At 38.0% G+C, this 57,671-nt stretch carries 53 protein-coding genes; 30 read left to right on the forward strand and 23 right to left on the reverse strand.

Annotated features, from left to right (window positions below; genetic code table 11):
- The first annotated feature begins 9 nt into the window (after positions 1-9).
- The gene (locus AC0N32_RS04520) at positions 10-213 is read left to right on the forward strand and encodes a DNA-processing protein DprA (RefSeq protein WP_476392668.1); all 204 of its coding nucleotides are present in this window, start codon (positions 10-12) and stop codon (positions 211-213) included.
- A 676-nt stretch (positions 214-889) separates the two neighbouring features.
- Here the strand turns inward: AC0N32_RS04520 and AC0N32_RS04525 are convergent.
- The gene (locus AC0N32_RS04525; RefSeq protein WP_476392669.1) at positions 890-1,681 is read right to left on the reverse strand and encodes a hypothetical protein; all 792 of its coding nucleotides are present in this window, start codon (positions 1,679-1,681) and stop codon (positions 890-892) included.
- A gap of 537 nt (positions 1,682-2,218) precedes the next feature.
- Between AC0N32_RS04525 and AC0N32_RS04530 the strand changes: the two genes are divergently transcribed.
- The 3 genes from AC0N32_RS04530 to AC0N32_RS04540 all read left to right on the forward strand — a co-directional run bounded on the left by AC0N32_RS04530 (position 2,219) and on the right by AC0N32_RS04540 (position 5,567).
- The gene (locus AC0N32_RS04530) at positions 2,219-2,479 is read left to right on the forward strand and encodes a helix-turn-helix domain-containing protein (RefSeq protein ID WP_476392670.1); all 261 of its coding nucleotides are present in this window, start codon (positions 2,219-2,221) and stop codon (positions 2,477-2,479) included.
- Between the two features lie 927 nt (positions 2,480-3,406).
- Entirely contained in the window at positions 3,407-4,312 is a 906-nt protein-coding gene (locus tag AC0N32_RS04535) for a LytR/AlgR family response regulator transcription factor (protein WP_476392671.1), read from the forward strand.
- Positions 4,313-4,409: 97 nt separating this feature from the next.
- The gene (locus AC0N32_RS04540) at positions 4,410-5,567 is read left to right on the forward strand and encodes an acyltransferase family protein (RefSeq protein ID WP_476392672.1); all 1,158 of its coding nucleotides are present in this window, start codon (positions 4,410-4,412) and stop codon (positions 5,565-5,567) included.
- A gap of 433 nt (positions 5,568-6,000) precedes the next feature.
- Here the strand turns inward: AC0N32_RS04540 and AC0N32_RS04545 are convergent, their stop codons facing one another.
- The 3 genes from AC0N32_RS04545 to AC0N32_RS04555 form a co-directional block, all read right to left on the reverse strand.
- Positions 6,001-7,674, reverse strand: coding sequence for an LVIVD repeat-containing protein (locus AC0N32_RS04545; protein ID WP_476392673.1), 1,674 nt, complete (start codon positions 7,672-7,674; stop codon positions 6,001-6,003).
- Positions 7,675-8,013: 339 nt separating this feature from the next.
- Positions 8,014-8,661 (reverse strand): response regulator, encoded by a 648-nt coding sequence (locus AC0N32_RS04550; protein ID WP_476392674.1) that lies wholly within the window; start codon positions 8,659-8,661, stop codon positions 8,014-8,016.
- Entirely contained in the window at positions 8,658-9,392 is a 735-nt protein-coding gene (locus AC0N32_RS04555; protein WP_476392675.1) for a sensor histidine kinase, read from the reverse strand. Before AC0N32_RS04555 ends, AC0N32_RS04550 begins: the two co-directional genes overlap by 4 nt.
- A gap of 293 nt (positions 9,393-9,685) precedes the next feature.
- Here AC0N32_RS04555 and AC0N32_RS04560 point away from each other — a divergent pair, with 293 nt between their 5' ends.
- From AC0N32_RS04560 to AC0N32_RS04575, 4 genes are all read left to right on the forward strand, one after another.
- Positions 9,686-10,501 carry a GLPGLI family protein gene (locus AC0N32_RS04560; RefSeq protein ID WP_476392676.1) on the forward strand — a complete coding sequence of 272 codons (816 nt, stop codon included), beginning with the start codon at positions 9,686-9,688 and terminating at the stop codon, positions 10,499-10,501.
- 566 nt (positions 10,502-11,067) lie between these two features.
- Complete coding sequence (locus AC0N32_RS04565; protein ID WP_476392677.1) at positions 11,068-11,865, forward strand: glycosyl hydrolase family 18 protein; 798 nt, start codon at positions 11,068-11,070, stop codon at positions 11,863-11,865.
- Between the two features lie 278 nt (positions 11,866-12,143).
- Positions 12,144-13,772: a hypothetical protein gene (locus AC0N32_RS04570; protein ID WP_476392678.1), complete on the forward strand. Its 1,629-nt coding sequence runs from the start codon at positions 12,144-12,146 to the stop codon at positions 13,770-13,772.
- Positions 13,773-13,776: 4 nt separating this feature from the next.
- Positions 13,777-17,310 carry a hypothetical protein gene (locus AC0N32_RS04575; protein WP_476392679.1) on the forward strand — a complete coding sequence of 1,178 codons (3,534 nt, stop codon included), beginning with the start codon at positions 13,777-13,779 and terminating at the stop codon, positions 17,308-17,310.
- A 213-nt stretch (positions 17,311-17,523) separates the two neighbouring features.
- On the opposite strand, the gene AC0N32_RS04580 is transcribed toward AC0N32_RS04575, so the two are convergent.
- The gene (locus AC0N32_RS04580) at positions 17,524-18,315 is read right to left on the reverse strand and encodes a hypothetical protein (protein ID WP_476392680.1); all 792 of its coding nucleotides are present in this window, start codon (positions 18,313-18,315) and stop codon (positions 17,524-17,526) included.
- A gap of 157 nt (positions 18,316-18,472) precedes the next feature.
- On the opposite strand from AC0N32_RS04580, the gene AC0N32_RS04585 reads away from it, so the two are divergent.
- Positions 18,473-19,885, forward strand: coding sequence for an MBL fold metallo-hydrolase (locus AC0N32_RS04585; RefSeq protein WP_476392681.1), 1,413 nt, complete (start codon positions 18,473-18,475; stop codon positions 19,883-19,885).
- A gap of 198 nt (positions 19,886-20,083) precedes the next feature.
- Here AC0N32_RS04585 and AC0N32_RS04590 read toward each other — a convergent pair whose 3' ends face one another.
- The 7 genes from AC0N32_RS04590 to AC0N32_RS04620 all read right to left on the reverse strand — a co-directional run bounded on the left by AC0N32_RS04590 (position 20,084) and on the right by AC0N32_RS04620 (position 25,987).
- A complete protein-coding gene (locus AC0N32_RS04590; protein ID WP_476392682.1) occupies positions 20,084-20,995 on the reverse strand; it encodes a helix-turn-helix domain-containing protein in 912 nt (303 codons plus the stop codon).
- Positions 20,996-21,065: 70 nt separating this feature from the next.
- Positions 21,066-21,872, reverse strand: coding sequence for an SDR family oxidoreductase (locus tag AC0N32_RS04595; RefSeq protein WP_476392683.1), 807 nt, complete (start codon positions 21,870-21,872; stop codon positions 21,066-21,068).
- Positions 21,873-22,172: 300 nt separating this feature from the next.
- Positions 22,173-22,673, reverse strand: a complete 501-nt coding sequence (locus AC0N32_RS04600; RefSeq protein ID WP_476392684.1) for a 2'-5' RNA ligase family protein — start codon at positions 22,671-22,673, stop codon at positions 22,173-22,175.
- A 58-nt stretch (positions 22,674-22,731) separates the two neighbouring features.
- Complete coding sequence (locus AC0N32_RS04605) at positions 22,732-23,085, reverse strand: bleomycin resistance protein (RefSeq protein WP_476392685.1); 354 nt, start codon at positions 23,083-23,085, stop codon at positions 22,732-22,734.
- Between the two features lie 50 nt (positions 23,086-23,135).
- Positions 23,136-23,681, reverse strand: a complete 546-nt coding sequence (locus tag AC0N32_RS04610; RefSeq protein WP_476392686.1) for a Crp/Fnr family transcriptional regulator — start codon at positions 23,679-23,681, stop codon at positions 23,136-23,138.
- 223 nt (positions 23,682-23,904) lie between these two features.
- Positions 23,905-25,296 carry a sensor histidine kinase gene (locus AC0N32_RS04615; RefSeq protein WP_476392687.1) on the reverse strand — a complete coding sequence of 464 codons (1,392 nt, stop codon included), beginning with the start codon at positions 25,294-25,296 and terminating at the stop codon, positions 23,905-23,907.
- A 1-nt stretch (position 25,297) separates the two neighbouring features.
- The gene (locus AC0N32_RS04620; protein ID WP_476392688.1) at positions 25,298-25,987 is read right to left on the reverse strand and encodes a response regulator transcription factor; all 690 of its coding nucleotides are present in this window, start codon (positions 25,985-25,987) and stop codon (positions 25,298-25,300) included.
- A gap of 213 nt (positions 25,988-26,200) precedes the next feature.
- Here AC0N32_RS04620 and AC0N32_RS04625 point away from each other — a divergent pair, with 213 nt between their 5' ends.
- The 13 genes from AC0N32_RS04625 to AC0N32_RS04685 all read left to right on the forward strand — a co-directional run bounded on the left by AC0N32_RS04625 (position 26,201) and on the right by AC0N32_RS04685 (position 36,117).
- Positions 26,201-26,650, forward strand: a complete 450-nt coding sequence (locus AC0N32_RS04625; protein WP_476392689.1) for a porin — start codon at positions 26,201-26,203, stop codon at positions 26,648-26,650.
- Positions 26,620-27,522: a hypothetical protein gene (locus AC0N32_RS04630; protein WP_476392690.1), complete on the forward strand. Its 903-nt coding sequence runs from the start codon at positions 26,620-26,622 to the stop codon at positions 27,520-27,522. The genes AC0N32_RS04625 and AC0N32_RS04630 overlap by 31 nt, the downstream gene beginning before the upstream one ends.
- 10 nt (positions 27,523-27,532) lie before the next feature.
- Positions 27,533-27,952, forward strand: coding sequence for a Dabb family protein (locus AC0N32_RS04635; RefSeq protein WP_476392691.1), 420 nt, complete (start codon positions 27,533-27,535; stop codon positions 27,950-27,952).
- Between the two features lie 24 nt (positions 27,953-27,976).
- The gene (locus AC0N32_RS04640) at positions 27,977-28,459 is read left to right on the forward strand and encodes a cupin domain-containing protein (RefSeq protein ID WP_476392692.1); all 483 of its coding nucleotides are present in this window, start codon (positions 27,977-27,979) and stop codon (positions 28,457-28,459) included.
- A 703-nt stretch (positions 28,460-29,162) separates the two neighbouring features.
- Positions 29,163-29,519 (forward strand): response regulator, encoded by a 357-nt coding sequence (locus AC0N32_RS04645; protein WP_476392693.1) that lies wholly within the window; start codon positions 29,163-29,165, stop codon positions 29,517-29,519.
- Positions 29,520-30,040: 521 nt separating this feature from the next.
- Positions 30,041-30,595 (forward strand): LemA family protein, encoded by a 555-nt coding sequence (locus AC0N32_RS04650; protein ID WP_476392694.1) that lies wholly within the window; start codon positions 30,041-30,043, stop codon positions 30,593-30,595.
- Positions 30,596-30,604: 9 nt separating this feature from the next.
- Positions 30,605-31,747: a glycosyltransferase family 4 protein gene (locus tag AC0N32_RS04655; protein ID WP_476392695.1), complete on the forward strand. Its 1,143-nt coding sequence runs from the start codon at positions 30,605-30,607 to the stop codon at positions 31,745-31,747.
- A gap of 4 nt (positions 31,748-31,751) precedes the next feature.
- Positions 31,752-32,666 (forward strand): hypothetical protein, encoded by a 915-nt coding sequence (locus AC0N32_RS04660; RefSeq protein ID WP_476392696.1) that lies wholly within the window; start codon positions 31,752-31,754, stop codon positions 32,664-32,666.
- A gap of 10 nt (positions 32,667-32,676) precedes the next feature.
- Positions 32,677-33,048: a hypothetical protein gene (locus AC0N32_RS04665; protein ID WP_476392697.1), complete on the forward strand. Its 372-nt coding sequence runs from the start codon at positions 32,677-32,679 to the stop codon at positions 33,046-33,048.
- 5 nt (positions 33,049-33,053) lie between these two features.
- The gene (locus tag AC0N32_RS04670; protein WP_476392698.1) at positions 33,054-34,157 is read left to right on the forward strand and encodes a glycosyltransferase family 4 protein; all 1,104 of its coding nucleotides are present in this window, start codon (positions 33,054-33,056) and stop codon (positions 34,155-34,157) included.
- Entirely contained in the window at positions 34,154-34,765 is a 612-nt protein-coding gene (locus AC0N32_RS04675; RefSeq protein WP_476392699.1) for a hypothetical protein, read from the forward strand. Before AC0N32_RS04670 ends, AC0N32_RS04675 begins: the two co-directional genes overlap by 4 nt.
- Complete coding sequence (locus AC0N32_RS04680; RefSeq protein ID WP_476392700.1) at positions 34,762-35,574, forward strand: hypothetical protein; 813 nt, start codon at positions 34,762-34,764, stop codon at positions 35,572-35,574. The genes AC0N32_RS04675 and AC0N32_RS04680 overlap by 4 nt, the downstream gene beginning before the upstream one ends.
- Before the next feature lie 267 nt (positions 35,575-35,841).
- Positions 35,842-36,117 carry a hypothetical protein gene (locus tag AC0N32_RS04685; protein ID WP_476392701.1) on the forward strand — a complete coding sequence of 92 codons (276 nt, stop codon included), beginning with the start codon at positions 35,842-35,844 and terminating at the stop codon, positions 36,115-36,117.
- Between the two features lie 313 nt (positions 36,118-36,430).
- Here the strand turns inward: AC0N32_RS04685 and lacZ are convergent, their stop codons facing one another.
- Positions 36,431-39,553 carry a beta-galactosidase, LacZ type gene (gene lacZ / locus AC0N32_RS04690; RefSeq protein ID WP_476392702.1) on the reverse strand — a complete coding sequence of 1,041 codons (3,123 nt, stop codon included), beginning with the start codon at positions 39,551-39,553 and terminating at the stop codon, positions 36,431-36,433.
- Between the two features lie 422 nt (positions 39,554-39,975).
- Between lacZ and AC0N32_RS04695 the strand changes: the two genes are divergently transcribed.
- From AC0N32_RS04695 to AC0N32_RS04715, 5 genes are read left to right on the forward strand one after another with little or no spacing between them, the layout of a single operon-like run.
- Complete coding sequence (locus AC0N32_RS04695; RefSeq protein ID WP_476392703.1) at positions 39,976-40,983, forward strand: LacI family DNA-binding transcriptional regulator; 1,008 nt, start codon at positions 39,976-39,978, stop codon at positions 40,981-40,983.
- 34 nt (positions 40,984-41,017) lie between these two features.
- The gene (locus tag AC0N32_RS04700) at positions 41,018-41,932 is read left to right on the forward strand and encodes a carbohydrate kinase family protein (protein WP_476392704.1); all 915 of its coding nucleotides are present in this window, start codon (positions 41,018-41,020) and stop codon (positions 41,930-41,932) included.
- A gap of 10 nt (positions 41,933-41,942) precedes the next feature.
- On the forward strand, positions 41,943-43,187 hold the full coding sequence (gene fucP, locus AC0N32_RS04705) for an L-fucose:H+ symporter permease (protein ID WP_476392705.1): 1,245 nt from the start codon (positions 41,943-41,945) through the stop codon (positions 43,185-43,187).
- A gap of 4 nt (positions 43,188-43,191) precedes the next feature.
- On the forward strand, positions 43,192-44,601 hold the full coding sequence (locus AC0N32_RS04710) for a carbohydrate porin (RefSeq protein WP_476392706.1): 1,410 nt from the start codon (positions 43,192-43,194) through the stop codon (positions 44,599-44,601).
- Positions 44,602-44,640: 39 nt separating this feature from the next.
- Complete coding sequence (locus AC0N32_RS04715) at positions 44,641-45,477, forward strand: sugar phosphate isomerase/epimerase family protein (protein ID WP_476392707.1); 837 nt, start codon at positions 44,641-44,643, stop codon at positions 45,475-45,477.
- 401 nt (positions 45,478-45,878) lie between these two features.
- On the opposite strand, the gene AC0N32_RS04720 is transcribed toward AC0N32_RS04715, so the two are convergent.
- Positions 45,879-46,217 carry a hypothetical protein gene (locus AC0N32_RS04720; RefSeq protein WP_476392708.1) on the reverse strand — a complete coding sequence of 113 codons (339 nt, stop codon included), beginning with the start codon at positions 46,215-46,217 and terminating at the stop codon, positions 45,879-45,881.
- Positions 46,218-46,291: 74 nt separating this feature from the next.
- Here AC0N32_RS04720 and AC0N32_RS04725 point away from each other — a divergent pair, with 74 nt between their 5' ends.
- Positions 46,292-47,419 carry a serine hydrolase domain-containing protein gene (locus tag AC0N32_RS04725; RefSeq protein WP_476392709.1) on the forward strand — a complete coding sequence of 376 codons (1,128 nt, stop codon included), beginning with the start codon at positions 46,292-46,294 and terminating at the stop codon, positions 47,417-47,419.
- A 135-nt stretch (positions 47,420-47,554) separates the two neighbouring features.
- On the opposite strand, the gene AC0N32_RS04730 is transcribed toward AC0N32_RS04725, so the two are convergent.
- The 7 genes from AC0N32_RS04730 to AC0N32_RS04760 form a co-directional block, all read right to left on the reverse strand.
- On the reverse strand, positions 47,555-48,124 hold the full coding sequence (locus AC0N32_RS04730; protein ID WP_476392710.1) for a Crp/Fnr family transcriptional regulator: 570 nt from the start codon (positions 48,122-48,124) through the stop codon (positions 47,555-47,557).
- A 5-nt stretch (positions 48,125-48,129) separates the two neighbouring features.
- Positions 48,130-48,942 (reverse strand): oxidoreductase, encoded by an 813-nt coding sequence (locus AC0N32_RS04735; RefSeq protein ID WP_476392711.1) that lies wholly within the window; start codon positions 48,940-48,942, stop codon positions 48,130-48,132.
- A 232-nt stretch (positions 48,943-49,174) separates the two neighbouring features.
- Entirely contained in the window at positions 49,175-49,567 is a 393-nt protein-coding gene (locus tag AC0N32_RS04740) for a rhodanese-like domain-containing protein (RefSeq protein ID WP_476392712.1), read from the reverse strand.
- On the reverse strand, positions 49,564-49,866 hold the full coding sequence (locus AC0N32_RS04745; protein ID WP_476392713.1) for a DUF3817 domain-containing protein: 303 nt from the start codon (positions 49,864-49,866) through the stop codon (positions 49,564-49,566). The genes AC0N32_RS04740 and AC0N32_RS04745 overlap by 4 nt, the downstream gene beginning before the upstream one ends.
- Before the next feature lies 1 nt (position 49,867).
- The gene (locus AC0N32_RS04750) at positions 49,868-50,326 is read right to left on the reverse strand and encodes a hypothetical protein (RefSeq protein ID WP_476392714.1); all 459 of its coding nucleotides are present in this window, start codon (positions 50,324-50,326) and stop codon (positions 49,868-49,870) included.
- A 70-nt stretch (positions 50,327-50,396) separates the two neighbouring features.
- A complete protein-coding gene (locus AC0N32_RS04755) occupies positions 50,397-50,987 on the reverse strand; it encodes a TetR/AcrR family transcriptional regulator (protein WP_476392715.1) in 591 nt (196 codons plus the stop codon).
- A 251-nt stretch (positions 50,988-51,238) separates the two neighbouring features.
- Positions 51,239-53,572, reverse strand: a complete 2,334-nt coding sequence (locus AC0N32_RS04760) for an outer membrane beta-barrel family protein (RefSeq protein WP_476392716.1) — start codon at positions 53,570-53,572, stop codon at positions 51,239-51,241.
- Between the two features lie 143 nt (positions 53,573-53,715).
- Between AC0N32_RS04760 and AC0N32_RS04765 the strand changes: the two genes are divergently transcribed.
- Entirely contained in the window at positions 53,716-55,020 is a 1,305-nt protein-coding gene (locus AC0N32_RS04765; RefSeq protein ID WP_476392717.1) for a sensor histidine kinase, read from the forward strand.
- Positions 55,010-55,687 carry a response regulator transcription factor gene (locus AC0N32_RS04770; protein ID WP_476392718.1) on the forward strand — a complete coding sequence of 226 codons (678 nt, stop codon included), beginning with the start codon at positions 55,010-55,012 and terminating at the stop codon, positions 55,685-55,687. The genes AC0N32_RS04765 and AC0N32_RS04770 overlap by 11 nt, the downstream gene beginning before the upstream one ends.
- A 30-nt stretch (positions 55,688-55,717) precedes the next feature.
- Here AC0N32_RS04770 and AC0N32_RS04775 read toward each other — a convergent pair whose 3' ends face one another.
- Positions 55,718-57,193 carry a contractile injection system tape measure protein gene (locus AC0N32_RS04775; protein ID WP_476392719.1) on the reverse strand — a complete coding sequence of 492 codons (1,476 nt, stop codon included), beginning with the start codon at positions 57,191-57,193 and terminating at the stop codon, positions 55,718-55,720.
- A 44-nt stretch (positions 57,194-57,237) separates the two neighbouring features.
- On the reverse strand, positions 57,238-57,558 hold the full coding sequence (locus tag AC0N32_RS04780; protein ID WP_476392720.1) for a hypothetical protein: 321 nt from the start codon (positions 57,556-57,558) through the stop codon (positions 57,238-57,240).
- Positions 57,559-57,671 lie beyond the last annotated feature (113 nt).

Genomic DNA, 57,671 nt, shown 5'->3' on the forward strand with positions numbered 1-57,671 from the left:
TGAAGACCTATGCAGATCCGTACTTTTAACAAATACTACGATAAGCTTACTACCGTTGAGAAAAAGAACAGTCCCAAGGAATTGTATTACAAAGGGGATTTTTCGTTATTGGAAAATGGAAGAAGGGTAGCGGCCGTTAGTTCCAGGAAGGTTTCTAAACTGGGTATAAGAATAGCAAGGAAGATTGTTAAATTATTGATAAGCGGTCGATAATCAAAGTATTGTTTTCACAGATAAATTACTTGATATGTTGATATTTTGTAGAACTCCACATTCTTGATAAATCAGATACACAGACCAGGAAGGAAACTTTAGAATGGGTGCATATTAACATCATTAATGCTAAGAGGAACTTCTGGAACACTATCATAAAATCACAAAAAATAGCTTCAGCTCTGTTTAAATGAAATTATCAACATACTTACCGAAGGTACTTTAGGTGAGAAACACTATGATAGGCACATTATTGCGAGCATACTGAATATTTTTTTATCTGATCTAAAGTCATATAATTTTTAAAGAAACAAATTATATTGGAACAATAAAGTTAAATTTTAATAATGAAAGAATAATATTATATATCCAATTGAAAAATAAATCTAAATATTTTGATTAAAAAAAGGATATACAAGAACAATAGTGGAATATAATAAATTTAATAATTGTAATATTTTTGAGTTTGACTGGTACAAAACTAAGTGGGCAAAAGTTTGCGGTTTATTTAATATTATAATATTGATGTGTAAAGTACTGTTGGTGAACGTATTGTGATGAATTGTTAAAAAAATGAATTTTAAATCTTTGCAAGATTTTACTGATGAACTAACCTTTGTTAAGTATTGGATTCTATAGCATGTTATATTTTAAGAAAAATCGCTCCAATTTCTAGTTATTGGACCGCAAAAAAGCTCATATAGATCCAAAGCCCTGCGTAAAGCAACAGAGCGATAGCGAAAAGAATGGCCATAATGAGTCCTATTAGTTTCCAGAAACTTATTTGCTTTTTTTCACGTCCAGGTTGGTCCGGGAAATAACTGGTCTTAATTATAGATGCCACAATTATTAGGATAATGATGCCAAATAACCAACGCAGCCTGTAAACCATGTCTTTTAAATAATGCCATCGTGCAACTGTTTTTTCTTCGAATGTGCTACGGATATTGGTCACATATGCACCCATTTCTGAATGACCTATTTTTACATCAAGTTGCTTTTTATCTTTCAGATAAAAATAAGTATATGGCCTAGCTTCCATTTTCATCGGTTGCTCATCCAATAAAATTGCAACCTCTGTATGATCAAAACCCAGTTTGCGTTTAAATACTTTGCGTACCTCCAATACCTTTACTTGCTTAAACACCTGCTCATTAACAGCTGCATTCCATAATAAGTTACTTTGTATGAATATATACTGAGTTGCAAAAGTTAATACAGCAATATATCCAAACAGGTAGCCTAGAAAACCATACCATTTAACTTTTTCAGCAAATCCTGTTCTTACTGCGGCATATATTGCAATAGGAGAAACTCCAAACGCTGCCCATTTTAAGATGCCAGGCATTAATTTAATTTCATTCATTTCAAATGTGAAACGTGAAGCCAGATAAATGACAAGCCATAAAGCAAAACAACTGATCAAGAAAAGTATTTCAGTTTTGCGAAGTTGACCTGTAATTTTCATGAATTAATTCCTTATTAGTTTATTTTTCTTGATTAGTATTTGAATGCTGTGTTCAACTAATTTTATCTCAATCCTCTCTTTTCTTTTAATGAGATTGATAGCCCTTGTCCACCTTGAATAAATCTCTAGGCCTGCTGATTGTACAGGAATATGTATTACTCTTTTCATACAGTCCAACGTTGATTTTTACTTTCCTGCCATCACAATTATTAAGATGGCAAAGATGCCTTTTATTCTAAACAAAAGATATGCCCATGCAAAAACGACAGGCAAATCGAATGGCGATGTTTGGGGGCAATTAATCAAAAATACACCAAATATAAAAGCTGTTTACTTATTTGAGCGATCCGTAAAGGTCGACTATTAATTGATCATGTGTAATTATGACTTGAAACGCCAAAACATTCCATTAAAAACCATGTAATCTCATTTAGAATTTTTTGATTTATTTTTAAAAACTTTCTTTATCAATAGTTAAAATACTAATGTTGATATAGGATTCTTATAAGTGTAGAAAAAGATAAATCAAGATTAATTATGGAAATAAATATTATCACAAAAGAAGATCTAAAAGAATTCAAAACCGAATTATTAGATGACATTAAAAACCTGCTCAGTATCAAAGTTTCTGAGCAGAAATTATGGTTGCGTTCATCAGAGGTCAAAGAGCTTCTGAAAATTTCTTCCGGAACCCTGCAAAATCTTCGTACAAGTGGGGCTTTGACATTTACTCGTGTCGGAGGAACGCTGTATTATAATTACAAAGACATCGAAAAAATGATTAATGGTAAAAGATAGATTACTGATTCAAAAATAATACAAATGAATTACATAAAACATCTAACAGGTTTCTATGAAAAAGTGGCTCTGGACAACACGCTTAATCCTACACACATCAGTCTTTATTTAGCTTTGTTCCAATTCTGGAATTTCAATCGTTTCCGAAACCCAATAAGTATTTCGCGCGATGAAGTGATGCGAATCAGTAAAATCCGTTCAAAAGCTACTTATCATAAATGTTTAAAGAATTTACATTCTCTAAAATACATTGATTATCAGCCTTCTTATAATCCATTCATTGGAAGTCAGGTTGTTATGTTGGACTTTACGATAAAACTGTAAATCAGTATAGAAAAATATTTTTTTTGAATTTCAGGGTTCAATTTTGAGAAATCTTTTTAAACTTTATTTTTAAATATTTTTCTGAATAGTATCCAAAGGCAAAATAGTTTTTAAAGATGAATTAAAAAACTTGTTCAAAATTTAGTACTCATTACTTGTATATTCCAACGAAAATTTTTAGCTTTACTAAGCAAAATTTAAATTAGGATTTTAACGCTTTTTTGCAGGTGACCTATTTAGGGCCAATTAAAAGATGCTACAGCAAAACGCTTATCAATAAAGAGATGACGGGAGGTTACAAAATCCCTCACTCTCCGCCAGGTTATAAACCAAAATAAGCTAAAACGCTGTAAACATAAATGTTTACAGCGTTTTTTGTTTTAGCGCAGTATCAAAAAAAATCAAAATAGGGAAGTCCAACGATTGTACATCTTTCAAAAAGTGGTAACAAAAAGTAAATTATCAGATTGTTATATGGTAACCCACTGAATCTTTAATTTTTAGCTTAGGATGATGAACGGGCAGACTCATAACCATAGAATTCTAAGACATGGGAAAGAAATACCCATATTTTATCTATTTTTGATCCAGCAATAACTAAAAATGAAATTTTACATCAATAGAGAACATCTGCTCACAGAGATTAAATACCCTAAAAGATTCACATCTGAAAAACTGATGAAAAGCTCGATTATCGTTTTCATGATTGTTTTTTTCTTTCTTTTACTTTTTAAACCTTTTGGCGTCTATGATCCTGAACTCAAATTACACTATTTGTTCATCTGTTTTTTTCATGCCTTTGCTCCATCACTTATATTGTATCTCTATTTCAGGACGTTCAACAATCTCAGAAGAAGAAAAAATGAACTTCACTGGACTCTGTTGAAGGAATATATACACATTATGATCGTTCTAATGCTTGTGGGAGCTGTCAGCTTTTTAATGAGGGATCTGCTGTATAATAATCCTGGTAACTGGTCCTGGCATTATTTCATTGGGGAGATCAGGAATTGTCTGGTAGCCGGGATTTTCTTTTATTTTTTTCTCAGGCTATTGAGCTCTTACATTGAATCCAAAAAAGGAGCGCCCTCTGTATTGCAGTTTATACCTGTAGCACTATCTGGAGAAAAGAAAATTGTTGATCCTCAAATTTTTATCAGTACTCAAGTAAGGCAAGATGATTTTCAGCTGGATATTGAAAACCTTCTTTTTGTTAAAGCCGATGGAAACTATATTGAACTGACCAGGTCAAAAGACAGCGGGATCATAACAGAAGTGAAAAGGATCTCTCTTACTCAATTCGAAAATCAGCTATCCGCTTATCCGAATCTTTTCAGATGTCATAGAGCTTACCTGGTCAACATGTTCAAAATCGAAAAAGTTACAGGTAATTCCCAAGGCTATATATTATTGTTCAGAGAAACCGATCTCAAAGTTCCTGTTTCAAGAAAGCAAACGGAAAGTTTTAATTCCTGTTATAAAGCGCTTAGTAACAAGCATAGTATTTAATCTAGTTGTTCATCACAAAAGCTAGTTGCCGATAACAAATCTGTATTAGCAGGCTTTTCTTGATGTATGTTTGCCATCAAAAATATTAAATCTATTTATGATGGCTAACTCACCGATCACTCCTGATCAGAATACCCGGACCGCAAATCAAATGATCTATGTCGACAATATTAAAGTTCTTCTGACCATACTGGTTGTACTTCATCACACTTTTATTGCCTATAGTTCTTCTGATGGCTGGTATTACAATGAACCCACATCGATCAAAGGTGCAAAACTGATAATGACAATGTTCGTCAGTGTAAACCAATCTTTTTTCATGGGATTTTTCTTTTTGCTGGCTGCTTATTTTACAGGAGCTTCTTATAACAGGAAAGTACCTTCCAGGTTTGTGAAGGACCGTTTAATCAGACTTGGTATTCCTTTAGTATTTTATTCTTTTATTCTCACACCTTTTATGTGCTATCTGGTTTACTATTTTGGAAAAGGAGGGTATGTTGGCATTATGGAATATCTTAGTGGCTATGATAGCTGGATCGATCCGGGAGTGACCTGGTTTATTGCAGCATTGTTGCTCTTTACATTAATTTATGTGGTCATAAGAAGATTATTTAACATTGGTTTTAACGGAAAGTTGGCAGCACCTGGCCTGAGTCGTATATTACAGTTCGCCTTCGGGTTAGGAATTATCAGTTTCGTGTTGAGAATTATTTTTCCGGTGGGTTTTGTACTGAAACCGCTTGGCTTTCAGTTGGGGCACTTTCCGCAGTATGTTGCTCTGTTTATTGTTGGTTTACTGGCTGCCAAAAATAAATGGTTTGATCAGCTCCCGGACAAATTAGGAATGCAGCTCAAAAGATCAGCATATCTGTGTCTGTTGTTTTTCCCGGTGTTTTTTGTTATTGCTTTAAAACTGAACACGCCGGTGGCCTATTTTTCTGGTGGCTTTCACTGGCAGGCATTGATTTATGCAATCTGGGAACAGTGGATCGGTATTTCCATTCTGACGGCATTACTCATCAACGGAAAAAAGAGATGGAATAATGCTTCAAAATTGTCCGGTCAATTAGCACGCAGCAGTTTTGCGGTCTATATTTTCCATCCGCTGATTATTGTAGTGATAACTTTGGCTTTTAGGAACTTGCAGATTGATGGTGCTGTTAAACTTTTGATGGTCGCTCCATTGACGGTTTTATTTAGTTTTCTGTTTGGCTCATTGATTATTTTAATTCCCGGCGTTAAAAAAATTATGTAGTAATTTTAATCTTAGGTTTAGTAATGGTAAGAAAAGTTACGAACATAAAAATTCGGGCTATCCCTGCTTAATATGGAATATTATAGATTTTTGTTATCCGCTCCTGTATTTTCAGTAAGCTTTCTAAGTCCATAAAAACAGTCTATCAGCGATTAAGATTTAATTACGAGCATTTTCCCCTGTAAAATATCGAACTTCCCGGATACATTATTATATTGTTTAAGATCTTCGATTTTGTCACCCTTGCAATATTTTAACGTCATGCGTAATACGGATTGTGTAAATATTTGAATTTGTGTTTATTATGTAACCCGTCGATAAGTTAGGAACTGCATTTTTTTGATTTATAAATCCAATAGCCCTTTCGATTGAAAGGGCTATTAGTTTAATTGTATGAGACGATCAATATCAAATCTCTATCAGGCTTATTTACTTATTGCAATTTATGATTTACATCCGTAAATGTTCCGGTAATGGTCGAAGTACCATTTTTGGTAACTGTTCCGTGAATTGTGATGGATGAATTCGTTCCGATAAATTCAATCTTGGATCCTTGGTTAATTGTAAGGTTTCCAAAAATTGTTACGTTCCCTTCAATTTTCCAGTTGGCATTGCTATTAAGAATCATATGCCCATAGGTGGTAAGGCTACCTTTCAGGTTAAGAAGTGCTCCGCTGTTGATATTAAGAGAATTCCACGGATTGCTTTGCGTACCCTGATAGAACTGCCCATAAATGTTGAATGTTGAATTGCTGTTCAGATTAACCCCCTGAGAAGCTGTTAGTGCTCCACACCAGGTCAATGTCTGGTTTACGTTGATTCCCTGAAGGCTTTTTGTTCCTGAATATTCTAAAGTTTGTCCGGAATTCACATTCAGCCAGTCCCCTCCATTGTATACGGCATAGCTGGAACAATTAGGCGCACCGCTTTCCGGAGCTACCGTTTTAATAATTTTTAATCCTCCGGCTCCTGTTGCAACGAAGATATATTCGCCTCTACTCATTACGAAATTCGATGACCCTGATAAATCCAGCGAACCCATGAGCGTAAGCTGGTTGTTGTCCGTCGTATAAACATACAAACCTGCTCCTCCATTGGCTACAAATACCCTCCCTGAATTCACGGATACAGCATTGCTTACGATATCTGCAGGATTGACACCCGAAACCTGCGTTGGTAAGGAAAGCGTTTGAAGTTTTGTTCCTGAAGTTAAATTATAAACTCCTACACCATTATAGCCTTCTGAAACCAGTAATTTACCGTCGATAAAATCTATTGTTCTTTTAGCTTCTGCTACGTCTGTAGAAGTGGAAAAAGAAGTGATTAAATTAAGACCGTTTGCGTCATAAATTCTTACCCCTTCCGTTCCGCTCAGTACCACAATTTTGTTGTTGTTATATCCCAATGCCCTGAGGTCGTTAAGAGGAATTGACATTTCAATCTGCTGACTGCTTTTATTAAGCTGTGCCAAAACGCCTGTAGCTCCTGAAACAGCATAATATTTTGCACTGCTTGAAGTAACATCCGTTCCTACTTTACCGGTAAGAACAGTCTGCTGGAGAGCGTTCGTAAGCATACCTCCATTAAGTGTCATGCTTCCTACAAAAGCGGGTGAAGCTGCTCCTGAAGCATAAATATCCTTCGCACCTGCTATATATAATTTACCATTATCGTATCGTACCGAACTTACATCTGTATCCGGAAGTATGGCCTGCATTACGAGCTGCGGAGCATTCGGATTGGTGATATTCAAAACCTCAATCGCTCCGAGGTACGTTTCGCCTTCCGTATTATAGGAAACGTACGCATAATTTCCTTCTATCGCAACATGTGTGGCTCTGAGGGTTTTTCCATTATAAACCGGAGGTGCTACTTCAGCTACCATTACAAGGGGGAAATCGCCAGCGCTTCCATTTTTTGCGGCGGAACCTGGTATCATATCCAGTACTCCGGCGCTTCCGAAGTCTATTCTTTTGCTTAATGCACCAGCGTCAGAACTTAAGATAGGGCCTGTTTGCTGTTGATTCTGAAAATCACTATCGTCATTTTGACAAGACAGAACTGTAAGAAAAGTAAGTGCAGCGATGTATCGTAAGAATTTTTTCATAAAGAAGTTTTGATTTATTTTATTGGCAAAGTAAGTTTTTTGTTAAGTTAAATTTCTATAGTCGTAATGATGGTATCATTTATTGTTTACTTAGATAATTCGATTTTGTTAATTTTTGATCGTCCTCTTTTGAACATTACAAAGGTACGTCGGCCATAAATGTTTTTTATGTAGTATAACATGAAAGCTGATGTAGTTTAATTACTACAATGATAAATAAATTTTCACTGAGGGTTTTGCGAGATGAATTAATTGCCTCGTAATCAATCGTTTTTTGAAAATGTGTTGTCTGTACCTAATGGGACTTTTAAAGTGAAGATTCAGGAAATAAGAGAATGTTTATTTACTATAGATCCTGAGAATCTCCACCAATTCGGGTATGGATCGTATTTTCAGTTTATCAAACAGCCTGGTTTTATAGGTGCTGATCGTCGATGAATGGAGATTTAACTGATTAGAAATTTCTTTGAGAGGAATGCCCTCTGCAAGTTTATTGGCAATTTGCAATTCGCGGTCGGACAGGGTTTCGAAAGGTGAATTTGTTGCCGAGCCGGTTAATGATTCTAAAAACATCGATTCTTTTACATTTTCACTGACATAAAGGCCCTTGATGAGCATTGATGTTAAAGCAGCCTCAATGACTTCAGTGGAGCTTTGCTTGCTGAGATACCCTCCGGCACCCATCTTAAGGTAACGTATGGCATAGACGTCTTCATCCTGTGAAGAAAATAGTAGAATTTTTAATTCAGGTCTGTGGATCTTTATGTAATCAATTGCTTCATTTATAGATCCATTAGGCATATTAACGTCCATAATAGCGAGATCCAATTCTTCTTTTAGAATTATTTTGTAAAACGCTTTATAATCTTCCACTTCTGAAATTATGGCATCGGGTCTGATTCGTTTAATCGTTTGTATCAAGCCCATCCGAACAATACCATGATCATCCGCAACAACAATACGAACATTTAATTTTAGATCCTTCATATTTTAAAATTAGGTAAAAAAAGGGAAACAGCCGTACCATTCCGCTCAGAAGAAATGATTTGAATATTTCCGTGCATCAACGATAAAAAATTTTGCACAATTTTCAAGCTTAGCCCAACGCCTTTTTCTCCTGAAGTTCCAAGGAATACCGGATTGTCATAAGTATAGATCGAAGATAAATACTTTTCATCCATTCCCGTTCCGAAATCGATGACAGAAAGTATGACCTGATCTCCTTCTGTAATTGCCTGTAAATAGATTTCTTTATCAGGGAAGGAATATTTTACCGAATTGTTAAAAATTTTATCTAAAACAAATTCGAGCAACAATCGATCTGTAGTTAGAAATGTATTGGGATCTCCTTTAAAACAACATTTAATATTTTTATTTTCTAATTTAACAGCATATTTTTCTTCTAAATGCTGAAAAATATCCATGACCATGATTTTAACGGGTTTAATCTCAAATTTTCCGTATTGTGTTTTTAGCCATGAGGTACTGTCCTGAACAGTTTGAAGATTCTTCTCAGCATCACTTTTCACTTCCTGCAACAATTTAAAAAAATCTTTCCCATCTATGGCTTTTTGTTCCAGTGCCTCTGTAAGCCGAAGAAAATTTCCAAACAGTTCCTTTGAGTCATGAGACAATATAGAGATAAGTCCATTCTTGAAATTAACTTCGTTTTCCAGTTTTTCGATTTTTAACTGTAGTTCGTTGATCAAATCATTCATAAATTCAGTATCATTGGTTTAAGAAGCTGTTTGAATTATTTTTTAGAAGAAGTATTAAATGCCCGAATTCAAAATAAATTCTTTAGGCCTTTCTGCCGTAAAGGGCAATTTATAAAAAAATATATTAGTAGAAAAGAAAAATCAAAAGGAAGATATCGGAATGGTTACAGATAACCAAATATTTAAAAAACGATAATTTGGATGGCCTGCACTCAGATGTAATTAGCTAAACTATTAAATTATCCAAATCACCAGGAATTAATTGGTATATTTACGTTCCAAAACTTTTAACAATGAAGCTTAACCAGACTTTACTTTTACTGCTGATTTCAGTCTTGTCTTTTGGTCAAAATAAACAATTTCTTTACGAATACAAATTCATTCCTGACTCTATGAACAAAGCTAATGTCAGATCAGAAATAATGATTCTTAACGTATTGAAAAACAGGTCTGAATACTACAGTGCCGTACGATACGCTTCGGATTCTGCTCAGGCTGCAGATTTTAAAAAAGGCATTTTTTCAATGCCGGCTAATATTGAATCGGTCAATGAATGGGTTACCAAATATCCCAATTCTAATGAAATTATACACACCACTTTTCTGGTTTGGGACAAATATAAAGTGAAGCAGGATGTAGAATTGAAGTGGAAACTCACCAACGAGTTTTCCAAAATCCTCAATTATGATGTTCAGAAAGCAACTACCCAATTTGGCGGTCGACAATGGACGGCCTGGTTTACCAAAGAAATTCCCATTCAGGATGGTCCGTACAAATTTAAAGGTCTTCCGGGATTGATTTTAAAGATTGAAGATTCAACGAAAAGCCACCGTTGGGAACTGAGAGGCATCCGATCTAACCATGAAGAATTCCACTATCCCGACCTTGGCCAATACAAAATTATTGAGTTAAATTACAATCAGTTCGTTAAGAAATTTAAAAATTACCGCGCCAATCCAACGGCTGATCTGGTGGGACGGATTCCCGACCAGACCAATGCTGACGGAACCATGCGTACATCAGCAGAAGTTATCAGGGAAATCAATCAGCAGATTATGGCAAAACTGGCTCACGATAATAATTTGATTGAACTGAACTTGCTGAAATAAATGTTTACTCATCAACTAACAAATAAAACCCTTCAGACATTCTGCAAGGGTTTGCTTTTAGCGATATAACGAAATTACGTCATCATTTATCTATAATCTGCCTTATATAAAGATCCAAATTTATTGATTCTTTCTTTACATCTTTTCTCAAATAATATAATTCAATGTTTTAAAACGGTCAATAAGCTTGAAAATTTATTATAATGTTAAAAGTATTAGAAAGAATAGGAATCAAAAATCACGCATTTCGACGGTAGCAAAAAATGAATCTTTGAGAAGTGTCGAATATCATCCGTGAAAATACCTGCGTGGCAAATCTGGTGTTTTTACGGATATGGAGTCAATGTAAATCACTTAACTTTGAACATGTTAGCTTAATAACAAATGATTTAAAATAACTTGCTTTGTCTGTTTTTCAGAAACCGTATTTGTGTAAAACTTGGGTTGTAAACTAATGTTTCACTGTACCATTCTGGGTGATATTTATAGAGCCGAAGTAAACGGAATTAGCTAAACAAGTTTACTCAATACACTTCGATTTTTCAAAATTTTAAATAACTTATATTATGAACAACCAAATTTTTATTAATTATTGGATAGGGCAGGAGCCTATCCCGCCATCACCTCAGTTAGATCAGATGCCATCTTATGTTAATATTGTGCCTTTGGCGTTTTTCAATATTGACGAAAACTACGAACTTCAGTTTGCCTGGAAAGAATATATTTCCAAGATCCCAGGCTGGATACAAATGATTAAAGCCAATGGGACAAAGGTTTTGGCATCCATCAATGATATTAAACTGGGAGATATACCTTCAGATAAGCAACCTTTATTTGTAAATAATGTAGTATCTCTTGTAAAAGAATGGGATTTGGATGGTATCGACTTTGATTTCGAACCTCCCTACAATCCCCATATAAATCTTATTGCAACGATTCAGGCACTACGCAATGCCCTGCCGGAAGGGTCAATATTTACGGCGCCTATATACAGTATTTGGTTAGATTATGAAGATTTACTGCAACAATTGTCTTCAGTGGTAGATTATGTAACCACCATGGATTATTCACCCTATCCTAAGTATGATCAGACGATAAATTACTGTAATCAATATGCCGCCATTATGAAGGGGGGATGGGAACAATTGGTGATTGGCATCAGCTGTATGGAACCATCCAAGAATTATTTCACACCCTATGAAGATGTAGTAAGACTGAGCCAATATCAGCCTGAAAATGGTCAAAAAGGTGGATGTATGTTATATACTTTTAGCTATGATGTCAAAGAACGCAATGGGGCAGGTACAGGTTATCCAGATGGTACATGGACTGAGACAATATTTAAAAATCTTTTTCCAAAATAATTTTTCAACTAAAGTATTGCATAAAATCCATCGATTAAATGATTACATGGAATGAAGACGGTAATTAAGCGATTAAATAAAAAAGTATTATTGACTCGAGACAAAGGTTTTCTTTCGTTGAGACATCATATTTAAAACTCTTCAAAACATAAAGCCATTCTTATCCACAACTCAAATTCAATCTTGGAAGTGTATAATCTGTAAATGGTGAAGAAAATATATTTCTAATTAATTTTATAATAATGTAATAAAATCCAATCTAAACTAAATTAACAACCATGAATCTCATACAAGACTCCACCTTGCAAGGTATTACCTTGACAAACTATGACATGGTGGTCGCCACTACACAGGTAGCCATCAACGAAACTATGGGCGAATATTTATATGCCCATCCGCAAGACTTTACCATTCTTGGAATTGTCGATGACAATGGTAATGTAACAAGTATTACGACTGACCCGAGCCAAGCGGCATGTTCTTTATCAGGAACAATCCAGCTGGAAAAAGATTCAAGGGGAAAGTACATTAATCTGGTAGATTTAACTACCCAAAAGGGTAATCAGACCGTTCAATATAATATTACCATGCAAAATGGTGATTTTAAGTACGATTGGCAAGGGCTCAGCTTTGAGAAAAAACAAGATTCCAGTGCGCCATGGATATTCCGAATGTTTGTAGAACTGAAAAACGATCCAGTATCTTTAAATGACCTTCCAACTGATTTGCAAACAAAACTGAGTTCTTTGGATGAAAACATATTCTCTATCCAGCAATTATATATGGATTTAAACACCGCAGCACTAAATACAATTGACGGTGTTACCTTTCCCGGGCCGGTACAAACCCCTGCCATGCAGATTCTTACTTTGTATTTAGCGCAGCAACAGGCTTCAGGAAAGCCATTGTTTGGAGTGTCTGTTACCTATACCGATCAGAATACTCCTCCTCCAACCCTTACACCTACTTTTGTAGATTTCTGCGTCACACCATATACGGACAATACCGGTAAAAATAGCAATCCGGATCTTGATACGTTAAATTATCTTGTCATGGTAAATAATAATACACCTCCGAAAACTCCTCCGTCCTCATTTAATTTTAATTGGGTTACCGATGAACAAAACATGGGTGCCATGGCTATTCGTGAAGATGAATTTACACCATTTGTAATTAATGAGTTAAATCCACTCTTGAAAACTGTTTGTCCGATCATGTATTGTAAAGCTGACGGAAGCAAGTCGTCACCTGATGATGCTGTAATTCAACTGAACACAGGAACCGATCATACATTCAATAATACTTTTAATGCCGGTACGGGACAGATAGCCAGCTACAGCTATTCAACCAATGATTCCAGTACAGATAACGGTCCATGGTATGCACCTTATGAACTTACGGTATCAGGAAATTATTCAAGTACGACCAATATTCTTTTAAATGCAGATACGATCCAGCTTAATGGCTCAATGACCGCTAACGGAGATTCCGTAAGTACGGTACAGGGGAGTAGCTGGGACAGTGAGATGCCAAATACAACATGGAATTGGTCTGTCGACCTGCAGTTATACTTCGACGCTGAAAATAATGGGCAGCTTGACCTTAAAATTATTAATCCTAATTTTAATACTCCTCCCACTGTTGAAGATCACAGCCAGTCATGGTGGGAAACTTTTCTTCAAAGCTTGGGCGGATACATGGTGTCTTATACAAATAACCTTGGGGATTTAGTAGGTACGGTAGAAAATAATATTGAAGGATCAATTGTAACAAGTTTAACCAGTATCCTTGCTACAGCAAACCATTTTATTTTTCCGGGAGCAAAGACTTTTGCATTTGAAAATCCCCAGTTTAGCAACAGCAGGGATTTGGTATCCAATATCACTTACTTAAACCCAAATGCCTGATGTTATGAGTAAAATTATAGTAGAAAGCGAACTGATGAAGAATCAGAAGGCTGCGGCGCTATTACCCGCGCAGTCTGCCTTCAATAGCCATCAATGCCAAAGTGGAGCCAGCATATTCCTTGCGATTAGTGATGCGGGTGTTTTTAATCTTCTGAAAGAGGAAAACCAGGATTCTCTGGGATGGATTTCTATTGATTTATGTGATGGACTTTCAGTGATTTATCCGGGCAAACAAATTGAGGTGAAAAGTTTTGCGAGCCAACAGAATTTTACTGGTGGAAACATAGATATAGCCATAGCAATAAGTGTAGAGGGAGACGCGAATACATATCTGTATGTGGCAACTTCTTTATCAAATGCGGATAATGCATCCTGGATGTCAGATATATCAAATATTGACTGGAATCCACTGCCTTATGATGATTTAACTCATCCGTTAAGCGTCGTTAATATTACCAACATTTACCTGTCGCCTCAGCAAAATCCGACCAGTGACCCTCAATTGGTATGTGAAGTAGATATCAATAATTACCTTCAGAACTATACCGTAAATTTAAGCGGTACCAATTCCTGGGCACAGTTGTCGACACCTGAAAACTTTGATACATTACTAGATAGTGCGGTAGGAAAAGCTTCAGCATCAACTTTTGCGGGCCTATATCAGTTGACAAGCATCAATGGTAGCATCGGACTTAACTTTATTCCGCTCCAATCTTTTTTCGGCCCACCAACAATCATCAAGATGATAGCACCCGATGGGGCTTCAAAAATTGCGACACTTACTGTTGATGATCAAAATAATACAAATCTGTTTGTTGCGGCGAACGGTTCGATATACTTATTTACTCCTGAAAATCAAAAGAACAATACCAGTGGTACAGCCATCGTAACCAATAGTATTATTGTGGGCTTGCAGGATTTTTATGCTCATCAAAGCAATGATTGCAGTATTTTATGGGGATTGGATCAGCAGGGACAAGTATTTTATACCTCTTGTATTAAGGGTCAGGAAGCAACTTCAGAGGCTTGGTCAGCTCCCATACCTATTCTAGACAATGCTGAAAGAATTTCTTCATATGTAAATTCTACATCAGGACAAATTATTATTTTCGCTCATACCAGTGATCAAAATATCATTCAATTAAGTCAGGATGTTACCAACAGCTTATGGCAGCAGAGAAATATTCTTTTGCCCCCTCCTGATTATAATACAGTCCAGGAATATAATACCTTTACCAGTAATATTCTTTTAACGGACGATAATGACCTCCCATTAAATGGCGTGCCGGCTACCATTACATCGGTCAATCAATGCACTGTATATATAAATTCGGTTTATCATATTCTTTCGCCAACAGTTCCCGTTAGTATTATGCCGGACAATACAGGCAATATAAGCATTGTACAGGAAACTCAAAGTTTGGGAGCAGTTTGTTACAAAGTTGAAACCGAAGGGGTAAGTATAGATGTTAATCCAATGTCTAAGATTATACTTACCTTATCAGTGATACAGAATGGTGATCAGCTAGGAGCTGTTCAGGTTGATAATGGTGACGGCAGTACTCAGCCTTTAGTCGGAAGTAACATCAGTGATGACCAGAAAAATGCGGCGGCTTCTGCATTACAGCAATTTGTGACCATTGCAGGTACTTTACCTGCCGATGGCTCTGCAAAGCAACCGTCATCAAACAATAGCCAGATAATGATTACTGAAAATTCAACAAATTTTACGGATAAAATCTGGGGTGTCTCCTACAAGGATGGACATCATTATTTTGAAGGCAGCCAGAATTTAACGTTGCCGGATATCTATCTTATGAATCAATCTATGGTTCTTAAAAATACGGTAGATTCGGTAAACAGTATCTGGGATGCTATCGAAACTGCCGCCGGCGATTTATGGAACTGGTTAAAAAATGCGTATGAAAAAGTAACTCAATTCTTCGTTGCCATTAAAGATGATCTCTACCATTTTTTCATTGAAATTGAGGGTATTCTTTACAGGGCGATAATTACTTGCGTGAACGATATTGTACAAGCAGTAGAATTTGTTTTTAATAAGATCGAAGTAGCATTTGAAGACCTCATCAAGTGGCTTGGCTTTATATTCTCCTGGAATGATATTGTCCGTACACACAATGTATTAAAAAATGTGATCAGTACTTATCTTGATCAGGCTATCGGAAATTTAAGTACGTATCCGGATAAGATAAAAAATACTTTTAGTGATATAGAAAATTTTATTGCTACCTGGGCAGATATTCCTGCGAATATTCCGGACTCCTTACAAAACAGCACTCGTGGCAGTTCCAATGCAGCGGCTACCCAACCCGCCGGTATCAATACCCCGCAAAGTAACTGGGGGATCACGCATGCCAAAAGTGGTGCGGGGTCTGCCAATACTAATGCAGACGGCACTCTGGGTGACATCGAGTCAATCTTATCTCCTTTACTGGCGATGCTCGAAAATGAAAAAGATGTTTTACAGGGAGCCTATGAAAGTTTTAAAACCGATGTTATTGATAAGATTGACCAGCTATCTTTTGTAGAAATTGTAAAAGCGATTGTGGCTATTATTGTCAATGCGGTTTTAGAAAGCGTAGAAAATATTTTAGTTGCTTCTGTTGAGGTTTTCCTAAACTTGGCGCAGGATATTGTGCGCTTATTGAATGAATCTATAGATATCCCGGTCATTTCATGGCTTTACAAAAAAGTATCCGGAAATGATTTAAGTATGCTTGATTTGGTGTGCCTGATCATAGCAATACCAACAACGATCGTGTACAAAATTATTGCTGAAGATGTACCATTTCCTGATAATACTGTCACAACCTCTCTTATTGAAGCACCAGACTTCGAAAGTTTAAGAAATATCTGCAATGGAACTGCTTCTTTGAAAAATAATCTAAATGCAAGTAATGATGCGCTGGTAGTTAATGCAGTCTCAGATAATGAAAAGACGATCAACCAAAAATTAGTATTATCTGCAGGTATCTGTTCAGCGATCGGCGCTGTGGGTGTATCTATATTCGGCCCGTTAAAAACAAAATTTCCGACAGGTACTTCCGGAAAGGTGTTTTCCGCTCTTAACGGAGGATCCTATCTTGCTTATGCCCTGCCGGATATTATTGGTCAAATACCCGATTTACAAGACAAAAAATGGTGGGCGGTCACCAATGAAATTGTTACAGATATTTGCATTGTTAAAGCCATGATTGACATGTCGATTGGGTTCAAGAAGGTACCTTCAGCCGGCTGGAATGCCTTTTCTCCATGGTTTGATTTCGGATCAAATATTGTATGGCAGGTACCTACAACAGGCGCGATTTTTGATTCAGAAAACCAGAATACTGCTGGAATTTTAAGCTATTGGGGTGGGACATGTTTCGATTGCAGTGGCATTCTGTCACCGGTTTTAGCTGATGATGATGAACCTGTAAGCTGGGGAATAGCGGTAGCTGCTAATGCTATATTTAATGCAGGTTATGGCAGCATGTCTTGCGCATCAAGTGTATTACTTTATAATGCTCAGCCATAACGTTTTATATTATACTTAAATAATACACTATAGTACTTTGACTATATAAATAAAAGTGGCTGTGAGAAATAAATCTCATAGCCATTTATTTTGAAATACAATTTAAAACCTCATCGTTTGCCCTTATAGGGTTACGAAGACCCGTATAAACCAGAATATGTTCGGGGTACACAAGGCAAGCTCAAAATGTTGTAAAAAGTGTTCTCAGATAGCCTATTCTTGCAACTTGGAAACATAACCCTGATAAGTTTTTTGGAAATTGGCCAGGTTTTCTTTTCCGGATCTGATGATCTTGCCATTTTCGTAAATGTCATAGGTGTTCGGTGCGTTGCTTTTTTTATTTTGATAATCTAAAGCGATCCCATGGGTAATGATTCCTGATCCATCGGTTTTGAAATAAGCCAGATCCTGTGGCGCAAATTTTTCTGCATAACTCCTGTAATATAGTTTCAGAAGCGCATCCTTTTCACTGAAAAACTTTCCGATATCTTCGAATATAGTGTCGAGGTTATCCAGATCAGGACGGATTTTGAGACCATAAAAGAGCTTATACGTTTTGTCCGGATTATCATCACCAAAAACTCCGTAATTGGTAGTCACGCTTACAGTCCGGATCATATTATCAGATAAAGACCTTGTAATGATGGTGTTTTTAGGCAATTTACCGATGTTGAAATCAATATTTTCTACAATGATTGCCGGTTTGTTGTTATAGAAAAAAGTCAGGACCTGCTTTTTATTTTTTAATCCTATAGTGATGACAGAATGCTTATCCTCAGCATTGGTAATCCTGATTTCGTCATGCAGTTTGGCAAAGATCAGCGCATTACCGTAATTGACCGCATACATGGCAACGACAATGCTGTCCAGCTTTCCGTTTTTATGTTTTTTGAATGTGCTTCCTTTTTCAATAGTCGTTTGTGTATAGCCCCGCGAAATAAGGTCCTGACCAAAAGAAAATAACGGTGCCATCAAAAATGCAATGATTGTGAGGGTTGTTTTCATACTTTTTATATTGCTTTAAGATACAAAATTATCGTTTCAAAAGGATGATGTTAAACGTAACGATGTCATACCCGGTTCTGATTTATAAATTACGCTTTAGTGACCTTTATCATACGTATTTTCAAAAGAAGTCTATAACTTTATTAAAAATTAAACAATGAAGATCGAGCAAATTTATACTGGGTGTCTGTCTCATGCAGCCTATTTTCTGGAAAGCGACGGAGAGGTTGCTGTTTTTGATCCGTTACGCGATGTAGATTCCTATATTTCAAAAGCAGAAGCTGAAAAAGCTAAAATAAAGTACATTTTCGAAACACATTTTCATGCAGACTTTGTAAGCGGGCATCTTGAATTAAAAGCCAAAACAGAAGCTGACATTGTTTTCGGACCAACGGCAAAACCTTCTTATGAGGCAATCGTGGCAGATGACGGAGATATTTTTTATGTAGGCAAATGCATGGTGAAGGTTATTCATACACCTGGCCATACCATGGAAAGCACCACGTACCTGATCTTCGACGAAAATGGTATTCAGCACGCCATCATTACCGGGGATACCTTATTTATCGGTGATGTCGGCCGGCCGGATCTTGCACAGCATGTCAACAGTGAGCTTACACGGGATAAACTGGCCAGACTGCTGTTTCATTCTTTAAGAGAAAAAATAATGCCTCTTGATGATCATTTGATCGTCTACCCAAATCATGGGGCAGGAAGTGCCTGTGGTAAAATGATGAGTAAAGAGACAACCGATACGTTAGGCCACCAGAAAGAAACAAATTATGCTCTCAGAAAAGATATGACCGAAGATGAGTTTGTGTCAGAATTGCTTTCCGGCTTAACAGACCCACCAGGATATTTTCCTAAAAATGTTTTGCTTAATATCAATGGTTATGATCATCTAGATGCCGTACTCGTTAAAGGAAAGAATCCACTTACCGTTGATGATTTTCTAAAAATGGCTGAGGCTGATGATGTACTGATCCTGGATACAAGAAATGCGTCCGTATTTGCAGAGGGTTTTATTCCTGGCAGCCTCAATGTCGGGCTTGATGGAAGTTTTGCCAATTGGGTCGGTGAAATGATCAGCGATATTAATCAAAAAATACTTTTAGTGACTGATGAAGGCAGGGAGGAAGAAAGTATGATAAGACTGTCCAGAGTAGGATATGACAATACCATCGGCTATCTTAAAGGAGGTTTCGAAGCCTGGAAGAATTCAGGCAAAAAAATTGAAACTGCAGAAAGAATCTCAGCTGAAAAATTGAAAGAGATCTATGATGAAAACCTAATTATCTTTGATGTAAGAAAGAATAGTGAGTTTGAATCCGAACATATTGCCGGCGCTGTTAATGTTCCTTTAAATAAAATAAACTTCTATTTCGATTCTTTTCCAAAGGACCAGCCGTTTATTATATATTGTGCCGGAGGCTATAGAAGTATGATAGCTGCATCTATATTAAAACAACATGGATTTAAAGATTTTGCAGATGTGAAAGGAGGATTTGCTGAAATAAAGAAGAACGATCTTCCGAGAACTGCTTATTCAGCGCCGACGACCTTGTTGTAAGGTTGAATTTTACAGTGTTTTTTAGAAGAATTACTGGTTGCAAGAGCAATAAAAGCGCTTAATTTTTAAGAGCGGAATTCTTGCTGTTCTGATATTGACATACTGTCGCATATCTGTTTACGGGCTTCTCTTGTCTCTCATGATTTTGCTGCTGAAAATATTGAATGGAAAATAAGCTTTTGATGGATAAGTTCGTGATCAGTTTAGTAAAGATTTCTTATACTGGCTTGGAGATAAGGAGGTTTTAATTCGGAATAGTTTGTTGAAAGACTGCGGGTGCTCAAATCCCAGTTGATAGGCAATTTCAGCGATGCTGAGTTTGTCCTTCGCAAGATATTCCTTGGCTTTCTCAATGACCTTTTCGTGAATGTATTGCTGCGTATTCAATCCGACCAGGTTCCGTAAAAGATCGCTCAGGTACCGCGGTGTTACCTTAAGGTTCTCCGCCAAAGTATTTACGGTAGGAATCCCATTGACCACCGGCATGTCATTATTGAAATAATTTTCCAGCTGGTGTTCGAGCCTGGCAAGAAGGTCATTGTTGACTGCCTTTCTGGTCAGAAACTGCCGGTCATAGAAACGGTTGGCATAATTGAGCAGCAACTCGATCTGGGAAATGATCACGTCCTGACTGAACTTATCGATGCGCTCGCTTAGCTCGTCCTGGATAAACCGGTAAATACTGAGTATCGTTGTTTTTTCTTTTTCCGAAAGGTAAAGCGCTTCTGCTGCAGAATAGTTGAAAAAGCCATAATGCCTTATGTTCGAGCCCAGCGGGTAAGGGCTTAACAGATCAGGATGGATGTGTAGGGTCATCCCATCATAATCAGCCTCTTCTTCCTGCATCTTCAGCAGCTGGCCCGGAGCAATGAACGACATTCCTCCCTCTTCGAAATCGTAGTAGCCCTGACCATATTTCAATTTTCCGGAAAAGCTTGTTTTAAAGGAAATTTTATAAAAATTCAGGATGATGCCCTGCTCGAAATCCCTGGGGTCAAACCGGGCTTCCCCATAGTTGATAATGCTGATGAGGGGATGTGAAGGGGCCGGCTGTCCCATTGCTTTATGAAGCTGGGATAAGGAATCAAAGATGACCGGTTGCTTTTTCATTATACAAATTTAAGTAATTAGTAAGTTATTCCCGGACGGTTAAAAATTACAGTCCGGGAACGACCTTCGGCTAGAATATAAACTGTCCTCGGATCTTCTCAAACTGTCCTTCCGGTGTTAATTCCAACCGTTCCCGGTAAAGGGCAACAGCGTCTTTGCCTGCAACGTACCTGAGCTGGGATTTTTCGTCGGTCGCAGCTTCGTAAATGATCTGAGCCACTTCTTCTGCTTTTGTATAATTGGCGATCTGTTCCTCACTGTAACCTTCGCTGACCTTTGCTACCAGCTGACTGTATGCTTCATGCATTCCTCCCTGAAGGGATCTCCCTGTAAAGTTGGTCTGCATCCCTCCCGGAGCGATGACTTTTACATTGATTCCAAATTGTGCGAGCTCGTAGGCCAAGCCTTCTGAAAATCCATCGACGGCAAATTTGCTGGCATTGTAAATAGAGCAGGTAGGATATCCCAGGAGGCCAAATGTACTGGTGATATTGATGAACGTTCCGCTTTTTCTTTCCCGGAAATAAGGAAGAAAGGCTTTAGTGATATGAATCACACCCAGTAAATTGGTTTGGATCTGCATTTGGATCTTTTCATCGGTCAATGATTCCAGGGGACCGATAAGGCCGTAACCTGCGTTGTTAAGCACGACATCAACGGTTTGGGATTTTAACATCTCAGATATAGTTGCCTGGCTTTTTACCGTATCGGTAACATCAAGTTCCAGCAGGACTACATTGGGAAGTTGATTGAGTTCTTTTTCCTCCTCGGGTCTTCGCATGGTCGCGATTACTTTCCATCCTTTTTCCTGGAATAATCGGGCGGTTGCCTTCCCTAATCCGGATGAAGCTCCGGTTATAAAAATTGTCTTTTGCATGATTTTGATTTATTTGTTGATGCAAAGTTGGGCATTTACCGAAGTTGAAAGTAAGTCAGACAGGTAATAATGTAAGCCGAAATGACGAAGCCTTCTGCTTTCTATCCATGTGCGTCCTTTTAATTTCATTGGCAGAAAATACCTGTTGAAAGGCTGGCTTTCGCAATTTAAAATCCTTCTCAATCTCCGAGTAATGAGCTGATGAAAAAATACATTCTCCCGTCTTTCAAAAAATAGTAATCATTTTTTTGTGTATCGAATATATAATTAATTGATAATATGGTAGTGGGGTAGTGTTTTTCATTTCTTCATTGGGAATGACTCTAAAACCTGCCATGCATGACCATCAGTCTGTTGTATCAATGAAATTTCTTTGAATATGATGGATTCAGGGATTTTCAGTTTTATGATTTCTTTGAAAATTTCATCCGTACAACAGGAATTTCGTGGATGCATTAGTGTTATATGCGGATTACCATAAGTATTCATTATATCACAATCTTTAAGTATGATTTGGCGTAGCTTGTGGAATTGATCATTTCTTTTTGCAGTTATCATCACACCTCTTTGTTCTGAAAAACGAATTAAGCGATCTAAATGGATTTTGACAGAATCGATATCAAGTGTACTCAGATTAAATTTTACCTGAGCAAGATTATCAAGTTCTTCTTCACGGCAAAGCGTTACATGAGCTCTGATCAGGTTAAACTGAACCGGATTGTATTTCTTCCTGATTTCCTCGATTTCTAAAGTGTCACTATGATCCAAAAACAAGGTAAGCTGCCTTCTCAGTTTATTCATTTTCTCTTAGCGGTTATTATCAAAAAATAGTAAGAAAAGAAATAAGAATCTGACGATACTACAGCAATGTCTGTCCGAAAGTAATCAGATTATTATCAGGATCCAATATCGAAAACTCTTTCTGACCCCAATGTTTTTGCTTCAGATGGCCAGCAGGATGAATTTCAATACTGTTATTAAGAAAAGACTGATAAATTGCATCGATCTCAGAACACCGTATGTAGACCTGTCCATAATTTTCAGCAGGCATCAGTGATTCAAATTCGAAAAAATGGATTTCCAAACCGTCTTTCTTTAACATCAGGTATCCCTGGAAGTCGTTCCCGGAGGTTTCAAATCCTAATTTGGCGTAGAATGCTCTCGTATTTTCTTTATTGCGCATGGGCAATTTTGGAATTATTGTTGTCATCATATTTTTTTTCAAAATTGATGATATTTTATGAAAATCACACTTGATCGAAATCAAAAAACAACATTGGCCCGCACTCTGCTTAGGGTCTCAGGTCTTATTTTCAGGTAAGAAGCAATCATTGATAGCGGGAATGTTTGTATCAGCTTGGGTTTTACCTGTAATAAGTATTTGTATTTTTCGGCTGGACTCATATTTTCATTGTAGAAATCCATTTTTAAATTGGATGTATTGAGAAGCTTGTTGAATTGCAAAAACTTCTGAGAGATGGCGATAAGTTCATGCAGATCCTGCAACGTCAGTTCCAGCACCTCGGATTTTTCAAATGCCTTTATGTTTGCTTTGGCGGGTTGCTGCATCACCAGACTTTGTAGGTTTATTGCCCATTCGCCTTCAATATGCAGATCCGTGATGATTTCTTCATCAAGATGTTCATGATAGTAATATTGGTAGAAGGAACCTCTGACAATGTAAAAGAGAGATGTTGAAATAGTCCCGGCTGGATCTAATACTTCATTTTTATCCAAATTCCTAGTAGAGAGATGGTTTTGCAATAATTGTTTCTCAGCATTGGAGAAATTTCCAACTGGTTCCAGCATGATGAACTTTTTTATTATTAGCAAATATAGAAGAATCAATCGAATTTATTTGGCAACAAAATTAAGCTTTGTCTTAGGGTTAAGTTGTTATATGTGACTAATTTCTAAAAAAGCTGGAAATCTCCAAATAGTTTCTATGAGACAGGTCACAAAAAATTAATTTTAATATTACCTTTCAAATCCTTGAATAGCCCATTGGTTAAAAGGCAGATAAATAATCTAATTAGTGTTTTGGAGAATGCTTCTTGTATGATTTAAAATCCACACTAAAAATTGTGCCTTCACCCGGTACGGACTTTAGTGAGATCTGGCCTTTGTGGACTTCAATAATTCTCGACACGATAGATAATCCGATACCATTCCCTTTTTGATTATTTTTATTATTCACTCTGTAGAACAGATCAAAGACCTTCGACTGGTCATCTACAGAGATACCAATGCCCTGGTCAATAAAATCGATCCGAAGATCCCCATTCTGCATGATAATTTCTACCGAGCAATATTTATTTGAAGAATACTTGCAGGCGTTCTCCATTAAATTTAAAAATGCAATTTGTAACAAATAGGGATTCCCGAAAAAATCATACATATTTTCTTCAGTATCTGCCCATCCATCCATATAATTGATCCCGACCCTGTAATCTGAATTTTTTTGTAACAAGGCTATTTTCGCATCAGCTAAAACTTCATCCAGGCGAAGATCTGTAAAGCTGATCTGTGAGACATCATAACTTGCCCTCGCAAAATCTAGTAAAGCTGAAGAAAGCTGTGAGGCATGCTGGGCGTCCTGCAAAGCATTGTCAATAGAATTCCTGTAATCTTCCAAGGTCACGTTCAACTCTTTTGCAAGTTCAAGTTCTGTGATCAATATCGCCAGCGGTGTCCGGAATTCATGTGAAATAGTCGTTACAAACTGTTTATGGCCATTAAATGATCTTTCCAGCCTGTTGAAGGTCGAGTTGAAAGTTTCCGTCAGTTCATAGATCTCGTCTTTTGCCTTTGGGACAACCAGTCTTTTATTAAGATTATGCTCAGAAATATCGCGGATCTGGAGAATAATATCTTTCAAAGGTTTCAGCGTATAATACGAAAATAGAAAACCAATGATGAAGATGATCACGATCGAAATGAAATAGATGATAATGATATCATATTTAAACTCGTCGATATGGGCTTTTCCCGTGATATCCACGGCACTTCCTATAATGTAATAACGCGCTCCATTAAACTCATATTTAATGGCCATATACTGGCGATCACTCCTTACCCAGGCTATTCTTTCCTTTTTACTTTTGATAAGTAGATCCAGATATTGCTTATTTTTTGAAGAAGGCCTGATGTCTGTAAACAGCAGTTTTTTATTACTGTCGTATACGCTTATATCTGCTTCATTGAGGATCTTCTTGTTTCGCTCGTGCAGTTCCCGGATCTTAGAATTGTTGATCTTGGCATCGAATATGAATTCCGATCTCCAGATGATCTTATAGCCCAGACGGTCATTGAACTCGTCTTCCCTGTTTTTCTCCGAAACGAAATATAATACATAGGCAAAAATGAAAAGGATCCCGGCGGTAAGTAAAGCATAGCTGAGTGCGGTTCTGGTGGCAATTTTCATATTATAATTGATCTGTAAATATGAAACCCACTCCAAGTTTTGTATGGATCAGTTTTTCATTAAAATCTTTATCGATCTTCTTTCGGAGATAGGCAATATAAACATCGATGTAATTGGTTCCCGTATCAAAATGATTACCCCATACATTTTCTGCAATCTCGTCGCGGGTCAGGATCCTTTCGGTATTACTCATCAGAAAAACCAGAAGTTTGAACTCTTTTGGGGTAAGGGCAATCTCTTTTTCGTTACGGAAGACACGGTTGGTATTCCTATCGACTTTAAGATCTTTATATTCAAGATGACGAGAAGGTCCGTTTTTTGCCGATGAGGTCGATTTCCTTAGTAAAACAGCTTTAATCCTTGCATAGAGCTCTCTGATCTCAAATGGCTTTACCATATAATCGTCGGCTCCCGCGTCAAAACCTTCTATCTTTTCATCAATTGTTCCAAGTGCTGTCAACATGATGATGGGGAGATCAGGATCTTTCTGTTTGATGATCTTACTCAATTCAATACCACTCATGTTCGGAAGCATAATGTCTGTGATTACAAGCTCAAACATGATCTTATCAACCATAACCAATGCATCTTCCGCATCTTCCGAAATATAGACCTGATAACCCTGGCTCTCCAGACCCCTCTTCAAAAGTGCGGAAACACGGGCATTATCTTCTATAATTAAAACCTTCATAAGAAAATTGTTTCCGGATAAATATCAGATCACCATCATCAACAAGCTAATGATCGATCATCCATTTTAAATTCTGTACAAAGGTATCTCATATTTTTGTTTTAAAGGTCTTTTAATGGATTTCTAAAGATCTTCTAATAGTTTTCTAACGATGATCCTTGATCCATGAACCTAATTTTGTCCCGTTGAAATCAACAAAACGGACGATACATTATGAACAAAAAATCTTTTAAGGCCGGACTGGCGATACTTACCATCATTGGACTGTCAGCTAAAATGGAGGCTCAGAAAAAAAATGACTTTAATAATCCGGGACTTACCCATTATCTGAATGACCAACACACCCGTTACATTTCTTTCAGCGGCTATGCGGAACTTTGGGCAAGATATACACAACTGAATCCGGGAAGTCTTATCAATGATCAGGCAAAATCCGATGTTTCCGATCTCTCCCTGAGAAGAGTAAGGGTAAAGATGACCTACAAACCAACAGAAAAATTAATGTTCGTTTTACAAACCGGGACGACTAATGTCAATATGAATGCAAAGGCCAGCAATTATATCGATCTTCTGGATGCGTATGCAGAATATGCCTTTAATGATAAAATCGCTGTGGGAGCCGGGCGTTCCACTTGGAGGGGGCTTTCACGACAGGCCCTTTAAATACGTTACTATACGACCTCCCTGCATATGCCACCTCCAATGCCGGAGCGACAGATTACACCGTGAGGGAACTGAGTGTCTATGCGAAAGGGCAACTGGGAAGACTGGATTACCGGCTTGTGGTCGCTGATCCTTATACAATGGCTACGGCGGAACCAAAGGTAAATGTTGCCACTTTCAGTAAAAATTCTCCGGGCAAAGACTTTTCCGGCTATTTCAGATATGCGTTTTTGGATAAGGAAAATATCACGACGCCATTCAACTCCGGGACTTATGGTGGTAAAAAGAATGTGCTGAGTATAGGGGCAGGTTTCGATTATATCCATAATGCCACGTGGCACAAAGACCTCAATAATAATGTCCAGAATGATGACATGCAGAATTATGCGGTCGACCTGTTCTACGATGCTCCGATCAATAAAGACAAAGGAACTTCCATTAGTGCTTATGGAATGGCGATGTACAATGATTATGGGCCCAACTATGTCCGTTACGTCGGAACAAACAATCCCGCAACTTCAGTGAATGCCTCACAAGCCAGCCTTAATGGCGCAGGAAACGCAATGCCGGTAATAGGAACGGGAAATACTTATTATGTACAAATTGGCGGAACACTGCCTTACTTCAATAAAGATAAAAAGAATCTGCAACTACAGCCTGCTGTCGGAATGCAATTGTCAGATCTTAAAGGACTTCACGACAATGCAATCGTTTATGATGCAGGAGTCTCATTATTGATGAACGGAATGTCCTCCCGTTTGACATTTGATGCTCAAAACAGGCCGATCTTCACCGGAGATGCGCTTAATAAAGGTGTTGTTTCCGACAGACAATGGCAATTCGTTTTGAAATACAGAATCGATTTCAATTAAAAAATATAAAATGGAAAGAAGAAAATTCTTAATGCGATCGCTTCAGGCGTCTGCCCTGATGCTGATCTCGGGAAGTATGTTTGCTTCAGTCTTCCCAAATCTAAACCCTGTAAAACCTAAAAAAATGTACGCTCACAATTTATTCTTTTGGTTAAAAAAAGATCTTTCTGAAGCAGAAGTGAAAAATTTCGAAAACTTCTTCGAAGGTCTTAAAAAATTACCTTACCAAAAAAACCTGCGATATGGCAAACCGGCAGGTTCAAGTCCGAGAACTGTTTTAGACAGCACTTACACTTATAATGCCTCAATGGAATTTGAAACGCTGGAGGCACTTGAAGCTTATGGAAAGCTCCCTGAACATCTTGCCTTGGTTCAAAAATACAAACCGATGTTCGAAAAGATGTTGGTTTACGACACAGTTTACAATTAAACTTAAATTAATATAATTCTTACAATGAAAAACATCATTAAAGGCATTAGCTTTGTTCTAGCCTTAAGCACATTTGGAATAATGAATGCACAAAACAAAGAGAACAAGAACCTCAGCATCAAGGTAAATAAGGAAGAATCGAAAGATTATATCCCTGCCGTAAGGTTGATCAATAATCCTGATGGCTCTTGCAGTTTCGAGAAAGGGAGAATCCCAACGTTGAAACATCTCAATACGACCACATTCTGGATGAGCAACAAAACCGAAGACTGGGAAAAAAATGCACATCCCGCCCCCAGAAGGCAATACGTTATAACTCTGAAAGGGAACATCAGATTTAAAGTTACCGATGGGTCAACCTTCATAATCAAACCCGGAACAGTCTTGCTGGCTGAAGACCTTAAAGGAAAGGGGCACAGCTGGGATATGGTAAAAAGCAAGGCTTGGGAAAGACTGTATATTCCATTGGATGAAAATGCAGATGATAATTTTGTCAAGAATGATTAATGTAATTTGTAAATAAACCAAAACAGGCTGCCCAAATTTTGGACAGCCCGTTTTTATTTGTTGGTATAAAAAAGCAAAATAGCTCAATATGATGAATTCGAAATATTTAATAGTAAATAGTGAAATTTAGTAGTAAAATGTACCACAAAATGAATTATATTGTAATTGATAGAATTTACTTGATTTCTATTAATAATAGTCAGAAAGTTCACCAATAATTCAACAGAAGCTTATGTTGATGAATATACAACATTTACGGACACTCAATTTGATTTTGTTACAGGCACCAGAACTGAAACCGATGATAAATTACGTTCAAACAAACCAGTGGCAATACGGAAAAAGAAAGTCTTAATCAGGCCATTGCAAAAAACAGGATATGAAATTTTCTGATAAAGATTTATATTAAAACCGAGGAGCAATAAGCTTCTGAAACGTCAGGTTTTCAGTTTGTTTTCATTAAGAATTAGTATTCCGATCCACAAAATATGGATGATTTTGGGTAAAGTTTTACATGGATTGAATTTCTTTTGGGTGACTTCATGGAAGTTGTAGGTTTTAACATGATGCTAAAAACTAATGATTACGTGTGTATTTGCGATTTATTATAAGGATCCAAAGTTTTAAATCCTTTTTGTAGATGTATACCAGATCGCTGATAACGATCACTTTTTTTCATACATTTACATAAAATTAATGACTTATGGAGAAGAAAGTAGTGCTTATTCAGGATAATGAACAAATATTAGAGGTTATGGATCACATCTTGACCAATGAAGGGTATGATGTGACCCCATCATTAACTACCGATCCGATTAAAGAGATTGAGGATATCAATCCTGATGTTGTGATTGTGGATGAGTATATTAAAGGTGATCAGACGGGAACCGAGGTGATTGAAGAGCTAAAGTCCGATCCTGCTACAGAAGACTTATCAGCCGTATTAACGTCCACCTCTCCTGAGTTATCTAAAAAGGCAGAACAATGCAAAGCTGATGACTATATTGAAAAACCTTTTGACATTGACGATCTGATTGATGTCGTTAAGAAAAATACTTAAACTTCCAAAGGTGCTGTGCAATTTTTTTAATTGAAAAATACGTACGGCATTTCAATTTTTCTCCAGACGAGTTATATCTTTTCCACTTATTTATCAGAATGACCCGCCATTATTAGTGGTCCTGCACTCAATTTAGTAGGTTCCTAACAAGGAAATAATGGGTTGTTGTGGTTTAGGATCAGCTATAGAAAGATCGTCTTTCAAACTTGCGGTTATTATTAACCCATGTATTATTTCCCATTTCAATTTAAACACGAAGATTCTCCTGCTGATCTTCAAGTTTTTGCTGTTTGCTTATACGGCATAGAATTTTTAAAGAACATTAAAAAAAGCTCAATTCAGCTCACTGAAGATCAGTATTGAGCCGTTCTATCATTGGAGATGTATTTGACTTCATTTAAGGACATCATTAGCTGAAGTAAAACCGCAATGCTCTATAAAATCTTACCGGATTGAAAGGATTTTTAAACATTTTTTCCCCTTCATTTTGGTATTTTTTTTAACTTGTAAAAAAATAAATCATGATTACAATCGGAATTATCGTTGCTATTTTGGCTATTGCTATCATTTGGGCAATCTCGGTTTATAATGGATTGGTAAATAAAAGGGCCAATGTGCAGGAAGGCTGGAGCTCGATAGATGTGTTTCTTAAAAAGCGAAATGATCTGATTCCCAATCTTGTAGAAACGGTAAAGGGTTATGCGTCACACGAATCTTCAGTTTTACAGAATGTAGTGGAAGCCAGGAACCTTTCCGGAAGAGCGCAGACGGCCAAAGAACAGGGCGCAGCGGAATCTACGATGCAAAATGCAATGATGAACCTGTTTGCCGTGGCAGAAAATTACCCTGACCTGAAAGCCAACAGTAATTTCATTTCTCTTCAGCAGGATTTGAACGCCCTGGAAGATGACATTGAAATGGCGAGAAGATATTACAACGGAAAAGTAAAGGAAAACAATGTTGCGATTGAGGTTTTCCCTTCCAACATGATTGCCAACGCTTTCAAATTTGAGAAAGCGGAATTTTTTGAAATTCAGAATGCGAGTGAGCGCGAGGTGGTGAAAGTTAATTTCTAACTTTTAATCATGAGATCCTATTACGCCAGTTTTGATGCTTTCCCTACAAGCAAAGGGGCTTCTACACATATTGATCACAGTTTGCAAGCTCTGTCGGAAATTGCGGATAAAGTAGATGTGTATTGCCTGCAAGGTAATTCCGCAATAGATACCAGGTTTGCGGCAAATGTAGAAATCCATCCTTTTTTTTTCGAAAATGATACTCAGAATTACCTGGAAAGAGCCCGGCTTTTTTCTGAGAAAGTCTACCATTGCACGGCACTTTCTCATGAAAAAGGAATTGGCCAGTTCCGTGATATCTGGAGCGGGCTTGGAATGATAAATCAGGCTCATCTCAAAACGGTTTTTGAAGTCAATGCGTTGACATCAATAGAATTGCCGGTGAGATTTCCGCTTTTAACACCTTCTCTCATTGCTGAAATCCGGAATATTGAACAAATTTGTCTTAAGGCCTGCGATCATATCGTAACGCCTTCTGCAGTCACCAAAAAGTATCTGACAGAAAAGTTTTCGATTGCTGAAGACAAAATATCGGTTATCCCAAATGGTGCGGAAACCGTTCCGACAATTGAAAAACCGATTGATCTTCCTACAGAATATATCGTTTATTTCGGTGCGCTGCAACCTTGGCAGGGATTGGATGTTTTGCTGAAATCTTTCCGGTATCTGCAAGATTATCAAAATTTAAAACTGGTCATTTGCTCTTCCGTGAAAGAAAAAGCAACCAAAGCTTATCATAAATTAATTGAAAATCTCGGAATCCAGGATCATGTTATTTTTAAATATGAACTGGAAAAAGAAGAGCTTTACGCCATCATCCAACATGCAAAAGCATCCGTTGCCCCGCTAAAATTTGGAGACAGAAACGTAGTACAGGGCTGTTGCCCCATCAAAATCCTGGAATCAATGGCCTGTAAAACACCAATTGTTGCAGCAGAACTGCCCGTAACCAAAGAATTGCTGACAGAAGATGAAGCTTACTTTTTCTGGCCGGAAGATGAATTGGATCTCAGCCGGTGCATCCGTTTTATTTTAGATAATCCGGAAGCGGCAAATGAGAAAGCTGAAAATGCATTCAACACATTCCAAGAGCAGTTTACCTGGAAACACCACAATCAAAAATTACAAAAAGTATATCAACATCTAATGTAAAACTATGGCAGAATATTATAATATCCAGTTGACAACGGAAGATATGGCGCCTATCGAGAGAGCACATCTGCACCGTGGTTTCAGTGCTAAAAAAACACCTCTGAAATGGATCAGATTTTTCAGGATGTGTGTGTTGCAACGTGAACTGTCCTTAAAAAAGAGAAAGAAGAAAACCACCACACTCTGGATTGGATTTTTTGCTGTTGCCGCTGCAGTGTTCTTTCTGGTTCCGGATTACTGGTTTATAATCAACATCATTTTGTTCGTGGTCGTTTTAATAATGGATTTGCGATACAGAAGAGAATTCAGAAAGAATTATACAGATGGCTACGACTTTTTCTCGGATTACTTTTCCGCCTTATTTACCTTGATAGAAGAAGAACTTCCACAATTGGGAACGATCCAGTTTACGGCCAATGTGAAGGAAACGCTGGCAGGTACGGAACATTTGAAATCTGCTCAGGATGCCACATTTGAAACACCCGGCTTCATTTCCGGTAAAGAAGAGTTTTACGAAAAAGAAATCGGAAAGGGATACTGTACTCTGAAAGATGGTGCAGAAGTCAGTTTCAGCTTTGTGGAAAAAGTGAGAAGACGCATTATCAAGAAGAGAGGAATCAGTGGGAAAAGAAAAACGAAGCAGAAATACAAATCCGTCTATCCTTTTATTCTGAAGCTGAAGCTTCCGAAATCCATTTATCAGCTGAAAAATGACATTGATAAATCTGATATCCAATTGGAAGAAGATGAGTCATTTTATTATATGAAAGCACGGCGGAAGTTTGATATTAAGGAAGAAAATCCTAATGATTACAGTGCCTATCAATACAATTCCACGCCATTGTTTTCTGTAGAATATTTTTCTTTGGAGGTGGTTAATTTGTTTAATATCTGCTACGGATGCTTTACCTTAAAATAATATGGAGAATATGGATCAAAATATAAATTGTCAGGAAAAATTAGGTTTGTTTCTCGTGGATGATTGTCCTGCTGTTGCCACGGAACAATGTACAAACTGCAACAAAAAAGTTTGCAAAAACCATATCTTCCTCCAGAATGAAAACGGCAAAAACCAAAAACTTTGTTTAACGTGTAAGGCCGTTCTGGATCCCAGGCTGACTTCCAAGATCGAATTATACTCACCGGACCGGCCTGTCTGGCGAAAAAAAATGATGAACAGGTTTCATGCAGAATATCCATTTCTGGTAACGATGGCAAGCCAGTACGGAGCATTGTTTGATACGGTTTTGTTCACAGATTTTTCCGATCACTCGGGTGATTCTTCACCTTTTGACAGTTAAATTCTATGAAACTGTTGCTGGTAACCCAAAATTATCCTCCGTCGAAAGGCGGAATGGCCGAATCCTGCGGAAGGATTGTCCGGAATCTGAAAAGAAAAGGTTGTGAAGTCCACGTCCTGCATTTTTCCAACCGGCAGAAGCCTTATGTGATAAAAACTGAAACCGGCGGAAACTACAGTGCACTAGGGATCTATGATACGGAAGAATATACGCTGAATCTGGCGACATTATTCCTGGAAAAGAGAAAGGAATTTTTGGATGTTGATGCAATTATTGCTTTTGGCGGATATCTGCCGATGATGTGGACGCCAGTCATCAGTCAGCTTTTTGAGAAACCTTTGTACACTTGTATCCGGGGAAATGATTTTGACGAAGGCTTATTTTCCAAGAAAAGAAATACACTTCTTTATTCCCTGGAACATTCGGAAGCGATATTGTCCGTCTGTAAGGATAAACAGGATAAAATCGCAAAATTGTTCCCTTCAAAAAAAGTATTTTACATGCCGAACGGAATTGATGCCTCTTTTTGGAATCTTAATGAAAACGAAAGAAACAAGGCCGATCAAAGAAAACAGGAATTAACGGACAAAAAGATTATTCTCATTGCAGGACAACTTAAATTTAAGAAGGGCATCCGCCATTTTATAGAGTCTTTTGATCAATTTCATTTTAAAAGTGATTACGAAATCTGGATGATCGGTGATCTGCCGGAAGAGGTTAAACTTTTTATTAATAATTTTGATTTGAATGTTAAACTCTTTCCGTTTGCCTCCAAATATGAGATGCGTAGTTTTTATGAGATGGCAGACGTCGTGTGTATTCCATCCTTGTATGACGGAATGCCTAATGTTTTATTAGAAGCCGGTGCATCGAAAAAACTGATTATTGCTACTGAAGTTGGCGGGATTCCGGACGTCATAGTGCATGGAAAATCAGGGCTTTTATATCATCCTTTGGAATCCAATGCACTCCTGGATGTTTTGATTCGCTATCACCATTTAGCCGAAGATGAAAAAGAATTAATGCAAAATGAAATTCATAACACTGTTTGTCAAAACTTTACAGAACGAAACGAAATACAAAACTACCTAAATCTATTTTTAATATGAAAAAAATTACAATCCTGTTTTTAGTGTCTTTTTTAAGCTTACATTCATGTAAGAAGGAAGCTCAAACCAGCAATTCCCCAACTACTGAGAAAACAGAAACGAAAGGCAGCAGCTATTCTGCAGACTATATTATTTCTGATAAAGAAGGAAAAGAAATCGCTGGTTTTACGGTAAATCCTCCGAAAGTTCAGTTTGGGTCAGAAACTTTTACCGCAAAAGAAAAAGAAGATAAAAGGAAATATTACAGCAATGGCACACAGCGGTATGAAGTAAAGCTAAAAGATGATACATACAAGCTGAGAGATGCAGGTTCCAAGCTTCTCTGGAAAGTAAAAACCTATCCGGACAAAATCAAAATTGCTGATAACGAAGAGAATCTGAATCCTTACGAAGTCAAAAATAACAACGGAGCGATAGAAGTTTCTAAAGACGGAAAAGTCATTAATACAATGAAAATTACAGGAAATGAAATCTCTGTAAACGGACAGCCTGCTTATAAAATTTCAAAAACGTCGGACAGTTTTGCTTTGGGAATACTGAGTATAGATCAGATTCCGATGGATCAAAGATTATTACTTCTTACCGAATTTCTATATCAGAAAAAGTGATACTGATTTATGCATATGGTTCAGGATTAGGTCATCTCAAAAGGGTGGCCTCTTTTCTGAAAAGCCAGAATTATGCTCCGGAACACTGTATTTTGCTGACCAACTCTAAATTTTCAGAATTTTGGGAATCGGGATGGAATGTAGTTCAAAAAGAAGATTTGTTTTTCTCTTCAGCTGAATTTTTGTTTTTTATCGAAAATTTAATTTCGGAAAATAATATCCATTCTTTTATTGTGGATGTTTTTCCTGCCGGGTTTTATGGTGAATTATCTTCATTATTAAATTATTTTCAAGGGAAAAAGATATTGCTGTCGAGGATCTTATCGAATTCTTATTTTGAAAAAAATTCTGATATCCCTGATTTTGACGAAATTTTCGTCATGGAAAAAGGGGTAGATCTCTCCCGGATCCGATCCGGAAAAATACTATATTCGGATAACCCGGAAAATGTTTTAGAAGAAATGTCTATACCGGTTAAAATGCCTTATTATCTCATTATCCATAGTCAGCCCTTAGCGGAAGTGCTTCATCTTTATAAGCTGGCCAATATGTACAGGACCAATCAGAAAATTATCATTTTAACGGCTACTGCTGTTCCGCAAGACAATACCAGCACTGAAGATTTAGTTCTATATCAACAAAAACCATCTCAATCTTTGCTGGACAATGCGGAGAAAATATTTTCCGGTGCAGGCTTTAATACCTTTCATATGTTGGTTCCGTACCAAAACAAATGGATTTGTAATCCTTTTCCAAGAACATTTGATGACCAATTTTTGAGAAAGGCTACTCATTATAAAAAAGACTAATTTTTTGATTAAAAAAGGTGATTAAGGTTCAATATTTTCCCGGTATTTCCAGATTTCCGGGAATATAATTGATAGCGGATTGAACTGTTCGTCAGATCTCTTTTTCCGAAATCTTCAAAAAACTTCCTGTGAGTATCAGGTACAGTTAAAGATCAATAGCATAAGTTGTGAGTTACTTTACAGAACCGGGACTATTTACGATTCGATTTCCTTATATGCTGAATATCAATAAATTTTAGTACTTTAGATCAACATAAAAATGACCTTATGAAAAACAAATCTCAGGTATTACTATTCATTGGAATAATCGCTTTGGCGATAGGTGGCTATCTTTATTTCCAGGCAGATGGTGACGCGGTCAATCGTAAAAATATGGAAATTGCTACCACTGCAACTACTGCGGAAGAGGCTGCCAAACAGATTTCTGCGAACAACCAAAGTGAAATCGGCGGCAATTCGGCAGCCATGTTTTTACTGGGTTTAGGCGGTGTACTTACACTGATGTCTATCATCAGCATGATGAAGAAAAAACAGGATAATTAGTTTTTGAAGATTAAGATTAGAACATTTTTTTCTGTAGAAATTGCTGTCATTTTAACCTTTTGGTAATCTGACCGGAAGCATCGATGGTATTGGCCTGTAAGTTTTGAACATGCTTAATGATTATAAAAAGTACGAACTATTCGGAAAAACGCTGATGCAGAAAATTGATCTGAAAGCGCCTTTCAAATATGATTTCCTAACTCCAGACAGAACGAGAATTGTCAGATTGTAATTGTTACTTTTTATCCTGATATTTTAAAAAAATATGACCGGGAACTACTTAAGATTGCTAAATGTTATTTAGAAAATATGTTTATTTTCCATTCAGCAAACTGATCATATAGCTGTAGCTGTATTTTTTGTCGAGCAGTCGGTATTCCTCATGCGGATAGGCACCCCAGCTGTCATCACCGCCAAGTCCGCGCTGTTTGAGGTCAATATTTAAAAATACCTGATGTCTTGGTGGCAAATCGACCGGATGCTGTTGCTTTTTGGTCAGACCGGGATCCAGGTCTTCCACGCTGTGGTTAATGGCTGTAAAAGCAATAGGCTGTGTGCCTTCCACCTTTATTCCGTTGCCCGACTCATCGGTCAGAATAAACCAACGAACATCCGTTTTATTGCCGCTCTCCTGAGGCCGGATGTAGCCTTTATAGTATTGATTTTCTACCTTATCCTGATAAATTCCAATAAAAGAAGCACTGTGCCGGTCGGTATAGTTCTCGTATGGACCTCTTCCATAATAACTGAGGTTATTAAAGCTTCCGGGCAATGTAGTACGCATCCCAAAGCGCGGAAGTTCGGGGAGATCTTTGTCAGCCATGTCCATTGTTGCGGTAATCTGTATGTCACCTTTATTATGGATGAAATAATTGATCTGATAAGGCACATCGATGCCCGCCAGTTGCCATTCAACCAGGATAGGCAGTCCGTTTTCAGTTTGCTCTCCAACCGTCACCTTTTTTAGTTTTTTCTGGTCATGGGCAGAACGCCACAAGCCCAATTTTGAAGGCAGACCGTTTCCGAAATCATTATCGGTAGGCGCTCTCCAGAAATAAGGCTCCGGAAAATTATTGAAATTGCTGTCTTTTTTGCTGTATCGGGTGAACTTTCCTTTTTGCAGGTCAAATTCACCTTTTACATCACCCGCATTGAAATTCACCTTTTTATCATCTTTTGTGATGACCAATTTTGGTGCTGCGGCCGGATCTTTCTCAAAATAAGAACCTGCATAACTGAACTGCTCTCTGGCAATCTCTGTTCCGGAAGGCAACATTTCTGTAGCTGCTTTCGTATAGACATAAAGATTAAGGAAATATTCGGTTCCGGCGATCGATTTATATTGTGGAAGGTTAAGCTTAACATCTTTTGACTGATGAGGAGCGAGCTGAACATCAAACAATCCTTCATTTGCTTTTTCACCATTCCTAAGCAGTTGCCATTTAAATATATATTGGTTAAGATTGGTAAAATCAAAGATATTTTCAATGCTGATCAAACCTTTGCTCAGGTCTTTTGCCGTGAAGATCACATTCTGGTACATCTTTTTTACTTCATAGGCGCCGGGATCAGGCGTCCGGTCGGAACTGATGATCCCATCGGCTATACCATTTTCGTCATTCTGCCAATAAAATGATCCCAAATCACCACCGTAAGCCCAGAATGTCTTACCGTTAGCGTCTTTGGTTTTAAGACCCTGATCTACCCAATCCCAGATGAACCCGCCCTGCATATTTTGGCTTTTCCGGATAATGTCAAAATAGGTCTGCATATTGCCATTGCTATTGCCCATTGCATGTGAATATTCGCACATAATGTAAGGTCTCTTTTTGGTGGAATCAGCCGCATATTTTTTCATATCGGCGATGCGCGGATACATAGGAGCTACAATGTCCGTATTCCAGTCTTGTCCTGCCTGCTCAAACTGTACCGGCCTGGAAGTATCCCGGCTTTTGATCCATTTGTAGCTATCGTGGAATACCGGTCCGTTTCCACATTCATTACCCAGAGACCAGATAATAATAGACGCGTGATTTTTGTCTCGCTCTGCCATTCTTACGATCCTGTCTGTAAGTGCCGGAGCCCATTCCGGCAGGTAGGCCGGATGTACCGTCTTATCAAACCCGCCCTGTAGTTCCGCACCCATACCGTGGATTTCGATATTGGCTTCATCTACGAGATATAACCCGTATTGATCACACAACTTATACCATAGCGGATCATTCGGATAATGCGAAAGCCGCACCGCATTGATGTTCAGCTCTTTCATTAACTTTATATCTTTCAGCATTAATGCTCTCGTGGTGGCATGGCCGGCTACATCATCGTGTTCATGACGGTTTACCCCGTGCACGGAGATTGGCATTCCATTGACCAGAAGTCTTGCATTTTTGATCTCAACTTTACGGAAGCCCACTTTTGAAGCCGTAATGCTGAGTACCGTTCCATTTTGATCTTTCAGGGTCAGCACACAATCATATAAATTGGGTGTTTCGGCATTCCATTGTAAAGGGTTTTTGATGGTCGTCCGGAATTTCAGGGTTTGAATGCTGTCTGCATTTACAATGAAGTTTTCCTGTTTGTTATAAACGGCTTTTCCTGATCTGTCCAGAAGACTGATTGTTACGCTCCCTCTTTTAAGGTCGTTCCCTTTAAATTGGCGAAGATCTACATCAGCACTGAACAATCCGTTTTTATATTGATCATCCAGATCTCCCTTCAGAAAGAAATCCCATATGGCTAACTTTGGTAATGTGTAGAGGTAAACATCCCGCTCCAATCCGCTTAGACGCCAGAAATCCTGATCTTCAAGATAGCTTCCATCGTGCCACCGAAATACCTGTACAGCGAGTAGGTTTTGTCCTTTTTTAAGATATTTTGTGATGTTGAATTCTGCTGGAGTTTTGGACGCTTTGGTCATTCCGACTTTAATGCCGTTCACATAAATAAATGCACATCCGGAAATAGAGCCAAAATGAAGCAATATTTCTTTCTGATCCCAATCTTCCGGAACGGTAAACGTTTTTCTGTAAGTCCCTACCGGATTATCCGGACCTATAAATGGTGGTGTTCTGGGATGAGGATAAGTAACATTGGTATAGATGGGTATTCCAAAACCGTTCAGCTCCCAATTGGAGGGAACTGTTAAATTTGCCCAGCCGGAATCATCCATTGTTGTGTTGTAGAAATCTGCCGGTCTGTCTTTGTAATGGTCTGTATAACTGAACTTCCATTGCCCGTTAAGTGATTTATAGTTCGCAGATCTGGTGTAATCATCTGAAATTGCGTCTTGCCGGTTTTCAAAGGGTACAAAGGTGACGTGCGGCTTTTCTTTTCCCTGGTCAACAATTTTAGGATTTTCCCAATCGTTATTTTGGGCCGTAACCGATACAAAAAAGATGGACAGTAATATAGAGGCTATTATTTTTAAATTCATAACAGGCATTTTCATGGTTTACTTGATAAGCAAATTTATAAAAAATGCACTGATAATCATTGGTTTCAAATATCAATAAAGATAACTTACTAATATGAAATAGTCTTTCTTCTATATTGATATAAAAACAGAATTAAAATACTGCGCGTCAATCTACATATCCGGAAATAAAAATCGGGGGATAAATAAAAAAAACCGATTAAACGATTAACCAAAAATTAATATTAGAAGGTCTATTTGTTCATGGTAAATTAATTTTTAAAATCAAATTTCATTTAAAATATTGACTATTAAATAGTTGTGATTTATTTATCAAGTATTAAAAATTTGCCAATTTACAATAATTTCCAAACTGCACAAATTTTTATGACTATTGTTTTTTTAATAATTTATAGAATATTTTTGCACTGTTAATCTAATCAATGAAAAGATCATCCATAAAAGATATTGCCAGAATTGCAGGAGTTTCCGTAGCAACAGTATCCTATGTGCTGAACAAAAAGGAAGGTCAGAGAATCAGTGAAGAGACTAAGAAAAAAATTTTCGAAGTTGCTGAAACGATTAACTATATTCCCAACAGAAATGCCAGAAGTTTGAAAAGCAATAAATCCAAACTGCTGGGGCTTATCGTGGCTGATATCTCAAATGACTTTTACTCCCATATTGCGAGAAAACTTGAAGATAAAGCCTTACAACTAGGTTATTCCTTGATTATTGGCAGTTCTGGTGAAAATGCGACAAAATTTGAAAAGCTGATCGAACTTTTTTCCCAGCAACAGGTTGACGGAATGATCGTTGCACCCGTGGTTGGTTCAGAAGCATCCCTGTTAAAATTGATCGAAAAGAATTATCCGGTCGTTACGATCGACAGGTATTTAAAAGGAATCAATGTTTCCGGAGTCATTCTGAATAACAGAGAAATTGCGGAAACGGCAACGGATTTCCTTTTAAAAAAATCCTTTGACCACATCATCTATATTGGCTATGAAACGAAATTAGAACATCTTTTAGACAGGCAAAAAGGTTTCGAATCCAGTATTGCAGAATTTGGTGCTGATGTTTTAACAGAAAATATTTTAGTTGGAATTGAAAATGTTGCAGAGGAGGTTCAAACTAAACTGGGTGATGCTTTGGGAAAAAAGCCGAAAAATACCGCTTTATATTTTTCCAGTAATAAGCTTGCGGTGGCGGGGCTTGCTTACCTTATTAAAAATAAGATCAGCGTTCCGCAGGATGTTTCTGTTTTGGCTTTTGATGAGACAGAAGCGTATCAATTGTTTCCGACAAAGATCAGCTATATCAAACAGCCTTTGGAAGAGATGGCGGATGAAGCGATAACAATTCTGGACTCACAGATCAATCAATATTCCAGGACGGCCAAGAAAATAACGTTATCGGCCAGCCTGATTCTACAAAATTCGATCAAATAATTTTTTTACTAAATAACTTAAACGTTTAATCTAAATGAATAAAGAAAATAATAATTACGCTGTATGCTTCGGGGAAATACTCTGGGACATTTTTCCAACCGGCGAACGGGCCGGAGGAGCACCTTTCAATGTGGCATACAATCTCGACAAAATGGGACTCGAAGTTAAAATGATCAGCAAGATCGGGAATGATGATTTGGGCAGGGAACTTATCAGTCAATTGGAAAACTGGAAGATCTCTACAGATTTCATTCAGATCGATGATGAGAGACCGACAGGTACTGTTCTCGCAACCTTCGATGAACACGGAGAAGCGCATTACGACATCATCAATAATGTAGCCTGGGATCATATCAAAATTTCGCAGGCACATAAAGAATTGGTCGGGAATTCTGACGCTTTCGTTTTTGGAAGTCTGATCGCCAGGAATGAAGAATCGAGAAATACCTTGCTTCAGTTGATAGAATATTCGAAATTCAGGGTTTTTGATGTCAATTTCCGTCCGCCTTACATTGAGTTTGAATTGGTTAAAACGCTGTTAGGCAAAGCAGATCTGGTGAAAATGAACAAAGCCGAATTGCGACAGATCATTGAATTCCTGGACGAGGATTATATTGACGAAGACCAGAGCATCCAGCATATCCGGAATTATTTCGACCTGAACGAGATTGTCCTGACCAAAGGAAGCAAAGGCGCAAGATATTTTGTCGGGAACGAGAATTATACATTTCCGGCAGTTTCCATCGAGGTTAATGATACGGTCGGAAGCGGAGATTCTTTCCTTGCCGGATTTTTGTCGAAAAGAATTCAGGCGAGATCATCGGAAGAGATTATGAGACAGGCCGTTTCTTTGGGCGCCTTCATCACTTCCAGATCGGGAGCCTGCCCGGATTACTCGTATGAAGAATTCAGAACGTTCAGAGAAGAACATTTCACCCCAACCATCTAAAAATCAAATTATGAATACTGCAAAATTTACAGAAAAGAAATATTATGTCGTACTGGCATTCGTTATTTCGTTATTTTTCTTTTGGGCCATCGCTCTCACGATGGGCGATGTTTTGAACAAACATTTCCAGAATGTCCTGAAAATTTCCAAATCAAAATCCGGACTGGTGCAGCTCTCGATTTTCGGAGCCTATGCTTTGATGGGGATTCCTGCGGGCTATTTTATGAAAAAATTCGGTTATAAAAAAGGGGTGATCCTGGGACTGTCACTTTTTGCACTTGGGTCATTTCTGTTTATTCCGGCTGCCAATCAGATGTCATTCAATTTTTTCAGAATTGCTCTTTTTGTCCTGGCAATGGGAATGGCGACCCTGGAAACTGTGGCACATCCGTTCGTGGCAGCGTTGGGAAATGAAAAAACGAGCGACCAGCGTGTCAATTTCGCACAGTCCTTCAACGGATTGGGAGCCATTATCGGTCCCTTGTTAGGCGGTTTTTTCATCTTTGGAAAATCCGGGTTAAATGATAATTCACTGGATTCGGTGAAAGATCTTTACACCTGGATCGGCGTTGTGATTTTAGTAATTACCATTATTTTTTCATTCATAAAAGTGCCGAGTCTGAAAGATCCTCACGCAGAAGATATCCAGGTCTCGGAGGGTGAAAATGGTGAAGAGGCTTCTGTTTCCGATCCGCACGCACCGCTTTACAAACAGAGACATTTTATATTTGCCGTCATCGCACAGTTTTTTAACATCGCGGCGCAAGGCGGAACCTGGGCATATTTCATCAATTATGGAGTGGAAAAAATGCATTTGCCCGAGACCCAGGCTTCGTATTATTTTTCATTAAGTATGGCAATGATGATGATCGGGCGTTTTGTAGGAACATTTCTGATGAGATTTATTGCTCCAAATAAGCTGCTGGCGATTTTCACAATGTGTAATATCATATTATGTCTGGTCATTTCTCAAAGTTTCGGCTGGGCATCATTTATCAGTCTGATCTTGTTGAATTTATTCCTCAGCGTAATGTACCCGACGATCTTCAGTCTTGGTCTCAAAAGATTGGGAAGCAAAGTGCCGCAGGCATCATCATTCCTGGTGATGGCAATGTTCGGAGGCGCCGTTTTCCCGCCATTGATGGGCAAGATCGCAGAAACCGATATCGCGCACGCTTACCTTCTTCCGATCCTTTGTTATGTTGTGATTCTCCTCTTTGCTCTGAAGTTTTATAAGCCTAAGACTTTAAAATAATATTATGAAAATCAATGTTTTAAAATACAGCTTTGGGATTTTGATTCTCATTGCTCAGGTTTCTTTTGCCCAAATTGTCATTACCAACAAAGATTTTTCTTTTGGGACAACGGGCAGAATTGGTGCAGGATATTCTCCCAATGCCGACGGAAAAACGGGAAAACAGCTGAATCTTAATAATCAGGGTTCATTGGGCGGAAGGATGGATCAGGGCGATTATGTGGATTTTTTACCGGCATTCCATTTTACTCCTGTGGTGAACGGCGACAGCGCAAAAGCAACGAAAATCGATATGCAGGCCAGATTAAGTTTCTATTCGGGCGGGACTTTCCTTGGAAATGTAGATTCAAAATCGAATCAGGGGATGATCATTGCATTGCCGGAGGCTTTTGTGGAAGCCAGGAATATTATGGGAAGCGATTGGGATGTTTGGGCCGGTTCCCGTTGGCTGAGATATGATGATGTTCATATTGCGGATTATTTTTATTTTGACGACCATTCGGCGACAGGTTGGGGTGTGAGACATAAAAATACCCGGTTTTCTATGTTTTTCCCTGCAGCGATCGATACGGCCGCCACCAACTCGACGCCTTATTCTTATACGAACGTGATCAGCGGAACAAAAAACCTGATCTACAGGCAAAGAGAAGTGATGATCCTCGAGCAGGTCGTTCCATTTAAAAATAATGTTCATAAGCTTAAACTTCTGGCAGAATTTCATAACCTTGATAAATCAGGGAAAAATTCGATGGAACAATATGCATCGGATCAGGGCTGGGTTTTCGGAGCGAAATTAAATTCAGCGATTAAAACAAAGATCAAAGGTTCTTTTAACCAGATTTCAGTACGTTACGGAACCGGAATTGCCAACGGCGGCGATAGCGGAAATACCCAGACCTGGCGGACATACGGTGCTCCGGACGAAATTACCAAAACTTACAAAGGCGCGTATTCTCTAACGGCTGTTGAGCATATTTTACTGAATCTCTCCAATCGCTGGTCCGCAAATGCTTACGCGGTTTTCACGATGAGCAAAGGCGGTTCTGATAGTGATAATAAAGCCTTAGACCTTTACAACAGAGAAATTTTCAACAAAAAATCGGAATTCAATACGGGGGTAAGAGCGACCTATTATTTCAATAACTGGTTCCATATCTTGTCTGAACTGCATTACGCTTCCCGAATAGACGGCAATCAAGATCCGGCCTCAATGGTAAAATTGGTTTTAGCGCCAACGATTGTTCCAACGGCGGAAAGAAGCGTTTGGGCAAGACCGCACATTCGTCTCATAGCAGAAGTTTCCAGATATAACGGTCAGGCGATGAACAGCCTTTATTCTCCGTTTTTACAACAATCCGGCGCGAAAAGATTCGGAACCTATCTTGGAGTAAGAACAGAGTGGTGGATCTTTTAATGAATGAAAAATTTTAAATACAATCAAATATAAATCGATATGAATATAAAATTCGGGGCTTCACTTCTCTCGTGGATCACACCGGTCTGGACACCGGAAGCAGGAAAATACGCCATTGAAAAAACGGCCAATGCAGGATTCGACCTGATAGAGATCCTGTTGCCGAGCTCGATGGAATTTAATTCAAAAGAAGTGAAAAAACAATTGAAGGATAATGATCTGGATGTCGTTTGTTCTTTAAATTTACCGAAAGAAGCGCATATTCCCTTTTACCCAAAATCTGCGGAAAAACTGATCAAACAGGCCATCGACAAAACCTCAGAATTGGAAACCAACTTTTTGGGAGGCGTTCTTCACAGCGGGATCGGTGTTTTTTCAGGAGATCCCCTGACAGAAAATGAAGCACAGATCATCACCGAAGTTTGGGGCAACGTTGCAGATTATGCAAAAGAAAAAGGCGTCAATATTGGAATTGAACCCATCAACCGTTATGAATCTTATGTTTGCAATACGGCAGAAAATGTTTTAAATCTGATACAGAAAACAGGGAAAGATAACCTTTTTCTCCATCTTGATACATTTCATATGAATATCGAGGAAAATAATTTCTATGACCCGGTGATCCTTGCGGATAAAAAACTGAAACACCTTCACATCACGGAATCTCACAGGGGAATGCCGGGAGAGGGAACCGTCAATTGGAACGAACTTTTCAAAGCTTTGAAAGCCGTCGGTTTTGAAGGAAATCTTGTATTGGAAAATTTCTCATCTTCTATTCCGGGAATGCAGCAGATGGTCTCACTCTGGCAAAAATCGCCGTACAAAGCGGAAGAATTGGCGGTTCGCAGTTTACAGTTTTTAAAGAGCTCTTTATAGCTGTGGGTTTTCCAGAAGAGCATTAACAGTGATAATATTCCAGACTGGATTTTAAAGATTAATTGAATACATATTCATTTAAAACAATGAGTTACTGAGTTTGTAAAATTATTTTATTAAACATTTTTTTAAGATAGTCGTATAAAAATTAAGAATTTAAAGTTGCAAAGAAAGAATTAAATCTGAAACTCATAAATAAAAATAAATGTGAAATGGGCTTTATTCAAAAAGATACTTATCCGGAAATTTCTTTAATAACTTTTTCCTTACAGCTTCTGGAATCGGAATCTATTATTCATTAACAAATAATTGACTACCCTCCACAGATCGTATATGCTGAATGTTGACAATGAAAAGAACGGTGCCCCTGAAAAAAAATAATTTGGCAAAACGATTAGCTTTTAATTTATTTGACAGTGGGTCGATTTTCTTGATGAATAGATACCACGAAATTTTATTCTGTGATCCAGCGTCAGGTTCCCGAACGGATTAAAGTATGAATCTACGCGGGTTTTGTTTTTGACACCATTCCAGGTCCGTTGCTCATCTTTAATCCTGGAAAGCAGTGTACGGTATTGGGCGGCCGCCTCCTTGGGTGAAACTTTTTTGAGGAGGACATCTATCGGGATCTCGAAGAGTTTGATCTCCACAAAATCTTCAGTTGAAGGAGCATCTTCTACAGGAATGTACATTCGGTATTGAAAGGCTCTTTTGGTATGACGCAGGTAAAACTTACCCATCGTCAATTTTTGTTCAGATTCTTATCCATTGTTTTACAGAGATGGTTTTAATTGCCTTTATAATAAATAGAAATATGATGAATATAAAAGTTTTTATTTTGCTGATAGCTTGCATTATTTCGTCTGATATATCTCTGGCGCAGGTTAGAACTGATAATCTTCTCCGATCGAAATTAGACACTGCTGCCGACCGGGCTGCAATGAAATATATGTCAGATAGTACTGCCCATAGCCTGAATATTGGAATTGTCTATGGAGGAAAAACCTTCAGTTATCATTATGGTGAAAATGTAAAAGGCAGTGGTAAATTACCCTCTGATGATTTATATTACAATATCGGATCAATTGCCAAAACTTTTACAGGCACTCTCCTTGCTCAAGCAGTGATCGACAAACGAATTGGACTAAACGATGACATCCGGAAATATCTTCCCGGTACTTATCCTAATCTTCAATATCAGGGCCATCCCGTCACGGTGGTTCAATTGGCCAATCATACCTCTGCTCTGCCCGGCGTTATCCGGGAGCTATATCCTGAGGAAAAAAATAAATTGCGCGAATTAGATTTTGTGGGACAGGCTAATTATCTATCAGGTTATAATGCAGATAGTTTGCTGAAGGATTTGCACAATGTAGTCCCGGATACGATACCGGGTACAAGGTACCGCTATAACACGAATGGGGTTATGCTCTTACAATATATATTAGAACGTGCTTATCATCGTAGCTACAAAAAACTTATAACGAAATATCTTCAGGCCCGATTGGGACTTTACCATATCACTCCCGTTTTGGACAAAAAGCAGATGAAACTCGCTGCTCAAGGGTATACCAAAGAGGGCAGGCGACAATCTTATGTTAATTTAGAGGGATATTACATCGGACCTAGCATCAACGCCACGATGCATGATCTGCTTGGTTATGTTAAAGCGCAATTGGAAGAGCGTGATCCGGCTATCCGCTTGTCTCATCAGCTTACCTGGACCGTGCAGAACGGATTTGCTGTTGGGCTCAACTGGATGTTTAATACCGAAAATGGGACTCCTTATTTTTACCATGACGGAAATACGAAACTTGGCTTTAACAGTTTATGTACGATTTATCCAACGCAAAATTTGGGCATATTTATTATCGCTAACGATGTACATAGCCAGCAAAGGATCGGACAAATGGAAAATACGATATATAACGCTGTTAAATGATCTAAAGGTTTGGACCGGTAACAAAGAAACTTATGTAAGGTCACAATTTACCCATCGATAATTTTTATTCAGATCCTTATCCAAAACATCAGGGCCGTATGTCTGCAAAAAAATAGGGAATTCTACGAAGGGAGATCAACGAATATTTTTCCTGATCCTGCTTAGCGAAGATTGTGTCACTCCCAAATAGGAGGCCAAATAGGAAAGAGGAATACGATTTACCAATTTTGGGTATTTCTCCATAAATGCCAGATAGCTGGTTGTGGCGTCTTCAGAAACCAGAGCGCTTCTCCGCTCTATCTTCTGTATCAATGATTTTTTGATGATTTTATTGACTATACTTTCCCAACCGACAATAGTATTGGCGATTTCTTCCCAATTCTGTTTAGAAAAAACAATGAGTTTGCAGTCGGTAACGGCTTGCACATATCCTGAAGAGGGAATTTTGTTGTCAAAACTGTCCAGGTCCACAACAAAATTGTTTTCGTCTATAAAATACTTCGTAATTTCTTCACCTTTGTTGTTATAATAGCAGACCCGAAGAATGCCATCCAAAATGAACCCGACCTGTTTTGCAATTTTACCTGCTTCTGAAAAATAGTCTTCTTTGCAAAGCACGACCTCCGTTGATTTGCTTGTAATGAAGTCAATTTGCGGCTTGTTCAGGTTTCCGAATTGTAATAAATAATTGATAAGTGCTTCCATAGTTTTTATTTCAGTTGGTTCATTATCATTCTGTCAAATAGTTTATCGGACATAATTTTTCTCAAAAATAACATCATTTTTGCTCCCGAGGCCCCAACATATCTTGTTTTCGGATGAGTTGCTTCAATGCCTTTTTTAATCAATTTGGCAATGACAATGGGGGCGGCAGCATCTTTTTCTACTGCTGCATACATCTTGATTACGCCTTTTGCCAAAGAGCTGTATGCGGTGTTGCCTGAAACTCTCGACATATACTCTGTTCCAAGTCCTGTCATTTCTGATTTTGTGCCGCCTGGCTCAATAACTATTACGTCAATCCCAAATGGCTTTACTTCTTTGCGAAGTGCATCACTCAATCCTTCAATGGCAAATTTGCTTGCGTGATACCATACACCCATGGGTAAGGTTACTTTTCCGCCAACTGATGAAATGTTTACAATTTTACCGTAGTTGTTTTTTCGCATACCGGGCAATACCAATTGTATTAAACGTGCCACACCAAAAACGTTTACTTCCAGCTGATATTTTGCATCAGATATCGGCATATCTTCCAACGCACCGTAATATCCTGAACCTGCATTGTTGATTAAAATGTCAATGCTTCCTGCTTCTTTCAAAATTTGTTCAACACATGCCACAAGGCTTTCTTCTTTGGTAACATCCAAAGAAATTGGTTTTATGCCGTGTGTTTTTAAGTACTGCATTTTCTCTATTCTGCGTGCAGCACCATAAACGTTGTAGCCGTTTTTTGCCAAAAAAATTGCTGTTGCTTTTCCAATTCCTGCCGAAGCACCTGTTACTAAAACGGTCTTTGCCATTATTTTATTTTTTAAATGATTAATGATGCAAAATTGGCTCAATGAGAAATGGAATTATTTGCCATTTGGCAAAAAAATGAGTTTTTGGGTTTTCTCGCTTATTTTTGCAGGGAAAAATATATCATAAATAATTAATGATCATAGAAGATGTTTTATCAAGGTTTAATAGTCAAAAAAGTAGTTAATAAAATTCTTTGTACTGCTAATTATTCCGGATGATATATGATCGGTGTCAGTGATCCGTTTTTTCATCGGCAGTAGGTTCCAACACCTCTTTGAGATCATGTTGCAGGTCGATCCATGCGCCTCCGTTATAGACATGCCTGAAGCCCCTTTCTTTTAAGATCCGTTCGGCCTTTACACTTCTTAATCCGTGTGAGCAGACCGTAATGTAGGTTTTAGCAGGATCAAGCTCAATATACCGTTGCCGGATTGTACCCAGAGAAATATTCTTTGCGCCTCTGATATGCCCTGTCCTGAATTCTCGTTCTGTTCTGACATCAAGAATTACAGCACCGTTTTTCACCAGACGGTACAGGCCTTTATCCTGCGTTTGGAATCTGTAGATTTTGTAAATGGAGTATACTGCAATCACAATAACGCACCCAAATAAAATACTTTTCATAAGCGGCTTAATATTTTACGGTCAATATAAAATGTGCCAAAAGGTATAATGCACGCAATCAATACCTTCCAGGTGGTCTGGTTGAATTTCCAGTTCTGTTCGATACCAACGCTTAGGGTATTAAATAAAAAAAGCAGAAATAAGGAACCATGAATGGGTCCCATCGTTTTTACCAGGGCCGGATTATCAAATCCGTATTTTAAAGGAACGGCAATAAATATCAGCACCAATAGAGAGATGCCTTCAAGGATGGCGATGATCCTTAATCTTCCGATTTTTGTTTTTAGTAAATAGGTCATATTATCTTAAATAAGGTCTGTTTGCTAAAGGGGAAAATGGCCAGGGAACTGCTAAGAATATAATAATCAGGGCGATGCCGTAATAAATCAGCATAGTCCTGAATTTTTTCTTTTCTGATAACTCTCTCTTTGCCATGGCAGATCCTATGGTGATCAGGGTAATCGAAATAAGCATTAGTACGATGTGGATGAGTCCGAAAAACAGCAGGTCAAATGATTCTTTAGCCACTTGAAAATTTTTCCAGAAATATTTAACGATTGGGCTCTGCGAGTATAGGGCAATGCCGAGCATTAACTGTATATGGGCAATTGTAGCCGTCCAGTGCCGTAGTGTATTGTCGCTTGCTGAAAATTTCAGGTCTTTAAAATAACCTTTATAGGCTCTTAAGATAGAAAACATCAGGCTTAAAAGAACGAGCCAGCGAACAGTTGAATGCAAAAAAGTCAATGTCTGATACATCACTAAATTTTAACGATGTGACAAAGGTATATAAAAAACATACTAGTTAGTATTTTTTTATAGAAAAAAATTATTTTTTGCTATCGAGATAAGATCTAAGTCCCTTTAGGAAAGTGAAATAGATTGATTTGGACGTTTCCAGCTTTCCCAGATTTCTGATGCCCCAGTATCCGGATAAAACAAATACTGTGATTTCCTTCGGATCAGTATCAACCCTGATTATCCCTTCTTTCTGGCTTTTTTCGATGGCCTGCGTCATGGCATTTTCCCATTCTTTTGAGAGTTCGTTCAAAGCAAGGGTAAAATCTTTATTCCACGGTGTCATTTCCTGGGTCAGGTTAGAGGCAGGGCAACCGTTTTCCAAAGTCATGGAAGGATCGTCGATCAGGAGATGGTAAATCAGGTTGTAGATGCTTTCCAATGCGTTATCCGAATGCTTCAGGGGCTCAATGAAGCCTGCGGAGAAAGCAGGTTTCAGCAGTTCGTTTAGAATGGCAAGGCCCATCTCGTCTTTCGTCTTAAAATGATAATAAAATGCACCTTTCGTAACATGAGTTTTTGCAATGATTTCATCTACACTTGTCGTCTGATAGCCATTACTGTAGATCAGGGCAAAAGCGGTCTGAAGGATATGAAGACGTGTTTCCTGTGATTTTTTCATTAAAATAGTATTCCTGCCAGTGTACAAAGTAACAAATAATATTTCAAACACCATCTCGGCTTGGATGGCTGCTGATCCATCATTGGTAAGCAGATCAATAGATATCCGCTGGTGAATTATATACAGATCATATTAAATACCTGATTATTCGCCCAAAGATTTCAGTATTTCTGCTGTTCTGGAATACACGAAATCCTCTTAATCTCAGCGATCAGAGGATTTTTTGAGTAGTCAATATTCAATAACCCAGATTACAACCTGTTTTGTTCGGCCGTTTTCTGGCCTGCTTTGGCGTCTTTTACCTTTTGGTTCCCGAAATTATATTTTAAATTAACCATAAAATACCGGGTGTCCCGATAGTCTTTGAAATATTGATTCTGGTCTGCGTATCTCGTCGAAATCGTATTTTTATTCGTTCGGAAAATATCGTTGAGTACTAAACCTGCTTCCAGTCGTTTGTCAAACATTTTTTTATTGATAATGATATTGGTGTACTGCGAGGAGCTGATGTCAAAGGAACCTTGAATTGTCTTTGAATTGTAAACATACGATACATTCAGATCCCAGGTCTTCGCCTTGTCCAAAGTAATTTGAGTCGATATATTGGCATTGTAAAAGAAGACTTCATTTTTATAAAGCGTATTGTCGGTTCCCATAAAATAATTTTCCTGGTATTCTCCCATGGCAAAAAGATTCAGTTTCCAGAATGGCTTTATGGAAAGGCTTTTGGAGAAATTGGCCCCTACATTTTCCCCGTGATCAATATTGGTATAATGGTACACCGTTTCAAAAGTCTGAGGATTCTGAACGGAAATTTCCATCGACGGATCTTTGATATAGCTGTAATAAGCTTCAAAATTCCAGTCTTTAAGCGTATAAGTCAAACTCAGGTTGTGAATGATGGTCGATTTCAGATTCGCATCGCCCTGGAAGTATGAATACAGGTTGTAATAAGATTTGGAAGGATTCAGGAAATCATAATTCGGGCGGTCGATTCTTTTTCCGTAAGAAAATCCGAGCTGCTGGTTGTCTTTAAGATTATACATCAGGTAAAAAGTAGGGAAGAGGTCGGTTCTGGAGGTCCTGTTTTCTACAACCGGGTTGTCGGAATTGGTTTTAATGAATGTCGTTTCCGAACGCAAGCCCGCTTTTATTTCCCATTTTTTCCATTTGTATTCGGATGAAAGATAAGCCGCGAAAATATTCTCTTTATAATCAAATAAATTACTTTTTGTAAAATCCTGAATCAAAGTTCCATTTGTGCCGTCAAAGAAATCGAGGTCATTTTTATTCTTTACAAAGCTGTATTTCAATCCGCTTTCCAGGGTTAATTTGTCATTTGAAAACCGGTAATCCAACTGCGTTGCCAGAAGTGAAATATCCTGGACGCTGTTATTGGCAAACCTGTTTTTACTTGCCGGCTGACCGTCGAAATCCAGTAATGTTTCAACATTCTGATTTTCTTTAAATCTTTTCACGCTGGAATTATTCGTCCAGGTCAGATTATGGTTTCCGAATTTTTTATCAAAGACCAGATAAGCATTAAAACTGTTGTCATATTGCCTTTTCTTGTTGGAAGTCAGATAATAAGATTGTAACTGATTATTGTCTGTGTCATAAATATTTGTTGGAACATTATAATGACCGTTGTTGTTTGGGGCATTGTAACCATCAAAACCGAACTGAACGGTTGACAAACTGTCTACGGCATACTGCCCGGAAAAATTATAAACGTGTTGCTCATGAGCGTGCGTTTTCCTTACCATATCGCTTTCCCAGCGTGTTTTGTCCTTATCGAAGGTAACAACGTCAAAGTTGTACCGCACATAATCTCCGGTCACAAAATTGTAATTCCCGGTGAGCTGCCATTTGTCCGTATTGTAAGACTGCGAAGTTCCAATCAATCCTCTGGCGTAGGTTGCCTGCGTATATCTTGTTGAGATTCTTCCTTTGTAGCCGGACAAAACATTTTGTTTCATTTTGATATTGATAATCGCGCTGCCTTGGGCTTCATATTTTGCCGGGGGATTGGTGATGACTTCAACCGAGGATACATTATTGCCATCGGTATTTTCAAGAAGCTGCTTCAGCTGTTCCTGGGTCATCAGTGTTTTTTTATCATTAATGGTGACGATGATCTGGGAATTTCCGCGAACGCTCAGTTCTTCATTTTTAACCAGAATATTGGGGGTGCTTTTCAGAATATCCCAGGCATTCAGATTCTGGAGCGGTGTTTTATCGATGTTGAATTCCAGTCGGTCGATTTTTCTTTTTAATAAAGGTTTGTTGGCTTTTATCGTTACGGCTTCAATAGATTTTACGGTATCTTTTATAAGGATAATATTCAGGATCTCATGGTCTTCAATCGTGATTTCATAATCCTGGTAATCCTGTTTTTTGATAACGATTGATACCGGAAATTTCGAAATGCCCTCAAGGGTAAAGTTCCCTTCCTGATCAGAATAAAATATCGATTGATGATCATTAATTTCAATTTTGGCTTCGGAAACAGGTTCCTGTTTTTCATTTTCAATATGACCTTTGACATTCTGACCCCAGATCACAGCCGGTATCAAGAATATCATGGTTAAATAAATTTTTACAGCTAACGATTTCATTTCAATAATTTTGAACAAAATTGAGACGAAACGCAGGGAAGTTTTGTTAATGAACGGTTAATGGAAGGTTAATACCATTTTTAAAAGAAATTTGATTGTATTTTTGGAATATGAATCGAAAGAGAAATATTACGATCATTTTGTTCACGTTCAGCCTTATTATTTTGGTTGTTCTGCAGGGCTATTACATCTACAATTCTTATCGTCTCGAGGAAAAAGAACTCAACAGGCAGGCCAGAGCGATTGCAGACAAAACCCTTGAAGCAATGGAAAAATACGAAACTGAAATTAATGAAGAGAAATTAATTGGCGATTTCGACAGATTAAAAAAACGAATCATAATACAGAAAGAAAAGATTACACATCCGGAAACAATTTATGGCTTGGAAAAGCTGTACAATCAAAAATTGGAAAAAATACTTAAAGACCATATTGGAGATTCTGGTTATAAAATTGCCATGAAAAATGAGATCTATTCTATTTTCGATGAGGTTCAAAAGAAAGAACTTTTGCCGGCCAACCGCCCTCTTGTTTTATATCAGACCGTAAAAAAGATGACGAATCCTTTGACGATCAATGAAGGCAAATGGTCCAGCCACCAGTCGAGAGAAAATACGGATCTGAAGATGGATGAAAAGGATTATTACGTGGTGAAATCAAAATCTACCTTTCAGCTGCTGAACCTGAAATTCCTGGTTCTTAAGAAAATTATTCCGTTGATTATCATTAGTCTGCTGATTATCATTCTGATTATTTTTTTGTTTAAAAACAGTATTAAAAATCTCAATCGCCAGGAAAAGAAAATTTTACAGCTTCATACAACCATCGACTCGATTGCTCATGAACTGAATACACCCATTACAACGCTGAAATTTTCAGTGGCTCAATATTCCGATTCCGAAACCAGAGCTTTGCTGGAACGCCAGATCAACCGTCTCGAGAATATCGTTTCATCGATTCATACTTCCGGTTCTGAAGATGTTTTGATGGATAAAATTGATATCGAAAATTACTTTTCTGAAATTAAAAAATCTTTTGAGAAAACCGATTTCAAGATTACAATTGATTTTACTGAAAACAAAACCTTGTTTCAAAATGATTTCAGGCAGATGATGGACAATTTAATCTCAAACTCTTCGAAATACGGAGCAGACGAAATCGAAATTTTTGTTAAAGCCGGAAAACAGATCGAACTGGAAGTTTCCGACAACGGAATCGGAATCCCAAAAGAAGAAAAACAGAAGATTTTTGATAAATATTACCGCATAACAAGACATGAAAACCTGCATGTGAACGGTCTTGGAGTCGGACTTTTCCTGGTTAAAAAAATAGTCGACAAATACAAAGGCGATATCGATGTGAATTCAAAAAAGAAAGGTGTTTCATTTAAAATAACCATTCCGAATGAAGCCTAAGATTTTATTAGTGGAAGACGACCCTGATCTCGGAATTGTTTTAAAACAATATCTGGAATTTTCTGATTTCGAAGTCAGCTGGATTTCAAATCCTGAAGAAATTCTGAACAATGAAAAATTGGTCAACCCATATCAATTGGCGATTCTTGATGTAATGTTACCGGTAATCGACGGTTTTGAATTGTCTAAACGGATCCGTAAAACCTCTGATATCCCGTTTTTATTTTTAACGGCGAAAGGGCAGAGTATTGACAGGATTTTAGGCTTAAAGCTTGGCGCAGACGATTACATTACAAAACCTTGTGAGCCGGAAGAACTGATCCTGAGAATCAGAAACATTCTCAGAAGGAAGCAAAACTCTGGAAGTGAGATGATTAAGATCGGTAATTACAGTTTTATTCCGTCACAGTTTCAGTTGTTTTTTCAGAATGAAACCGTACTGCTGACCGAGAAAGAATCCAGATTATTGCTTTTAATTTCCAAAAACAATCGGAAAATTATTAACAGAAAAGAAATCCTTGAAACACTTTGGGGTGAAGACGACTATTTTCTGGGACGGAGCCTGGACGTTTTCATGACAAGGCTCCGCAAGTACTTCCAGAAAGATGAAAGAATCAAATTCGATTCCGTTCGTGGAATAGGTTTCAGGATTGAATATCCGGAGTGATAGGAAGAGGGTTGTCTGTTAAAGTGCTGTCTACCAGTTTACAAACACAAATCTATCTTTCCAGGGAAGTTTTACAAGACCGATTCCCCAGGACAGTTTATCCAATAAAATATCCTGTGCTTTTCGCTCTACGGTAAGTGTGTAATCGTAGTCGGTGATGACAAGCTTACCGGGACGCTGGAAAAATTCATTTTGCAGCAATGCCGTCGACGAGTTTTTCATCGGGTTCCAGTTATGCTTTACACTGTCTATAAGGTTTTTAGCCTGCATTTTATGTATTCGTGAAAGTTTGCGGTGCCTGTTGATGGTCTGGTTGGCCGGAATATGGCATAAAAATTTTTCAAAAGTCATTTCATACTCGGGGGCGTTTGTTTTTCCGGTGGCCACGTAATGCAGTAGATGTGCACACAGTTCAGGGTCGGTAAGTTCTTGGTTTTTAGGGTTTAAAAGGTTACAATGTTCAAAAAAGGTTTTGAGGAAAGGATGGATCAGAATAAGCCCCGCATTTTGGAGGAATTGTCCGTCGTCAGCAAGTAATTCATCTTGAGCTGTACTGTTATTCTGTTCGGATCTTTTTTCCGTAATCTCAGGCTTGTCGTGGTTATCCTCTATATTTTTTTTAATACGTTCATTTTTCTCAGTATTTCTGAGGTTTTTAATGGTTTCGGTGATTTCATGTTTCCTGATAAAAGGGAATATTGCAACCATCGTTTCCCAGGTTTTGTGGACGCTTTTTATCGGTCTCGCCTCTGTTTTTTTGATTTCTGAAATTTGGCTTAAAAGATATTCACGAAGATTGGTATTTGAGGAGTGTAAATACTGTGATAAAACACGCAAAACCATTCGCCATATAAAAGTTCTGGAGTCGCGATTCAATGTTGATATTTGCCGGATCACCTCATCTTCAAGGTTGATTTTTAATTCTTTATCCTCTAAAATGATCCTGCACAATGCTGCGATCTGTTCGTCTGAAAGCTGATGAATGACCCGTTCCTGAATATGTGGCTTCGGCAAAACTGAGATGACGCTTTTCCTGAAAGTAGGGGCTGATGTAAGATTTTCAAATACATGGCTCTGCATAAAATCGGAATTGTTTTTGTCTGAATTCCACCAGGGCATGGATCCGGTTTCCAAAAAGTGAATAAAGGTTTGTACCATTTTTTCCTGTTCGTTGAGCCGGTACGGTTTAGAATCATCTCCTGGTTTCGGTCCTGACGTTTCGATATTCTGACTTATTTCAGAAAGCTCTTCCCGGAAAATCCGGGCAATTTTATCTTTTAATTCAGCATTCAGGGAGCTGCTTTTTACATTCAGGTCGAGTTCCAAACTGGGGATCTGCATTGTACATGCTCCTGTCCGATTATCCAGCTCCCTGATGCAGCGCTCGATCTCCGGAAATACATCCAAAGATAAGAAGCTGCCGATATCATCTTTTATACGATACGCCTTCTCTTTGTTGTTAACGGTTATTTCAACAAAAACTTTCTGAATGATATGATTCTGCATGACTTCCAATTGATTTAATGATGCACTGTGAGCCTTCCGGTTGATTATTTTTTGTCGAATTCTCCACCCCAGAAACCGGCCGGGCAAAGACTTAACTTAGATTTCTGCTTGGCGCTCAGTCTGCATCCGCAACCTCTGATAAAGCCGTCTTTAGGAACATCTATCACTTCCAGGGTTTCCGGATTCATCCATTTCATCGCATTGCAGTTGTTGCCGTTTTTTAAGGGACACGCATTGCAGATTTCTTCTCTTAATGAGAAAATAGTTTCTTCATTTTGATCGGCAATTCCCATTTTTGATCGCAGTTCATTGAAATGGCCGCCGATGATTTCATGGCGCTTGCCAAAAAGTTTTTTGATATTCATTGGATTTAAGTTTTTAAGATTATTGGGTCAAAATTAAAGGAAGAAAATCCATTTTGCGAATGATTACGGCCCTCCGTTCTGTCTTTGCAGTAAAAGACAAAATCGTTTTTTTT

Source organism: Chryseobacterium endophyticum (genome assembly GCF_056333165.1).

Coding starts and splice junctions, on each gene's coding strand:
- AC0N32_RS04520 (WP_476392668.1), top strand. CDS start 10: ATGCAGATCCGTACTTTTAACAAATACTACGATAAGCTTACTACCGTT.
- AC0N32_RS04525 (WP_476392669.1), bottom strand. CDS start 1,681: ATGAAAATTACAGGTCAACTTCGCAAAACTGAAATACTTTTCTTGATC.
- AC0N32_RS04530 (WP_476392670.1), top strand. CDS start 2,219: ATGGAAATAAATATTATCACAAAAGAAGATCTAAAAGAATTCAAAACC.
- AC0N32_RS04535 (WP_476392671.1), top strand. CDS start 3,407: ATGAAATTTTACATCAATAGAGAACATCTGCTCACAGAGATTAAATAC.
- AC0N32_RS04540 (WP_476392672.1), top strand. CDS start 4,410: ATGATGGCTAACTCACCGATCACTCCTGATCAGAATACCCGGACCGCA.
- AC0N32_RS04545 (WP_476392673.1), bottom strand. CDS start 7,674: ATGAAAAAATTCTTACGATACATCGCTGCACTTACTTTTCTTACAGTT.
- AC0N32_RS04550 (WP_476392674.1), bottom strand. CDS start 8,661: ATGAAGGATCTAAAATTAAATGTTCGTATTGTTGTTGCGGATGATCAT.
- AC0N32_RS04555 (WP_476392675.1), bottom strand. CDS start 9,392: ATGAATGATTTGATCAACGAACTACAGTTAAAAATCGAAAAACTGGAA.
- AC0N32_RS04560 (WP_476392676.1), top strand. CDS start 9,686: ATGAAGCTTAACCAGACTTTACTTTTACTGCTGATTTCAGTCTTGTCT.
- AC0N32_RS04565 (WP_476392677.1), top strand. CDS start 11,068: ATGAACAACCAAATTTTTATTAATTATTGGATAGGGCAGGAGCCTATC.
- AC0N32_RS04570 (WP_476392678.1), top strand. CDS start 12,144: ATGAATCTCATACAAGACTCCACCTTGCAAGGTATTACCTTGACAAAC.
- AC0N32_RS04575 (WP_476392679.1), top strand. CDS start 13,777: ATGAGTAAAATTATAGTAGAAAGCGAACTGATGAAGAATCAGAAGGCT.
- AC0N32_RS04580 (WP_476392680.1), bottom strand. CDS start 18,315: ATGAAAACAACCCTCACAATCATTGCATTTTTGATGGCACCGTTATTT.
- AC0N32_RS04585 (WP_476392681.1), top strand. CDS start 18,473: ATGAAGATCGAGCAAATTTATACTGGGTGTCTGTCTCATGCAGCCTAT.
- AC0N32_RS04590 (WP_476392682.1), bottom strand. CDS start 20,995: ATGAAAAAGCAACCGGTCATCTTTGATTCCTTATCCCAGCTTCATAAA.
- AC0N32_RS04595 (WP_476392683.1), bottom strand. CDS start 21,872: ATGCAAAAGACAATTTTTATAACCGGAGCTTCATCCGGATTAGGGAAG.
- AC0N32_RS04600 (WP_476392684.1), bottom strand. CDS start 22,673: ATGAATAAACTGAGAAGGCAGCTTACCTTGTTTTTGGATCATAGTGAC.
- AC0N32_RS04605 (WP_476392685.1), bottom strand. CDS start 23,085: ATGATGACAACAATAATTCCAAAATTGCCCATGCGCAATAAAGAAAAT.
- AC0N32_RS04610 (WP_476392686.1), bottom strand. CDS start 23,681: ATGCTGGAACCAGTTGGAAATTTCTCCAATGCTGAGAAACAATTATTG.
- AC0N32_RS04615 (WP_476392687.1), bottom strand. CDS start 25,296: ATGAAAATTGCCACCAGAACCGCACTCAGCTATGCTTTACTTACCGCC.
- AC0N32_RS04620 (WP_476392688.1), bottom strand. CDS start 25,987: ATGAAGGTTTTAATTATAGAAGATAATGCCCGTGTTTCCGCACTTTTG.
- AC0N32_RS04625 (WP_476392689.1), top strand. CDS start 26,201: ATGAACAAAAAATCTTTTAAGGCCGGACTGGCGATACTTACCATCATT.
- AC0N32_RS04635 (WP_476392691.1), top strand. CDS start 27,533: ATGGAAAGAAGAAAATTCTTAATGCGATCGCTTCAGGCGTCTGCCCTG.
- AC0N32_RS04640 (WP_476392692.1), top strand. CDS start 27,977: ATGAAAAACATCATTAAAGGCATTAGCTTTGTTCTAGCCTTAAGCACA.
- AC0N32_RS04645 (WP_476392693.1), top strand. CDS start 29,163: ATGGAGAAGAAAGTAGTGCTTATTCAGGATAATGAACAAATATTAGAG.
- AC0N32_RS04650 (WP_476392694.1), top strand. CDS start 30,041: ATGATTACAATCGGAATTATCGTTGCTATTTTGGCTATTGCTATCATT.
- AC0N32_RS04655 (WP_476392695.1), top strand. CDS start 30,605: ATGAGATCCTATTACGCCAGTTTTGATGCTTTCCCTACAAGCAAAGGG.
- AC0N32_RS04660 (WP_476392696.1), top strand. CDS start 31,752: ATGGCAGAATATTATAATATCCAGTTGACAACGGAAGATATGGCGCCT.
- AC0N32_RS04665 (WP_476392697.1), top strand. CDS start 32,677: ATGGATCAAAATATAAATTGTCAGGAAAAATTAGGTTTGTTTCTCGTG.
- AC0N32_RS04670 (WP_476392698.1), top strand. CDS start 33,054: ATGAAACTGTTGCTGGTAACCCAAAATTATCCTCCGTCGAAAGGCGGA.
- AC0N32_RS04675 (WP_476392699.1), top strand. CDS start 34,154: ATGAAAAAAATTACAATCCTGTTTTTAGTGTCTTTTTTAAGCTTACAT.
- AC0N32_RS04685 (WP_476392701.1), top strand. CDS start 35,842: ATGAAAAACAAATCTCAGGTATTACTATTCATTGGAATAATCGCTTTG.
- lacZ (WP_476392702.1), bottom strand. CDS start 39,553: ATGAATTTAAAAATAATAGCCTCTATATTACTGTCCATCTTTTTTGTA.
- AC0N32_RS04695 (WP_476392703.1), top strand. CDS start 39,976: ATGAAAAGATCATCCATAAAAGATATTGCCAGAATTGCAGGAGTTTCC.
- AC0N32_RS04700 (WP_476392704.1), top strand. CDS start 41,018: ATGAATAAAGAAAATAATAATTACGCTGTATGCTTCGGGGAAATACTC.
- fucP (WP_476392705.1), top strand. CDS start 41,943: ATGAATACTGCAAAATTTACAGAAAAGAAATATTATGTCGTACTGGCA.
- AC0N32_RS04710 (WP_476392706.1), top strand. CDS start 43,192: ATGAAAATCAATGTTTTAAAATACAGCTTTGGGATTTTGATTCTCATT.
- AC0N32_RS04715 (WP_476392707.1), top strand. CDS start 44,641: ATGAATATAAAATTCGGGGCTTCACTTCTCTCGTGGATCACACCGGTC.
- AC0N32_RS04720 (WP_476392708.1), bottom strand. CDS start 46,217: ATGGGTAAGTTTTACCTGCGTCATACCAAAAGAGCCTTTCAATACCGA.
- AC0N32_RS04725 (WP_476392709.1), top strand. CDS start 46,292: ATGATGAATATAAAAGTTTTTATTTTGCTGATAGCTTGCATTATTTCG.
- AC0N32_RS04730 (WP_476392710.1), bottom strand. CDS start 48,124: ATGGAAGCACTTATCAATTATTTATTACAATTCGGAAACCTGAACAAG.
- AC0N32_RS04735 (WP_476392711.1), bottom strand. CDS start 48,942: ATGGCAAAGACCGTTTTAGTAACAGGTGCTTCGGCAGGAATTGGAAAA.
- AC0N32_RS04740 (WP_476392712.1), bottom strand. CDS start 49,567: ATGAAAAGTATTTTATTTGGGTGCGTTATTGTGATTGCAGTATACTCC.
- AC0N32_RS04745 (WP_476392713.1), bottom strand. CDS start 49,866: ATGACCTATTTACTAAAAACAAAAATCGGAAGATTAAGGATCATCGCC.
- AC0N32_RS04750 (WP_476392714.1), bottom strand. CDS start 50,326: ATGTATCAGACATTGACTTTTTTGCATTCAACTGTTCGCTGGCTCGTT.
- AC0N32_RS04755 (WP_476392715.1), bottom strand. CDS start 50,987: ATGAAAAAATCACAGGAAACACGTCTTCATATCCTTCAGACCGCTTTT.
- AC0N32_RS04760 (WP_476392716.1), bottom strand. CDS start 53,572: ATGATATTCTTGATACCGGCTGTGATCTGGGGTCAGAATGTCAAAGGT.
- AC0N32_RS04765 (WP_476392717.1), top strand. CDS start 53,716: ATGAATCGAAAGAGAAATATTACGATCATTTTGTTCACGTTCAGCCTT.
- AC0N32_RS04770 (WP_476392718.1), top strand. CDS start 55,010: ATGAAGCCTAAGATTTTATTAGTGGAAGACGACCCTGATCTCGGAATT.
- AC0N32_RS04775 (WP_476392719.1), bottom strand. CDS start 57,193: ATGCAGAATCATATCATTCAGAAAGTTTTTGTTGAAATAACCGTTAAC.
- AC0N32_RS04780 (WP_476392720.1), bottom strand. CDS start 57,558: ATGAATATCAAAAAACTTTTTGGCAAGCGCCATGAAATCATCGGCGGC.